Below are 44,181 nucleotides of genomic sequence, written 5' to 3' on the forward strand. Positions count from 1 at the left end.
CTCGCAGCGCATAACGTCGAGTCATTATTTCTCTATTTGCTTAATCATCCCAAGCACCACTGACTCCAGTTTACCTAATTGATGACACGCCCTAGTACTGGCAAAGTATTTTCAGACACTCGCAAGTCTGCAAAGTGATGTTAATTGGCACTTATGGGTGAGTGGTGCAGTTGCAACTTTCACTGGTTTCCTATTTGGTGTCACCTACCGCTATATCATCCGCTCCGATCGAAATCCCCAACTCAAAGCTGGTGGCGTGTTAGCCTTTGGCTTAGTACGCGGATTAACTCAGATAGAACTTGGGTGGAATTCTCACAGCACAATTTGGTCTTTTTTAGTGTTGGCGGCAGAAAGTTTGTTATGGTTTGCGCTGGCTGCGATCGCTCTTGATATCGCTATCCAATTCCGTTGGGTTAAACCTTTTTCATCAATCTAAATTCCCTTTGCCTAAGTTGCGAAGTTGTGGTCTTACAGCTAGCTGTAGTTCAAATAAATCAAAAAGGCTGTAAGGATTACGTTTTTGTAGTATGATAAATACAATAAGCTTACAGAACTAATTGTGCAATTAGTTAAACTTATGTATAAATAATTAATAAACTTAATTATTATTACTCTATTACATAATATGAATACTAAAATATCTGACTATTATCTGATAGTCGATTTGGAAGCTACGTGCTGTAACAATAAAACTATTCCCCGTCACCAAATGGAAATAATTGAAATCGGTGCAGTGATTCTCAATCGGGCAACGTGGGAAATTGATTCCGAGTTTCAGCAATTCATCCAACCTGTGAGACATCCGCAACTAACAGGTTTTTGCACTGAATTGACTAGTATTCGGCAGCAAGATGTTGACGAAGCACCAAAATTTTTCGAGGCAATTTCTCGCTTTAAAGAATGGATTAATTTATTTCCCGACTATATTTTTTGTTCTTGGGGTAATTACGACAAAAAGCAATTTATTCAAGATTGCGCGTTTCATAATTTTCCTTATCCTTTTACTTCAGAACACATAAATATCAAAGAGGAATTTTCAGAATATCTTGGCGTATCTAAAAAATTTGGCATGGCACAAGCTCTCGATGAGTTGGGGATAGAATTAAAAGGCACACACCATCGTGGCATTGATGATGCCCGCAATATCGCAGCGATATACAGACAGATTAAAAGCAAAAAATCAGGTGAATAAATAATATAAAAGTTGTAGTAGCGTAGCCTAGTTAAAATAGTGGCTAAAATCTAGCTATTATGCTGTAGACAAGATGTTTGTACAGGTAAATGAAACTTCGATAACATAATAAAATTAGAATTTGTATGAATAATTGTTATTCTTATTCCAAGAGATTTATTGTGTGCAAGGTTTGAATTATCGGTTTAAAAAATAAAATTTCAGCTATATCTATTTTTGTTTTAATTAACTGACAGCTAAGGTAATATATATAATATTTGGCTTAATATAACTGCAAACTAACAGTCTAGGAGCGGGTTATAAGCCAATAATATTGATTTTGAGGCTACAATTTATGATCGGATTTTGGCGAAAAAAAATAGTTTTTTTCTTCACAACAATTGTGTTGGCAATTCTGCTAATTTCTCACGAACCAGTACCAATAGCTGAGGCACAAACTTCTACACCAACAATAGCTAGACCGTTTGCCACTGTAGCTTATCCTAATAGGTCATTAAGTGCTTCTCCCGCACAACTAGCACCATTGCCTTATGCTTATGGGGCACTAGGAAAAGCTATTGATGCTGAAACGATGAAATTGCATCATGATGCACATCATGCTAGCTACGTCAATAACTTAAATGATGCATTGAAGCAGTATCCAGATTTGCAAAAAAGAAGTGTTGAAGGTTTACTAGTGAATTTGAACAGCGTACCTGAAGTTATTCGGACAAAGGTACGTAATAACGCTGGTGGTCATCTCAACCATACGATTTTTTGGCAACTGATGAGTCCTCAAGGTGGTGGACAACCATCAGGCGCGATCGCTCAAGAAATTAACAAAACTTTTGGCAGTTTTGATACCTTTAAAAAACAATTTAACGCAGCGGGTACAGGTCGTTTCGGTAGTGGTTGGGTTTGGCTAGTACGCAATCCTCAAAATCAACTCCAGATTGTCACTACAGCAAATCAGGATAACCCGATTATGGAGGGTTCATATCCGATTATGGGTAACGATCTATGGGAACACGCTTATTATCTGAAATATCGCAACCGTCGGGCTGAGTATTTGGATAATTGGTGGAATGTGGTGAATTGGCCGCAGATTAACAGGCGATACCTTTCCTTCTCTACGGGACGCTCCCCGAACTGAACGCTACATAAAGGGCTGGTAAAGTATCCTATTATCATCAGGTTTTACAGTTTAAGAAAAGCTTATTACTAAACAAATTGTTGCAAGCGTTACACGGGTAGGGTAGCACAGCTAGCTGTGTTACCCTAAATGGTTAATTAATTATTTTTTTCTAAGCCTGATGTTCGTAGACATCGCTGAAAACTAACGCTCTAACTCTTTGCTAAAGCCCTTTATGTAACATAATTACGAATGACGGATTTTTAACGTTCGGTGTTTGTTACGGACTATCCATAGTAGAACAATTAGCAATACAAGCGCTTTGATCGTTGATGGCTCCACTACCTTCTTCACTTCCGTGGGGGTTTGAGGAGTAACATTACACGGAACCTCAATGATCTGTGTGTGATTGGAACCATTACCACTAGGAGTCAGATCGCATTCACCTTTATTGGTGAGAGACAAAGGTGCATTTTCTGGAGGAACAGGTACAGGTGGTTGAGGAGATAAAGAAGGTGGTTGAGGAGATAAAGAAACAGGTGGTTGAGATGAAGAAACAGGTGTTTGAGCTGAAGAACTATCGCCACTCAGTAGTAGAAGCAGAATTAAACCAAGACCCCCAACGCCGATTATTGGCCAAAGTGGAAAGGAATTAGAACTGTCTGGTACCAAGACATCTCCCGTAGAGCCAGGGAAAGCATCAAAAGCTATTGTTTCTCCATCCAAAGCTAGTGGATTGTCACTCAGCAAAGTATCTCCTGCGATATCTTCTCCTAAGAGCTGATTAAATTCTGCTGGAATCGCATTGTTGGGGCGTCCGAGTTCCCCACCGTCTTCGGAATATGGAAAGGAGAGTACTTCAAAAATCTTCTGTTGGAGTTGGTTCTGATTTCCAGAACTCAACGCATCCAAGCCTGTAGAGATTTTATCTAAATAAAAATTTGTCATCTCTGGCGACAGACCTAGAGACTGAATCTGCTCTTGAATGTTAGAAATTTTTGAGGCCTCTTCAAACAGCAGTCGTCCGTATGACAATTTCAGGTCTAGTAATCCATTACGAAGGCTAACAGAGTCATTGACTCCTGAGTATGGTGCCCAGTAGAACTGCTTGGTTACAAGTCCGAGTCCTTCTACTGGATTGCGACCAAAAGGTTGTCCTAGAAGGTATTGAGATCCATCCATGATTGTGGGGGATGCATTTCTCCAAAATGAGGCGTAAGGCACCCCAGAGAGATTAGGATTATTACCGTAGAAGCTAGCGAAATTCTGGAAGTTTTTCTCCCCACCGGCTGCTCGGATCAGAAGGTTTTGATAACTAGTTCCATTGTTTAACTCCACTAATCGTTGGATTACCGATCCAGTCTTATTGCAGGTCAGACCAAATCCCACATCACATCCAGGAATGACTCGCATCTGGCTCAAATTCTGGTTCTTAATTTGGTACTGGAGATACTCAGACTCCAGTCCTTGTTGGATGCCATAGCGTCCAACATTTAGCTGTGCAAAAGCAGACTGACATGTAGTGAGTACTACTGCAACAGATGAAAATGCGATCGCTGCAAAGCGAACCACCTTCGGCATCGCAATTCTTTGAACAATTGATTTAGACAAGATGCACCTCCACTAAACGACAGCAATTTAATTGGGGATTGGGCACAAGAGGCAGAGGGGAAAGACTTACTGCTACTTCTCCCCTGCTCCCCTGCTCCCCTATTTCCCTACTTCCCCAATTCAACTCTTAGGTAAATAGATGTTGATCGTGATTCCCGTACCTTTAAGGTTTCCCGATGAGAGTGTGTGATACAAGACCATCGCCCGGTTTGGTTGGTCAAAAAGATACCCACGACGTGTAGGTTTGATCTTCCCTTCCTTGACTAAGGAAACGAAGGCTTGTAGATATCTACGTATACCTTGACGGTTCTCTTTAGTAGTATTCGTATGATGCTCAATCAGCATCATAAAGAAGTCCAGGCTACGATTTTCCTGACCTTGAATTAGACTGCCTTCATCTAGGAAAGAACTTGCTATGAGCCTGCTATTAACTTGTTTGACCTTAAATAAAGTAAAGTAACGTCCTTCTTTTTTAGGATCGTTCGCATAACAGACCCAGGAACCCTCTTTATTTTGTGTAAAACCCTGTTCAGCAAGGTAAGAAAGCAAAGAATTACTTGTCTTAGTTTGTGGTGGAGGTAATAAATCTTCAATGGGATCTAAAGAGCAAATCCTCTGTGTTGTTTTCCGTGGAGAAACAGCAGGTGTCTGCTGAGTATTGACGCGAAAGGGCTGTGTTGTTTTTCGTGGATAAACAGCAGGAGTCTGTTGGGTATTGACGCGAAAGGGCTTGTCATCAGACATTGCCATGCTAGACATTGCAGCCAACGCAGATACTTGGAGAACGATCGCTCCAAACAAACGAACTATGATATTCATGTTTTCCTGTTACTCTTACTGACTTTGTGAATAATCGAATTTTTACTAGATCGAGATTATCTAGCAGTCCTAAATTATTTATTAAATTTAAGTGTTTGCCTGATTTGATCGAGTAGCTTAAGTTTTCACTAATCAAATAGGACTTTTATATATAGGTAACAAGCACAAAGAGAATCAATATTTAAATAAAACACACAATGCTAATGTCTTCTTGACAAGACAAATTAGGCTTTTTGATATTTTTACATATACAAAAAGCTATTGACATTGTGTCAAAACTTTTCTATTTACTCTTGTCTAATTTTTTGCCATCTTAAGAGGATTTTATGCCTTTATTGCTGGCTATGATGATTCCTAAAAAAGAGCTTTAGCTAGCTCTTCAGTACCTTATATAAGCAGAGTTTAAAAAGCTCTGTGCTTTGCACGTTAGGGCTTTTGTTGATTTCCTGGGTAGGTTGAATAATTTTTTGTTTTTTGGAGGTAACGCACCTAACTAGCTCTTTCAGCATGGTTACAAATTGATGTATAAATAATATCTCCCTGACAGTAAGATAATATTACCATGAGCTAGAGACATGCAACAGTATTGTGGACAGTTGTCAAAGTTGTACACTGGGAATCGTAACTACCTCTTCATTAAATTCCATAGCAAATAGGTGAGAGGCAAGCTTAATCTATTTACACATTACTAGTATTTAAGAACTTAATACTATTGTTAGTAAACCACTGCTTTTGCGTATTAAATATAACTTTGCTTTAGATAAACACGTATAAGTAAGAGATTGCGATCGCTAACCCAAGTTTTTAATTATGCTTCCAGACGATACCTATGATGGGCTACGCCTATGCTCCAAGCAAAGTTAAGTTAGATTACAAGTATAAAATTTGCGATTTAGCACGCTGTTGCTGTTGTTACCACAGACCTTATGGGTCTGTAAGGCAGAGATTTACGACTTCTCTAATACCAATTCAAAAAATGTTTGCAACAGATAGGGCATCCAAAATAAAATCATAGCCTCAACATTATTCAGGTTGATAATGTTGAGGCTATCAGTATGACAAGCGACAAATGATGTCAATAATTGTTGATAAACAGAACTTACGCATTGACAGGTAAGACGAAAAGTGCGTAAGTTCTAAATTAGTTAATTCAATTTAATTTATTACAAAGCACTGCGGCTAGTTAACGCATTCCACAAGAAGACTGCAACAATGGCACCCAGAACTGCTACTGCAATACCGGGAATACTCAAAGAGGGAGCCGCTAGAGCAAAGCTTCCTGTACTGAAGAATACACCCAAACTACCACCAATAAAAGCACCAACGATTCCTAATAAAATTGTTGCTAAAATTCCGCCGCCTTGATGACCGGGGTAGATAGCCTTTGCGATCGCACCAGCAATTAGACCTAAAACAATCCAAGCAAGAATATTCATTGTTTTTATTTGATAAACGTTTTTTAGTGACAAATACACAATAGCAATCCAAATATTGACATTCAATCTACCAACAGAAGCAATTACTAATAGCCTTGAGGATGAACGCTATTACTTCTCATGATGAACTCCCTTTATTAAGATGGATAATAAAAAAAAGCTCCTGGTAGGTCTAAAACCAGGAGCTAATAAATTCATTGCTTGATAATTGCAGTATATGCATTTTTAATGATCGTTCTCATCTACTTGAAGCATTGAACTCAGGTTTAAAAGCAGATACTCTTGTAGGTTTGCACTTAAGTTTACTCAACTTGTAGAATTCTGGTGCTGTAAGAGGTTTGCGCTTAGGGGTTGGCGTAGCATTTGTAGTAAGCTAATCAGCATTAAAGTTGCATAATCAGGGCAGGCAAGATGCCCACCCCACAAGACATTGAGGAAATTTTAATATGCAAATTAAATGTGTTTTAGCTTAAAGGGCAATTGCCTGTACTTGCATTAGTGTTAAACAATAAAACCAACTGCTTTGCCAATTTATCGTTCTTGCATTTCTTGCTGACGCATAGGCATAGCGTCAATTTGCTCAAAAATTGCTGTCGCTTGCACTGGTGTAGTTTCTTGGCGCTTAATACCACCATCTTTGCCAATCAAAATGACGCGAAAATTTTCTTTATCAACCCCAAAGCGATTTCGCAAATTGGCAGCAGAAGACTCATCTATTAACTGTCCGTTGGCATAGCTTTTATCTGTTGCTAAGACTTTAACCATAACTAAATCCCGATCTTTAAAATCGTTTTGGCGCTGGTTAAATACCTGCATCTGTTGCTGATAGTTATGGTTATCAACAGATGGTGCAAAGATTAGCAGCACCCGGTTTTGCCATTTTTGAGAATTGAGGTTAAATGAAGACATTTTGATAGTATGGGTTGAACCTTGGACAGTACCAGCAATGCTGACGGGCGATAGGACTATAGATGCGGTAAGGGTCAGGGCAATTAATACTGAGTTATTCACTTTGGAGGTTGTTAGGCTCATAATAACAATGACATGAACGAGGTTTGATGAAATGTCAGAAGCTTGGACAGACTCTTCTCAACTACAACAGTGGCATCAAGGTATTGAAATGGCTAACCGCAATAACATTTTCTGTCATTGTCGTAGTTGCAGCTATGAATGGGTGGACTCTGTGATGGATGCAGTCTGTAGTAAATGCGGCAGCAAAGATATTGAACATATCTCGTGCTGGCAGTTTCCAGATGATTGAATGAGTATCGAGATATGTAGCCGATAAAATAGCGATGTCTACGACGGGCTGCGCCTACGCTATTTTTGACATTTCCTCAGAGAATTCTGGATGATTACTTTGTTAAGCTGCGGTAATGTCTGCTTGTGCATATAAAGCGGAATTTGAAAAAATACTCCAGCACCCAGAGGGATCAACGGTTAACAGTACTCATGTCAGGATAGCGATCGCCAGCTGCCACATTTTTTGGTGCAACTGTTTCCAGTCGATTCAAATCTTGTTCAGTCAGGATAATTTCGGTAGCTGCAACATTCTCCTCCAAGTAAGTACGGCGTTTTGTACCAGGAATTGGGACAATATCTTCTCCTTGGGCGAATAGCCATGCTAAAGCAAGCTGACTAGAAGTTACTCCTTTTTCGCTGGCGATCGCTTTGACTTGCTCTACTAATTGCAGGTTTTTATAAAAATTCTCACCTTGAAAGCGAGGAGAATTTCTTCGATAGTCATCCGCTGCGAGATCGTCAGGGCTAGCGATCGCACCTGATAAAAACCCTCTTCCTAATGGACTATAAGGAACAAACCCAATTCCTAATTCCCGCACGGTAGGTAAAATTTCATCCTCTGGCTCTCGACTCCAAAGAGAGTATTCTGTTTGCAGTGCAGTAATGGGGTGAACTGCTACAGCTCGGCGAATCGTCGCCGGTGCAGCTTCCGAAAGCCCCAAATAACGCACTTTTCCCAGCTTGACTAACTCTGCCATTGCCCCGACAGTATCTTCAATGGGGACAGTTGGATCTACGCGATGTTGATAATAGAGGTCTATCACTTCCACTCCCAGACGTTTTAACGAGGCATCGCAAGCTTGATGGACATATTCTGGTCTACCATCAACCCCTTTAAAGCCACCATCTTCAGTACGGACATTACCAAATTTAGTTGCTAAAACTACTCGATCTCGGCGATCTTTAATTGCTTTGCCTACTAGTTGCTCGTTGGTAAACGGCCCATACATATCAGCAGTATCAAGAAAATTAACTCCGAGTTCTAATGCCCGATGAATTGTCGCGATCGCCTCAATTTCATCACGACCGCTATAGAACTCAGACATTCCCATGCAACCAAGCCCGATAGTTGAAACTTCTAACCCTTGTTTGCCTAGCTTTCTGGTTCTCATAAAAGAATTTCCTACTCAGTAATTGGTCTTAGAATATTACCCTTTTCAGCATTATCCCTTTCCCTTCCACCAAGTCATCTATTATTAGAAGTATTTACTGATATAAGTACGTTGATTTGTGGGCGCTTCACATTCATTTTACCAGCCGTGTTAAAACAGCTTTCTAGCCTACACACTTTTACTATGGGTTTTCTAGTGAATTACTAGCCAGTTGTAGCGAAGCGATGACCAAACGCTGTAAATTGGCTGCTGAGTTCTTTTACAGCCTTGGGTCAACAACTGGCGATTTGTGGTTGTTCTGTTCTGTTGATATCTCATTTAAACTGCAAAATACACAGTTGTAATGCCAAATTGCCAGAACCTTTGAATATGGTATCGTCACTTCAACTTGTTCACTTTTAGCAAAAGTTCGTTAAGCACGCACAATAATGGTCGGTTCTTACATACATCAGTCTGATTGTTATTCGTCAGAATGTAGTGGTGCAATATATTGCACTGTTACAAAAGCTAAATTCAGAGGTAAACTATGTTTCCTTTTTGGGGTAATCCATGTTATGGAAGCGAACCCATTTCGCACAAAGCTAGCTTAGAGCGGAAATTAAAATTCTTAATTTGGCTGCGAGATGATTTAGAGTCCAAACTGGCTGGTATTAATGCTTCTATTGATACCATTCGTCAGCAAATACAACGTTCAGACTCATCTATTTAGAACTTAGCTGATATAGCAATTCATCTCATCACCTGCTTATGGGGTAGGTGATGAGATGAATTGCAAGTGAATTGACGACTATTAACCGGTCAACTTAATGACACCTTGGCTAACTAGAGATTCAAGCTGAGAATGATGCTGTGTTTGCTCTCGTAGCAACTTGAGTTGCTCGTAACTGAGAATGTGTAATCCTGGCCGGACAACATAACCTTCAATGGTAATGCTTTGTGGCTGCTGGCTGTCGGTGCGATTGTAGCTAATTGAAGGCATATTTACAAAGGGTAATTCAACTGATTAGTAGAGAGTTTGATTCTTCACTCTCTTACAGCTTCACACAAGTTTCTCTTAAAGGGTGACTAAGGGTTGAGTTTGTTCCTCAATATTGAAAGAACCTATGGCAGTTTTCGCCGAAGATATATAAAAAACTTTAGTTAATTAATCAGTCCGTTATAACTAATAATTGATTGCTGACTCGATTAGAAGGGGTTTCCTTTCTCTTTTCTTTGTCGTTTCAATGCTTCTTCGTACCATTCTAATTCATCCAAAAATTGACCGACTCTTTTGGTCAAAGCAGCTTCCTGTGAAGTACCTGCTTCATCCAGAAAGTTTCCAATTTTAGAAATAGCAAAAATGCTTGAAATAGTAGGCATTCCCATCTCTGACAGAAAAGCACGTAACTGGATGCCTGCCCGCACTCCTCCAAAGCTACCAGCTGAGTAACAAACAATACCAGCAGGGCGGAAAAAATATTCTTCCAGATAGTGATCCATCAGATTACTCAACCCTGGTTGAATGGAATGGTTGTACTCTCCTGCAACAACTACAAACCCGTCTGCGGTTCGGATATGTTCTGCCAGTTCTTCCATCTTTGCAGGAGCCTGACCTTTGCTATATTCTTTATACATCCGGTCTAAGATGTCAAAGTTATACTCCTTTGCATCCGCAAAAATCACCTCATGGTTTCTTTGCTTAAGCTGGTCAATCATGAATCTAGCAGCTTTGATGCCCTGGCGATCGCTCCTGTAGGAACCATAGAAGACTATTGTTTTGAATTTCACGATCGATGATTTTTAACAACTAAATAGTTTTAAGTCTAGGGATACCACTAGCAACCAATCATACACCACAGATTCGCACCTGCCCCAATCTTTTCCAGCCTTGGGCAGCAACAGCTTTCACAACCTTTTGCAATTTTTGCAGAATGTCTTGTGTGGTGGTGTCAATGACTGGTGTATATACATCTATATATTATCGGTGACTGACACCAAATCAGCGAACAGTAAAAAGTTTACACTCAACACAAAGTCTCAAGCTCTCGACCCAACCCAAAGAGTCCAGCTTCAAATCAAACTTTATCAATAACTTTTGGGCGATGGCTACAACGATCTACGCCTATGCTTTAGCTATTTTATTGTCAAGTCAATCTCTGTGATTGATAGGTGTGAGCTTTGTGAGCGCATAATCTACACCGTTTGCCAATCACGCACCACTTCAAGGTTAACCTACCCGGATTTTTCACGCATAGTGTGGGAGGTGTGGGGAGTGTGGGGAGTATGGGGGGTAAGACTTTTTCTCCATCCTCCCACACCTCCCACACCCTTTGGATTTATCTCTTGTGAGAAATCCAGGCCTACACCTACCACTGACCCAAACTCCCTTGCAGTAAGGCTCACCCTCAAAAATTGGGATATTTTACAAAAATATTTTTCAAGGGTGATTTAAGTACAGCATTTGGGAACAATTTATGGAACTCAGGTTTTTGTAGGTACTTAGATGATTTCTAAGTACCTACAAAAAGAAGATAAACCTGTTCAAAATACAGCCTGAGTTTCCCCAAAAGAGAATAAATCACCAAACTTGCAATATCTATAAAAATGCTTAATTCTGAAATTCAAAAAGACCTTCGCCATAACTTTACTGTCAGTGTTATTGAAAGTGGATTTTTTGGTTTTGGGAGTGGTTTTGCTTCATTTTTCACGATTCTTCCGCTATTTGTTAGCACTCTTACCGATTCTGCATTGCTCATCGGCCTGATCCCAGCTATTCCACGCTTAGGCTGGCAATTACCTCAGCTATTAACAGCTAATAAAGTAGCTCGTCTACAGTGTTACAAACCAACTGTAATGTTGTTGACAATTCATCAGAAGCTTCCTTTTTTGGGATTAGCACTGGTGGCTTTATTACAACTAGAACTCAATCACCAAACTATCTTGCTGTTGACATTTGCCATACTCATTTGGCAAGGGCTAGGTGGTGGGGTTAGCGCCACTGCTTGGCAAAGCATGATTGCTAAAATTGTTCCCTCCAGAAAGCTTGGTATTTTTTACGGTACCTTAGCAGCATCTGCTAATTTTATGAGTATTTGTGGTGCTGCGATCGCTGGTTTACTACTTAAGGAAATTGCTCAACCATTTAACTTTGCTCTGTGTTTTTTGTGTGCCAGTTTGGCAATGGCTCTATCTTGGTTTTTTATGTCTAGGACGCGAGAGCCAGTAAACACCACATCATCAGCCTTTGAAACTAGACGTGAATTTTGGGACAGTCTGGGTGTAATTCTCCGGTGCGATGAGAATTTTCGTTGCTTTGTGATCGTACGTATGATCTCACAGTTAGCACTGATGCCACTTCCCTTCTATACACTATATGCCGTACATCAATATGGAATGGGAGAAGCTTCTGTTGGGTTAATTACGACTCTATTGATGGTTACACAAACTATTGCTGGATTGGTTATGGGTTGGTTAGGCGATCGCACAGGTTGCAAGTTGATTTTACAAATTGGTTGTGTGGCTTGTGCATTCAGTTCGATTTTAGCTTGTTTAGCACCCAATGCAAACTGGTTTTACTTGGTATTTATAGGAGAAGGAATAGGTATGATGGCTCTGCAAAATATTGCTGCGGTAATGACCTTAGAGTTTGGCAACCAACACCAACGACCAGCCTATATTGGTCTTGGTAATACCCTTATTGCTCCTGCCACCATCCTTGCTCCCTTACTAGGTGGATGGATAGTGGAGAATATTGACTATAAAACTACCTTCTTAGTAGCAGCTATTGGTGCATTAGCTACAGCACTGCTTTTGCACGTAGGAGTAAGCGATCCACGCTATCTTGAAGAAAATTTTAGTAACGATTCAGTTAATGTTTTGCCTGATTAGTAAGCATTTGATATTAATTTTTAATCCCTAATCCGAATGCGCTAGCGTGGTGTAGGCTCTATACACCTGTCACTAACACACTCCTACTGAAGAGTTGTTAATTAATAAAAAGTAGGAGGCAGAGGGAATATTTTTTATTAATAGTTATTTTTGCCAATCTACACCGTTTATCAACTAACCCAGCATTTTTATGACTCTAATACTGTATAAATCATTCTTGGGAGTGAAAGTTGGATGATTCTAATTATGGTATGAAGCTAAAAGCAGTTAACAAAGCATTGCAAGGTTTAGGCTCATGATATTCATGCCTCATAATTTTCTACTTGTATGGCTGTTTCAACTGCTGTCTGTTGGGGTACTTGGCGGGGGAATCTACATTCTCTATGAATGGTACGAACGAGAACTTGTAGGAACGCCCTACTTGGTGGCTGGACTAGTAATGTTTCTGTGGTCTTTTGGCGGTCATTTTATCAGTTTGCCACTGCTGCGCCGTCCTGGAGGTGAGGAACCCAAGTTTATGCGTAGCAAAACCGTACAGCGCTTGCCACGTCCAGATGGGAGCGTGTTGCAAGTAGAGTTTTTTGGCCCTGAAGATGGTCAACCAATTATCTTGTCACACGGTTGGGGGCCAAACAGTACTATATGGTATTATGCCAAACGACAACTAAGCGATCGCTTCCGAGTAATTGTTTGGGATTTACCAGGGTTAGGTAAATCCACTAAACCGAAAAACAACGATCACTCTATAGAAAAATATGCCCGTGACTTGGAAGCTGTTGTTGCGATTGCAGGGGATAAACCCGTTATCTTGGTAGGACACAGCATGGGCGGCATGATTAACCTGACATTCTGTCGCCTGTTTCCAGAGCAATTGGGGAGTCGGGTAGCTGGCTTAATTCTTGTAGATACTACTTATACTAATCCGGTAAAAACTTGTATTTTTAGCAATCTGGTACGGAAATTACAGAAGCCTCTACTCGAACCTGTGTTGTACCTGACTATCGTGCTGTGGCCGATTTTTTGGTTGATGACTTGGCTCTCATATTTAAATGGTTCGCTGTACATCACCGTCGAACTATCTGGATTTACAGGTACTGAAACACGCGGTCAACTAAGTTTTGCAGGTCTATTATCAGCATTGGGTTCGCCTGGTGTTCTGGCTCGTGGCACACTGGGAATGTTGAAGTTCGACGAAACAGACACACTTGCAACTATTAACGTTCCTGTATTGGTAATGTGTGGGGCTTCAGATATAGCGACAAAACCTGTGGCGAGCGATCGCATGAAAGCAGAATTACCTTATTCTGAAAGAGTCACCCTAAAACCAGGCGGACACATGGCATTGATGGAACAAAACCAACAGTTTGCTGAAGCAGTCAGCACATTTTGCGCTGGCTACTCATAGCTGTCTGAATCCCACATTTAGCATCCATCAAAAAATATTGCTCCAGGGTTGACGCTTCGGTGTTTCGCGCAGTCTGTAGCAACTTCCGCCTTAACGTTTCGGTGTTTCGCGCAGTCTGTAGCAACTTCCGTCTTCCCTGCAAGAACTTCCGCCTTGACGTTTCGGTGTTTCGCGCAGTCTGTAGCAACCTCCGTCTTCCCTGCAAGAACTTCCACTTTGCACTTTATTTAATCCGCATTCTTCAGTACTTTTTGATTAGATCCAAAGTAGAGTTCGCTCAATTCTTCCAAAGAAACATCGGTCTGCGATTCTGGATTACGGAAGTAGGGATGGATAGGAAGGAGTTCAGCGCGAGGGCGAGTTTCCGGTGAAGACAAAATTTGCTCAAGCAAAGACAGGTAGTTTTCACCAGTAGATTCCCAAGTGTACTTCTTCAACACTCGTTGCTGACCAGCTTGGGCAAAATACTCCCACTCCTGAGCATCGCATAGCAACCGCTCCAAGCCCCGTGCAATATCAGCAGGATCTTCTGGATCGACAAGTACGCCATATTCCCGATCTCCCTGTTGCAAGCTCTCACTAGGGCCGCCGTTCTTGGTTGCTACCACTGGTAAACCTGCTACTGCTGCTTCTAAGGGAGCAAGCCCAAAGGGTTCGTAAAGTGCGGTCAGCGCAAATACTGAGCGACGTTTAACCATAAACCTATAGGTTGCTGCTAATGACTCTTGAGACTGATGTAACAAGCTAAATGCACTAATTTTGCCCCACAAGTCGTTTTCTTTGACCGCTTCCCGAATCGGGGCTAATACTTCTTCAGTGATTTCGTCGCTAGTTTCTTCTCGTAAAGGATTGTCCAGCGCCCCTGTAATTATCACCAAGTTAGCTCGTTCTTGAAGTGTTGGACTGATTGCGAAAGCTTGCACTAGACCCAATATGTTTTTTTTCAGTTCTAATCGACTGGATGCTAAGATGACGGGCAAATCTCGACGGTCTTCTGCAATATCCCGTGCCAATCGCTCCTGAATGAACTCGTAAGTAACCTCCTCGTTTTCGTAACGCGCTTCTGCACCAAAAATCGAGAAATCTGCTCCCGGTGGAATCACTGCAAAGCGGTTGTCGTTGTCTACATCCACTGCACCACTATAAACTCGATGAGAATACTGTTCAAAACGTTCTTGCCGTGTGCTAGTGATATTAACTGCCGAGCGATTCATGCTCAGGCGTTCGGCTAAAATGCGATATCTAAAATTAAATTGCTCGTCTATTGCTGTGAGATTTTCTGGGGTGACTTCCAATTTGTCGATCTTTTGAGCGCCGAGAGAATGAGCAGTAAAGGTAAAAGGTATGCCTGTCTCTTCTTCAATTAGAACGCCACACAGTCCTCCATCAGCGTAATGAGCAGTCATAGCATCGGGTAAGCTACCTTCCTGTTGATAAAATTTTAAGATGTTGGGTATCCAATCAGCGACAAGATGAGGCCATAACAACTCTTTAGAGAGAAATTCTTTTGGCCCAGCTGGTAAGCGGATAATGCGGACATTATCGATCCCGGGATAAGTGTCAATCGCTTCGGCAAACTCTGGCCACTCCGGGTCAATAATTTGACGGGTGATAATATCAACTTTATGACCCATTTGAGCTATGGCTATAGCCACTTGCCTAACGTAAATTAGCTGACCCCCAAAATCTGGGTGTTTCGTAATGTGGCTATTGCCTGAATCAAAATTGCCTTGAGGGTTGAGAAATCCAATATGCATAGCCCACTTCCTAATACAGGTTAATTTCTACCAGAGATTTTTGCTTGAAGACGGCAGCATAAGAGCTTAGTGAGCTTGTTAAAAACTCCCAAGGCTGAAAAATGCAGGCAGTGAGACTGTAGATAAATGTAGATAAATATCATCAAAAAGTAAGTCAAAGGGCTTTTATTGATTCCCTTTAGCTTAAACTCAACCAATACAGTCATTTTCCTAATGCTTAAGTTAATCACTACTGTGGTTCGCGCACATATACCGAATGACATAAATGGTAATGTGATGTTTTTCTTCATTGCCTAGCATTATTGCTCTACCCCTCATCTGGTTGGATAACTATGAAGGATAGCAATGAATTACCTCAGTGAAATCAGCCAGCTTGAAATTTGAAGTGTCAAGATGAATCTGACTCGCTAGTATGGCATTAGAAATTTATAGCATTTGAGTATGGACAAGCAAGATACTCCACTTACGGGAGAGGCGCTGATTAAAGAAGTCTGTCGGCGGATTAGAGTAGCCCGCAGCTATTGGGATGCTCACAACAATGCTGCTTGTCGGGGCGAACGCGATCGCGCTTTAGCCCTTTACAACACTCTGACTAAGGAGCAAAAAGACCAGATTCCGCAAGTGTTGCGGGTGTGGTTGCGTTACCGCAGTGAGAAATATTTTGGCGCACACCGAACGCCGCCAAAGTCAGCACGGAAATCAAAATATATCTAATTTATATTACCCACCTGAAGACCAGCGTATAGGCAACAGTGCGCCCACACTAAAAACCACAGCTAACCCACCCATACCAAACATTCCCCAAGGTACTAAGCCTTCCAGCGGATTCACCACACGCGCAGTACTTATCGGTTCTTTAGGATTGTAACGTATCACCACTATCTGACCGTTGCTGGAGCGGTAAGACTCATAATTGCCTGTAAAGCGAGTGCGTTTACCGTTGGCTAGAAACTCAATAACTGGCGCATAGGTTTCTTTTTGCTCATTGTTGTTCGTACTGCTGCGATCGCGACGACTAATGCTGTCTACCACCGTACCACGTGTTTCGTTTAGCGTTGTACCTTCGTGGGCGATTATGTTACGTACCCAAAAACCACCCCCAATAAACAGCAATCCAATGGCCAGTCCAATACTTGCGCTTAGTTTGTCGTCAAAAGTATTTTGGTGAGGTTGAAAATTCATGGGTTTGAGGATGGCACAACAATAAATTTCATCACAGCATCTCGATTACAGCTTACATTTGAAACATTTCTATTTGGCACCACTAACCTTATAACTGCGTCAAATATCTTGCAGCTAAATTACTACATCAGAAAACTGATGCAGTAATTTAACGTTTATATGGTATTAAATATAACCAATTAACCTCATTTAGTAAGCAGAAGTAATGACAACTCAGTTTTGGGAAAAAAGTAGAGAAATTAATGCAACTCTAACTAACTTACTATTTAAGCCTGTACATAGACGAGTACTAGTAGGTCTAAGCAAGCTTCAAGAGACATCGCGGTGGCTTTTGAAAAAGCGTCTGCTGCCATTATTATGTTTGATATCATTCTTTCTAATATTGCTACTAAACAGTTTTGCCCCTGCCGTTGCCCAACTACCTCCTCAACCTCGTCAGGAAATTCGGGGAGTGTGGCTAAGTGGTAACGATTTTAGCGTTTTTAGAAATCGTTCACAGGTGCAAGCAGCCATGAGCCAACTACGGCAGTTAAACTTTAATACTGTTTATCCCGTAGTTTGGAATGATGGTTATACACAATACCCCAGCGCTATCATGCAGGAAAAGGGAATACCCTTTTTCTTCAAGGGCGCAGATGGACAAGATGTAATTGCAGACATCATCACTCAAGCCCGCAGCCAAGGGTTACTAGCAATACCCTGGTTTGAATTTGGTTTTATGGTTCCTCTAACTTCGGAACTCGCATCGCAGCATCCAGATTGGCTAACACAAAAAGGAGATGGGACTCAAACTTCAATTAGTGCTGCGGGTGAAGTAGCGTGGTTGAATCCCTTTCACCCGGAAGTGCAAAATTTTATCAGGGAACTTGTCGTCGAAGTTATCGCTAAATACAATGCTGATGGCGTTCAATTTGACGACCACATGAGTTTACCTGTGGATTTTGGTTATGATAAGTACACGATAAGTCTATATACTCAAGAAACTGGTAATCCTCCTCCACCCAATCCCCAAGCCCAAGCATGGATAAAATGGCGGGCAGATAAAATTACTGCCTTCATGGTAGACCTTTACCAAACTGTGAAAGCCAGAAAACCGAATGCCATTTTTTCAGTTGCTCCTAATTACTATAATTTCGCCTATAAAATGCAACTGCAAGACTGGCTCAACTGGGTACGGTTGGGTATTGTCGATGAGTTGGTCATGCAGGTGTACCGTAATGATTTGGAAAGTTTTATCGCTCAAATTACTCGCCCAGAAATTTTAGAAACCCAACAAATCATCCCAACTGGTATCGGGATTATGGCTGGGTTACGAAATCGTCCAGTTGCCATCCCACAAATCCAATCCCAGGTAGAAGCAGCGCAACAACGCGGTTTAGGTATCGGTTTTTTCTACTACGAAAGCCTTTGGGATATTGCCCCTGAACCAGCAGCGCAACGCCAGTCGGCATTTGCGGCTCTTTTTCCAAATTCAGCGTTGCGCGATATCTCGCAAAATACACCCCGCAAGGCAACTTTTAACACCATAAGCTTACCTTTATATTCAAAACCTTCCCTTGGGCAACGCGTTCGCGGCTATTTTTTGGAAGTTGCGATCGCAAATGGTCAACCAAAACGTATTTTATTAGATACAGGGTCAGCAGGGCTAAGAGTTCCCAAAGAGTTTTTAGGTAATTCTCCGATCCAAAGAACAGGTCAAAATATCAAGGAGGTATTAAGCGATGGTACTATCCTGGAAGGAGAATTAGTTTACACTAATGTCCGGTTTAGTTTGATTCCCACCGCCGAACCTGTTCCCGTACAGGTTGTTACTAGTCGCCAATGTACTGCCCAAAAGCCGAAATGTTCAGCAAATAGTGGTGTGCCATTTTCGGGAATTATCGGTGTTAACTATTTTGAAAAATCACTTCCCTATAACCCGTTAAGAAAATTATCAGGAAATCTGAGTAACGGATTTATTGTCACTGGAAATGGTGGTAGTAATAATGGCAGCCTAATTCTCGGTTTAACTGCCGAGAATCAAGCAGGTTTCAAAATGGCTTCTTGGAGTCAACAACCCGAAATTAATGGTGTACCCGGTAAAAGATGGGATTCTCGACTGAACAAAGTTTGTTTAACTATTGCTGGGAGTTCTGCAAAAAATTTGTGTAATAGCAGAGCGATCGCTGATACTGGAACTATTAATGGTTTGACTGAATTCAAGTCAGCTTCTACAGCAGGGAAACTCAAACCCGGAGTATTAGGGTCAGCAAATGCTGTGAAAGTAGGAATGAATGGCATTTTTGATTACAGTTTGACACCAGGAACCCGTGACGGATTTAATCGCTGGAATTTGAGTATCTCGCCACAATCAGAACTGACTGTATTTGTAAATCCTGGAATCGCCTTGTTTGATAAATACGATGTACTCTTTGACCAAGTTAATGGTAAGCAGGGTTTTCGCAGTCGGCGGTGAGAAGAAAGTAAAAACTTGCTTACCAGATAGCGTTCAATTAACCCAGAATTTACACAAACATTGCCAAAAGCCTGATGTAGAGACGCGATTTATCGCGTCTTGAAAGAGCAATTATTTACACCAATAACCCTTAACTTAAGGGTATTGGCTTTTAGCCCAATAAAGTCAATCATTAGGTAGAACGTTGAAAGACTACTGAAAGATTATTAGCTGGCATTTGGTAAATCTGTTGCAATATCAGATTTTGTGCCCTAGCTACTGCTATGACATCATCCAAGTTACGCACACCCCACTCTGGATTTTCAGTGCGTAAATATTCGTCAAAAGCTGCATTACTCGCAGATGTATGTTCTCCACCTTGTTTAAAGGGGCCATATAAATAGAGGATACCTCCTGCTTTTAGGATACGACTTGCCCCTGCCATTAACCCCAGACAGGCTGACCAAGGTGAAATGTGAATCATATTAATGTTGACGATGGCGACAATTGGCTTCGTATTCAGCCCATCAAATTCACCATTTTCCACAGCCCAAACTGGTTCTTTTGCATCTAGTTCAAGCGGTGCATAAACGTTATCACATACATTGTGTTCAGTCCATGAAATAATGCTGGCTCTTGATTGTGGATTTACATCGGTTGGGAGCCACAGATAATCTCTGAGCCTGGATGCAAAAAAGACTGCGTGTTCGCCAGTACCACTTGCTATTTCTAAAATAGTGCCGCTCTTTGGCAACACTTGTAAAAGTACTTCTAGAATTGATTCGCGGTTACGCTCGGTTGCTGGTGCGTATTTTCGTGCGTCTTGTGGTGTCATCTGGATCGTTATATTTATAATTAATCTCAAATATCAAACTAAGAACTCGACAAATTTTTATAAAACATTTGCACAAGTTTGCACAAGTTTGAGCAAGTCACTTTTTGCAGGCTCACCGCCATACAACCATTTTATTAAATCATCAGGCGATAACCAAAAACTTTCAATAAAATCATTATATTTCCGAACGTTTATTCTGCCCAATTACGCAATCATTTTCATCTACAATGCCGAGTATTTCATTCTCTTGTATCATAATTAAATCTCTTTGGAATTTGAATTGGCTGATTAAAATATACGCCAATGTTAACAACTGTACGCAATCTGAAATGTTGGAGTGAATTCAATACTTCTCGCTTTGTGCATTTGTGATTCGGAATCGGGTTTTGGGAAAAGGGAAAAGGGAAAGGGTTAAAGGTTTTTCTTTACCTTTTCCCTTCCCCTTTTCTCTTGAACTGATAAGTATTAAGAGTGCATTGCTTTGGAGTGGAATGCCCAACAAAGTCAAATCATGTCCGCTTGATTACTTACTAAACCCCAAGAACCCCACACCGCCAAAGCTGCGCTTTGTCTCCCCTCCCCGCTTGCGGGGAGGGGTTGGGGGTGGGGTGCAATGACTGTGGGAATCATACTAATTATACGGACATGATATGAAATCAAACGGTCGCTAGGAGACGGAGACCAAGATAAATAACTTTTGACTACAATCTTTAGTCCGCTTTTAGCCAGAGGTTTTCATGAATTTGGCTCTCTAGCTCAAGAAAAATTTTCCAGAGATTGGATCTTGTTTGAGGGATTGAATAAAATCTCTCAAAGTCATCATGCTGCCTGTTAACGTGAACTTAGGAGTACCATTTTGAGCAACGATTCTCACCTCACTGTCTTGGATCTGAATCTTATTTTTAATAATATCCCATAGAGCATCGAAGCTCTCATCATCCTTACAACCATTCGCTTCCAGGAATTTTTGGCGTACTTCTGTTTTTAGTGCCAGTGCTTCTGCTGCTTGAGTACGCGCCTCAAAGTGCTTAACTACATCTTCATAGACACTTTCTCTCAGAGTTTTGTTTTCAGCCAGAACTTGTTCTAACTGAGTTTTAATGGCTTTCAGTTGGGATGCTAAAGCAGCTGATTTTTGATATTCAACTTTTAAGGCTTGCTTTGCATTGGCTAACAAGGCTTTATAATCTAGCTGATCTTGATTTTTTTCGGATTGCATTTTTATCTCTCGATCAACACATTTTCGGCGATCAACTCCCGTCAGTTATATAACAAAACTGGCGAGAGCTTGGTAAATATTGTCTGTGTTATCTGAGTGTCAGCTATTTCACCAATAATGGTGATTCAGAGTGAGGATTCTCCTGAATACTACTCAAACTAGAACTAATGTGGGAGCGGATAGCTCGTTCATAAACACTAGTCTGCTGAGTGCGTACCCCTACAGCCTGATATATTAAGTTAACTTCTGGGAACTCAGACCAATACATTAAAAAGATGTCTTTAGCTGGAGTAATAATTTCATAATTATTCTCTTGTCTTTTCTTTCTAAGTTTACAATTATTTAGTTGTAATTTTTGTCTGAATAGTTTTTCAAATTCTGGAATTAAATCTGAAGTAGTTTTCATGGTTAATACACGTTAAAACGTGCTAATTATGCAAAGACTATCTGGTGATATTACTAAGTATGACACTTCAGATACCTCTTACAATCTAGTGTATCAGTTATCGCGTATTTGAGAAGGGTATTCAGAGGCTGGTTAACTAGTTGGTGTAAACTTTCATAGAGAAGCAGGCTGTGCGATCGCTGTAACTTTTCAATCAAGATTTTTATAGTACAAATACACTATTTACTAAAATATACTTACCAAAAGTTTGCCCGCTTGCAATGTTATGTCAGTATAGCTAGTACAGCCGAAAGTTTGCCTACCTTTAACCAGTTGCTCAAAACAACTTGTCTGCCTATTGTCTGCTGAATTGAGATGGTAGCTGGATTTACACCAAGTTGTACTAGTTAGTAGAAACACCCTGTATAATTACACCACTCAATCATTTTTGGGATCAAACTTTGCCAGGTATTGACTACTCAATACTGTTTGGTTCAGGTAAGAGACGCGATGAATCGCCGTCTCTACAATCTACCTACAGGCTACAGCCTGGGACTTCCAGACCCTCTGCAAAACTGATTAATTCTAAGTGCTCTGGATTTTCTACAAGCCTTTTAGCAGCTAGCAATCCGGCAATGCTCCAAGTTTGATAAATTCGGGCTTCTTTGCCAATTAAACGACCATTATTGCCATCGTAGTATTCAGGAAATTTATCTTTAAATAAACGCCTTTCGGCAATAGCGATCGCTGCTTGAGCAAGTTCTGTTCGACCGGCTTTTAGTGCCGCAGCGGTAAATAACCACAGTAAAACTGGCCAGTTACCGCCGTTGTGATAAGACCAAGCCCTGTTTTTAGAGTCACATCCTGTCACAATCCTCCACTCTAAACCTTCCAAAGCGGGAAAGCAAATTTTAACAGGCATATAGCCGATTAAGTCTTGCCAACGTTGAGCGAATAAATTCATAATGCTTTGAGATTCTTTTTCGCTGGCTAAGGAAGTTAAAATTGCCATCAGATTTCCCAGAGCAAAAAAGCGAAAATCTATCCGTCCCGGCCCCAAATTTCCCGCTAAATATCCTCCCGTTTCTGGCAACCACTCGGTCAACCAATTGGGGATTGATTCTGAGTTGATGTTGAATTTATTAACAATTTCTTTACCAAATTCGTTATCTTTGTAACGATATATCTCCCCCAATCGCTTCAGGTCTAGCCAATAATAGTTGCGGATATGATATTTCAAAGATCCCAATCGCCTATTGACTTTGCCGAGGTAAGTATCGTTATCCCCATCTGGTAACAGCAATTCACCAGCAGCCCTCAAAGACGCGTAGAATAACACCTGAATTTCTAAAGGATGTTCGTAAACTCCCATGCGACGGTCAATCATAAACGCGCCATCGGGAACTAACATTGTTGGATACATGGAAAACCGATGTACTAAGCAAAGATCCAAAATTAGTTTGATTCCGGCTTGAAAATCTGGCTGACGCGCTAATGACAAATCACCTGTAGTTTTTTCATAAGCTCGTAGCAAGAGAATCCACCACATACAAGAATCAATCGGGGGAACACGAGCGATCGCCAGTTCACCAAAATCAGCGACCAAAAATTCCTCATTCCCCTTAGAATGTACTTTGAAACTGGCAGGCATTAATCCTGCTCCTGGTTCAAAGCAGTCTATCTGCTTTTCATGACTTTGTAATTTCAGTGTTTCCACTAAGAAGTTACGCACAATCTCTGCTTTCCCATACATGAGAAACACCAAGGCAGAAGGGACAAAATCGCGGAGGAAGCACTGGTCATAATTGAGTGCATCTGACTCCGCATCTTTGGCGGCTACAGTCCCAATGGGTTTTCCTTGGTAATAAATTACGGAATCTTCCAATAATTCCCAGGCTTCTGCTTCCATCTGACTGTTCTTATCGATCGCGCTAGTCATGGGCGTTTAATTCCACTAATGGTATGTATCGGCTTAATTGTGGAAAGTACGCCAGCCTTATCTCAACAAAGAGGCAGGGGGCAGGGGGCAGGGGGAAATGACCTCATCAGTAACTGCTGTGGAGCAGAGCAGAACATGGGTCTGAGTCTCCCGCAACAACCAAGCGTGGTTATCGTAAGAGCGGGAAGCTAATGCAACAGGCAAAGTGGTCAGCTAGCTCTGCCGTAAAGCCTGCGGCATAACTACGCTTAAGGCGCAGCCTCTCCAAGAGTTAGGTCAACTGTCGAATCCCCCTTGCTCCCTGCTCCCTGCTCCCTTGCCTCTTTTTCAAGCTGACCAAGATTCCCGGAAGTCAGCATATAGAGTCAATCCACCATCTACAAATAGCGTTTGTCCGGTGATGTAGGCGGCTTCATCCGAAGCTAAAAAAGCTACTGCGGCTGCCATTTCCTCACAGGTGCCAGCACGCCCCATTGTGTGACTTTCCACAATCGCCTTTTTTTCGGGGTCATCTATCCAGGCTTGATTTATTGGCGTGACTGTTGCTCCGGGGGCAATGGCGTTGACACGATATACCTTGGCTTGCATATTCCAAAGCTAAAGTTTTGGTGAGGTTTTCCATCCCGCCTTTGCTAATAGAATAACTGATATACATCGATCGCCCAATAATTTCGTGAACGCTGGAAATATTAACGATCGCTCCTGGACGATTAACAGACAGGAGGTGTTTAATAGTTTCACGGTCGCAGAGATAAGCACCCCGGAGATTGATGGCGATGTTGCACCCTTCTTAAGCGAGTCTGATAGCGATCGCTTGACCGATACCTGAAGTTGCACCTGTAATTAAAGCATTCTTTCCTTTTAAGCCTATCATATTTCCTCCCGAAGCTGCCCTGATTTGAATTTGCACCAGTCAAACAATTTTGGATTTTAGATTACTCTTTTCTATATTTAAGGCTGGTACTGTCAACCCCCATTGGAGGGAATTTAAAGTTAATAAATAAGTATTTGATAATTTTGAATTTCTGAAAACAATTCTCAAAAATCAGGCTACAGATTCAAGAGATGGAAACTTATACCAATTCAATTAATGATTGCAACACATCCTGGGGTAAAGACGCGATGAATCGCGTCTCTACAAATGGTCTATTTGTCGCATTCTTTTTTCAAATTGGTATTAATATCATGTCCGCGTAATTAGTTATGCTAACCACAGTTATTACACCCCTCCCCACAAGCGGGGCTACGGTGTACACACATCTTTCTAGAAAACCAAAATCGTCGTAGATCCCCCTAAATCCCCCTTAAAAAGGGGGACTTTGAGAGCTTTTTGCCCCCCTTTTTAAGGGGGGTTGGGGGGATCAAAAGGCTGTGGTGCAACTCTAGAAGACTTGTGTGTAACCGTAGCACAAGCGGGAAGGGGAGACAAAGCTACGCTTTGGGGAGGTGGGGTTCTTCGGGTTTAATAAGCAATTAAGCGGACATGATATAACTTGAATCTGACGCCTTTTAATTACGAATTGCTATTAATCCCTATCGCAAATTCGCTGGCACTTGTTCCGGGACTACCCAATAGTAAACAGTTTTGCCCTCTACATTGAGAGTCTGTTGTGGTTTCCAATCGCCCATATCGAAGGCGTGGGAAACAATACGAGTCCCAGGTTTGAGTTCACTCAAGAGCTTGGGGCGGAGTTTGGCGTTGATCTCTGGCAGTAAATAAAGTGTAACTACTGTTGCTTCACTAAAATCAGTGTTGAACAAATCTTGTTGGACAAACTTAACGCGATCGGTTACTCCTGCCTTTTGGGCATTAGCATTCGCTTCTTTGATGCGATCGGGGTCAATATCTATACCGATGCCGCGCGTACCAAACTTTTGTGCCGCAGTATTAACAATTCTGCCATCACCACTACCAAGGTCGTACAACACATCATTTTTACCCACTTTTGCCACTTGTAACATTGCATCTACCACTGGCTGTGGTGTAGGTACATAGGGAACATCTCCAGGACGTTCTTGGACTTGAGTTGTGGGAGTTGTCGCTGATGGTGTTTCGGTTTCGGTCTGACCTGTTAAAGTAGAAGGTTGTTGTGTTCCGGCTTCAAAATCTTGTTGTTGCGGCGTACACCCAGCAATTCCTAAACTGGTAATACTAACGCCTGTAACCAGTAAAAACAGAATTTTTTTGAACTCCATGAATTTTCTCCTTTGTCAATAGTTATTGGGTATTGGGTATGGGGGCATTGGGCACAAGAGGCAGAGGGGAAAGACTTACTGGTATTTCTCCTCTTCTCCCCTGCTCCCCTGCTCCCCTGCTCCCCTGCTCACTCATCTCACGTCCTACCTTGACGGTAATTATTCCAGAACAACAGGGGAATACCTGCTGCCACCACAAAAACACCTGCGATCGCTCCCACACCTGTATAAACCAAGCTAGAGTACAGCAAGTAAGCGCAGACGGCGCAAAATAGTAATGGTGTTAAAGGATAAAATGGCACACGAAAAGGGCGAACTATGTGGGGTTCGCGGATGCGCAAGACCAACAGTGATATGCCAGAAAGCAGGAAGAAAAACCAAAATATCGGGGCAGTGTAATCCACCATTGTTTCAAAGCCTTTGCGGGTAAGCGTGCCTAAAAAAACCAGTGCTAAGGCGATCGCAGCTTGCAAGAATAAGGCATAGGTAGGACTGCTCGGACGTTGTTGCCAGCGTCCCATAAAACCAAATAGCGAAAAATCCTGTCCCAGTGCGTAATTGGTACGCGCTCCAGTAAAGATTGTGGCGTTGGTTGCTCCTAAAGTAGCGATCGCAATCAGCACACTGATAAACAAAGCTCCCGGTTCGCCCCAAAGAGAGCGCATTAAATCTGCGGCCACTGCTTCTGACTGGGCCATGTTTGCTAATCCCAGTCCCCGCAGGTAAGCCAGATTGATTAGCAGATAAATGGCAGTGATAATACCAATACTCCACATTAGCGATCGCACAATATTACGCCGTCCATCTTGAATTTCTGCACAGATGTAAGCCGCTTCATTCCAACCGCCGTAAGATAGCAACACAAACACCATTGCCAGTCCCCAGGTTCCCGATGATGCAGATTCTACAGGAGTGGCAGAATTAGGAATGGCGGTAAGCCCAATAATGACTACCAGCAACAAACCTAGAACTTTCGCAACACTCAACAAGTTTTGTGTCCACTTACTCTGTTGCAAACCGATGATGTTCAAAGCAGTTAAAAGTGCGATCGCTATGGCTGCATATATAGAAGACGAAAATGTGCCTAGCCGCCATAGTTGAGAAATATAATCACCAAAAACAAATGCCAAAAGAGCAATGGAACCAGTTTGAATCACTGTCATCCGCGCCCAGGCAAATAAAAAGGCGACTCCCCGCCCGAATGCACGTTTCAAATAATAGTAGACACCACCAACGTCGGGATAGACAGTGGCCAACTCTGCATAACATAGCGCTCCTACCAGAGATACCACACCACCCATTAGCCAAAAAAGCAGTACAGCAATATCGCTACCTGCTTGACTGGCCACTAGAGCCGGGGTTTCAAAAATTCCCGCTCCGATGACAATACCGACAATTAGAGCCACTGCGTCTGGTAATGTCAGGGATGGTTTGGGTGTTGCTACTTCAGCTGATGTTGTCTGATCGAGCAAATTGAAGTTTTTACGTCTACTCACGTTACTTCCTTATTTAGTGTTGAGTTGGGACTTTTGGCTTTGTTTTACAGTCTTTGTTCAACAGAGGAATCATCTATGTACTCCAGATTTGGGAACTCACAATTCAATAAGACCTTAAATCACTGTTTTACCTGTGCTTCTATGGTTAACAACAAATGTGATGAGAAAGTGACAGTCAGCAGTGATACAGCAGATTGCAAGTTATATTCATCTGGTAACATTAAGATTAACCTCTTTGCAATCGCTCTAAATTCTCTTGCTAGACAACATCATTCTGCAAATAGGGTAAAAAATCTGAATTGGTAAAACGTCTTCCACTAGTGAGATTTATATTCATCTAAAGAATGATTGACTCATAAGGGCTAATCGTGCATTGTTTGATTAAAAAACTGATACTGCTATGCGTAATTTTTAGACAGCCAACGTTTCATTGATTTAAAATGGATGCTTTATTTACACCCTGCTGTACCACAGACAGCGATCGCTCCATAGTTTTGACTAAGTATGGATGCACATCTGTGCGCTGTTAATTAATAAATAATGTATCAGCTTTTTATCCGTAATTCTTTAGTATCTGCTACTGGGAAAAAGTAAAATATCTATTACTTCACCTACCACCAAACCCAATACAGCTAGAACAGCTATAATCCAAAATGAATCTAGTTTATTGCAGCCAGAAAAGCGCATTTCCAAATCAGCTAAAAGCGTAGTGGCTAAGGGGATAATGAAGAGCCTTAATAATATCGACCAAGTTGCTACCAAAGCAATTGATATACTTAAAAACAAGATGACAACTAAAGTTTTCGAGCCAAACTCAACTAAACGCTCGAACCAAGAAAAGCTCTTTCGTACTACAGCTATAACCATAGCAACAACAAAAGCTCCTACTAACCAAATAATATGATTAGCAGCAAGATACCATCCCAGGAGAATGTAAGCCAACAAGAGTAATACTAAAGGCATCAAAGGAATCCTGTTAAAAAATTCCATATTCATACTGCCAAGGCTTGTAAAAATACCAGGTTAATCTCTTAATTCTATTCAAAAAATGTTACTACTAAAACTTGTAAATATACCAGCTTTGCTCAGGATATTTCTCTATCTATAGAGCCAATTGAAGCAGATACTCTTTCGTCATGACAATATATATAGCAATCTTATTTGATTTTTGAACTCATTTGTGTGGTGCGCAAGCGTACATTGCCATCCCATTTAACCGCACCAACCGCCAGAAACGTGAGGATTTCTGGCGGTTGGTGTTTGCCCAAGGTGTCCGCCGCGCGTCTGCAAAAGGCTGCCAAACATCTCTGCGCTGCCTCCTACTTTCCAGCATTACCAGAACTGTGAGCGCAAGTTTATGGGCGACTTGCGTTCAATTAATGCCTGTTTTCCCACTGCGATGCTAGCAATCACGATACCAGAGACTACCAGCAATCAAAGGCGTAATTTGTTCACCTAGTAATAGCCCAGAAAATATATGCGAAGGGACTTCCAAAAAATAAAATCAGCAATAAATAGAATAATAATCAATTAAAAATATGGGAGAGAGGAGCAATCAATGGCTGCTTCTCTCTCCCACAACTTTATACCAATATTTCTTTGTCGCTGCTAAATTCAAAACATTTATTTGTTTGTATGCTTTAGCCCTAGATTGAGTCTGAATCAAGTTCCCACTGATGTTTGAGCAATTCTTGATAAGTCGTTTCCCGAATTATCATCTGCTTATAGAGCATAAGCAAAAACTCTTGAGCTTGTTCGCGGGACATCTGCTCCACTTGGTCCGCAAAAGTTCTAAGGCTAAATTCTTGTTCTAAGGATAATGTAATGGGTTGATTCATCGCAGGGTCAATCGCCCAACTAGGCGAAAACTAAAGGGTCAATGTTGGCAATCTTGAAAAGAAGCTTTCATATCTAGCTGCCGTTAGCAGTAATACACTCATCAAGCCACCTACTGGGTATTCCCTTACTTAGCGGTGTCAAACCTAAATATGAACTTCTGTTAACTAGTATAACAAAATATTTACAAACCTGAGATGATGGCATATTAATGCTTTAGTAAATCCTGTGTCACTGATACCCCAAATATCCGAGTAATCATTTGTGATGAATCCTTACACTATCCTTAATCAGACCGGACTTCAGCGTGTTAGTGATGGCATGACCCGCCCCCTACTAGAAAATTGCGAGACTGCCTCATATATCCTTGTTTTAGTCTGGCCCCAACTTGGGGATTTTGATAGTCTTGAATATGCGTGGTGGTTACAGCGCGAAGCTAAGAAATTGTCAGATGAAAAACTTGCTATTCGGGCAGTGGGAATTGGTAATCGCGCCTCTGGAATAAGATTTTGTGAATATACAGGATTTCCACCTGAAAATTTATTTGTTGAACCTAATGGAGAACTACATCACCAACTCAAACTTTATTCAGGTTTCAATCTTCCTCTCCCTGGACTTTCCCCTGCTCAGAAAGCTTGGCTAAATCTAGTGTTAATGTGTGCAGGGTTTGGAAGTCCTGGAACGTTAAGAGAAGTTTTCCGGGGATACAGGGGAGATCGTCAAGCCCCTCAACTCATTGAAGATGATGAAATTATTCAAGGTACTCCTCTACCTGCTTTTAAAGGCTCGTTTTTCCAATTAGCTGGCGGAAGTGGGTTTCAACGTCCCTTTGAATTGGCTACTCTACGGCTACGGAATATGGTTGAAGTTCTCAGCAATTGGCATACTTACGTACCTAATTCTGCCTACTTAACTCAGCGTGGTGGAACTTTTCTGTTTGATACCAAAGGCCAATTACTTTACGAACATCGAGATCCAGGAATTCTAGGCTTTGCTGCTAATATGAGTCAGCCGCTATCATTTTTATCCTCGATCGAAACGGAATTAGCTGGGCTTGGGAATCAATTTTAATCTCTGCTGTAGTTTTACAGTATCAGCATATTTGAAAACCTCTTCAATAATCACTAGCAACAAAAAACGTCTTCAATAATATTATTATTGGCTTTTTTTATTTTTATGCTTAAACAAATGTTTTAGTTACTGGCGTAAGACATCCATTTGTTGCCATCTTTAAACGCTTTGTGCAATGGTCTGAATATGCCGGAGACAAAGACAAATTGGTTTCTCCTAATCGCTGGATCTGGGAGGTCACAATCGTGGGATGCAAGGCATCGCAAAATCAAACAAGGAAATATTATTATCAGGCGATTGATGCTGAATCGAGAAGACTGATAACCCAATCTTCGGTTAAAGAAGACAAGCAGTTTGTTGGGGTACAAACCGACTGTGGTATGGGGCATCGGTAAGAGTTTAAGATAAAGCGCATTTTGTCAATCAGTATTCAGAATGAGTTTTGACTCCTGACTCCTGAATTATGCTGAAAATCGAGAGAAGTGAGGACTTTCTAACGACGCTTGAATTTCATTTGTGCGAAGTGGTCTTCCAGTAGGAAAATAGATAAAGGAGTAGTAACCATCAAGCTATATGTTTGAAATTATGGTGTTAAATCATTTCTTGTTAAAAGAGCCTGCTTCGGTATCTCATCAACACTCCGAGGACATCAATCTACTTTTGTAAATCTAAAATCTGCTCTAAAAGAAGCTCTAATGGATGTAAAAGTTATAATAATTCGTAATTGATAATGACGCTTGCGGACTCGCTAACGTAATTCGTAGTTGTAATCACTGCTTGCTCTGTACTCTCTTAATTACGAATTACGCATATAGCAAGTAAGGATAGATAAAATGTCATTTATTATGCAAACTTCTGGAACTCTTACTGGTTTAGATATCTTGGTAGTTGAGGATGATGATGATACGCGCTTTTTTATCACTACTGTCTTGGAAATGGATGGAGCAACAGTTATAGCAGTGATATCAGCAGCAGATGCACGCGATGTATTGTCTGAATTGCAACCCGATGTTTTAATTAGTGATATCGGGTTGCCTGGGGAGGATGGCTACACTTTCATCTCCAAATTCCGTGCGCTTAAACCAAATAATTCTGGACGAGTCCCGGCTATTGCTTTAACAGCTTTTGCTGATAGTGAGGCTCGTATCCGTGCCTTGGAAGCTGGCTTTGACACTCATGTATCTAAACCCATCGCTCCAGAAGAACTAGTGGAGATAGTGGCTAATTTGGTTGCTTCTTGTCATTGGTAATTATTCTCATCGGTCTTGATAATCTTCAGAAGACTTTGGATCTAACTCCCAGCGATCGCCATCACGATCCTCTAAAATATCGTTGGTATGCAGAAACTCAGAATCAGCCATTTCTAGCCCCACTGCTGCTTCTAAGTCCTCTGTGACATTTTGATCGGGAGTGGAAGTACTACCACCAACAGCTTCATCTCCAACTGCATCTGCATCTTGCCAATAAGCATCAACATCCCCACCAGTCAGTTTCGGACTAGTTTCTGTGTACTCGTCTCTTTCATCCTGCATGGAGCGTCCGCCAATGTTGTATCCCGGCAAGTCTTTTACACCAGTACCGTAGGATTCGGTAATCTCTTGTGGCAAATCATTACTTTTAATTTCGTCATTATGATTTTTTTCTGCCATGATACTAGCCTTTTTCTGCATTCTCACAATAACGTTTTCTTGTCAGCAATTTGTCTAACTAGAGGTGTATAACTTCTAAAATAATCTATCCCCTGGGTACGACGCTAAACTAGCGATCGCGCCATAAGATTGTAGCTATGAATTCATGGTCAAGGAACTTGTAGTTGAAGTTATGAGTTAGAAGTTATCAAACCGAAATTATTCATTGGCGAACTTTTCACTCATAACTATTTCCTGTTTGGCAAAAATAGGCAACTAAAAATAAAATTTTGATGATAAGTTTAGCATTTTTAACTCGTATTCATCCTTTCTAACTACCTAAATGCTAAACAACTAACGAAATACTCAATTTTTTTTGAGTAACGGAGGCAGATAATGATGATAAATAATTAATTTTAAATTATTTATTCACAAAATAATCTGTCTGTTTAACTTTTGTTGTAGTTAGTTAAAAATTAGAGAAATAAAAACGTAATCCCATCTATGACTGAACATAACAATCACGCTGGTAAGAAAAAAGTTGCTATTCTCATTGAACAAGCAGTAGAGGATGCAGAATTTACAGTTCCATATAATGGGCTAAAACAAGCAGGAATGGAGGTAGTAGTCCTTGGTTCCCGAATGAATGAAAAATATAAGGGTAAACGCGGCAAACTTAGCATACAAGCCGACGGTACCACAACGGAAGCGATCGCAGCCGAATTCGATGCGGTGATAATTCCCGGTGGGATGGCTCCTGACAAAATGCGACGGAACCTTAATACAGTACGTTTCGTACAAGAGGCTATCCAACAAGGAAAATTAGTCGCTGCTGTTTGTCACGGGCCACAAGTTTTGATTGAAGGCGACTTGCTCAAAGGCAAACAAGTCACTGGGTTTAGCGCTATTGCCAAGGACATGATTAACGCTGGCGCAAATTATTTAGATGAGCCGTTAGTAGTTGACGGAAATTTGATTACATCTCGCGAACCTGGAGACTTGCCAATTTTTACCACAGCTATTTTGAGCCGTTTGGGTTATGGTGGCAAAGATGCTGCATTACCAAATGAAAAAGACACAAGTGCTGAATGGTGGAAGCTGGCTGATGCTTGGGGTGGCTCAACTAAAGGTGAGATCGCCAAAGGTTTAAATAATGCTCTTGCTGGTGAACGTTATTCGCTAGAAGCATTTGAAAACTACTTGGAAAAGGAATCAGATAACGAAGTTAACTCAGTCTTTCAAGAAATAATTACTAATAAACAGCGCCACATTCAAAAACTGGAAACCTATCTTCAGTTATTGGGCGAAAAACCTTCTTTAGGTGCAAATATTGCCAATCAGTATGCCAAAGTCAAAACTGCCATGACCGGAAGTGATGACATATATCAGTTACGTTCTGCTTTAGGTGATGTGCAAACTGGTATTGGCGATATTGGCAATTTGTCTGCAATGTTCACTGACCCAGTAGCAACTGCTATTTTCAAAGAAATTTACCAGGATTTATTGAAATACGAACAGCGATTGGCACAGTTGTATCGGGCGCGGATAGGCGCTCAGATTCAGCCTCCTAAGCCGACTACCGGGGCTGCTGTATCGATGTAACGAATCACTAGTAGAGGGGCACATCTGTGCGCTTCTACTAATGAGCAGAGAGATCAGAGAATTGATGGAGATATAAGAAGTGACTTCAACATCAGGGGATAAATCAAGTACAAACCAGGCTGAAGCTAGTGAAGTAGAGCGTTGGGCATCTCTCATTGGTGGCGGTGCAATGGTACTGATGGGTTTAAGGCAAGGTTCATTGCGGGGAGCGCTGACGGCTTTAGCTGGAGGTGGTTTGCTCTATCAAGGTGCAACCAAACAAAGCACGATTCAGCAAGCACAGGAAGCAATTGGTATCAACCAACCCATCAAAGTTGAAAAGACGGTAACAATTAATAAATCGGCAGAAGAATTGTATCGCTTTTGGCACAACTTTGAGAATCTGCCCACATTTATGAAGCATCTTAAATCTGTCAAGGTGCATAACGAAAAACGTTCTCATTGGATAGCTAATGCACCTTTGGGTAACAGCGTGGAATGGGATGCAGATATTCTCGAAGACCGGGAAAATGAATTTATTTCTTGGGCTTCTGTAGAAGGTGCAGATGTTGATAATTCTGGTTTTGTTCGCTTTAAAAAAGCACCAGGCGATCGCGGCACGGAAGTCAAGGTTGTTTTGGAGTATAACCCACCAGGCGGAGCGTTGGCAGCTACCGTAGCTAAACTTTTTGGTGAAGAACCAGAACAGCAAATTGGTGATGAATTGCGCCATTTCAAAATGCTAATGGAAGCAGGCGAAATTGCCACAACAGAAGGTCAACCCTCTGGACGCAGCTAGTTATTTACCCAATGCCCCATGCCCAATGATTATTGACATCCTCACCGCCGTGAACGCACTCTTAAGAAGGAGTAATGAGTAATAAGTAATAAGTAATGAGTAAATACCCATTTGTCATCCATTCATTACTCATTACTCCTTACTTTAAAGCCGTGCTGGAAACACGGGGTTTTAAACCCATTTTTCTAATAACTATGAAAGCAGTCTGCTGGAACGGTGCTAATGATGTGCGGGTAGAGACGGTGCCAGATCCGACAATTCTCAACCCGCGCGATGCAATTATTAAAATTACTTCCACGGCGATTTGTGGCTCCGATCTACATATTTATGGCGGCTATATTCCCACAGTCCAACAGGGTGACATTATCGGTCACGAATTTATGGGGGAAGTCGTGGAAGTTGGTAGAGGAGTCAACAATTTAAAAATAGGCGATCGCGTTGTTGTTCCTTCCACAATTGGCTGTGGTAATTGCCATTATTGCCAGCGTGATATGTGGTCATTGTGTGATAATTCCAATCCCAAGGGCTGGATTCAAGAAAAATTATTTGGCAATATCACCTCAGCCATTTATGGCTACTCCCACATGTTAGGTGGTTATGCAGGCGCACAAGCAGAATATATCCGTGTACCTTTTGCAGATGTGGGTGTCGTCAAAGTTCCGCCAGATTTGCCGGATGAGATGTTGTTATTCATCTCCGACGCCATCCCCACTGGTTATATGGGCGCAGAATTATGCGATATTCAACCGGGTGATACTGTAGCCGTTTGGGGTTGCGGTGCTGTTGGACAATTTGCCATGATTAGCGCCTACATGATGGGAGCCGAAAAAGTGATCGCTATAGATCGCTTTCCCGAACGCCTGGAAATGGCGAAAAAGTTTGCCAAAGCAGAAGTGATTAACTACGAAGAAGTTAATGCTGGCGAAGCGTTGAAAGAGATGACTGGTGGTCGTGGCCCCGATGCTTGCATCGATGCCGTTGGTTTAGAAGCACACGGTGTTGGTATTGAAGACTTCTACGACCAGACAAAACAAAAGCTCAGATTGGAAACCGACCGTCCCCACGTTCTGCGGGAAATGATGGTCGCCTGTCGTAAAGGCGGGACTCTTTCAATTATGGGTGTTTATGGTGGTTTTGTAGACAAAATACCATTGGGTGCAGCCTTCAACAAGGGTCTAACCTTTAGGATGGGACAAATGCATGGACAAAAATATATGCATTTGTTATTGCAGATGGTTTTGGATGGAAAACTCGATCCATCCTTTGTTGTCACCCATCAATTGCCTTTAGAACAAGCACCTCACGCCTACCACATCTTTCAACAAAAAAAAGACAACTGTATCAAAGTTGTTCTTAAACCCTAAATGGCAAATAGTCATTCAGTGTTTGAATTGTACACCTTACATAATGCAATTGAGGTTTTTTATGAATCGACTAAGTTCTTGGTTACGAAATATTCGCATTTCCCAAATCCTTGTAGTTTTCTTAGCAGGATTTATGTTTTTACTGGGCCAAGCTTTTAGCTACGTTGATGTAGCGCAAGCTGATGTTAAAAGTCCAGAGGGCACTTATTACAAAGGAGTCCCAGACCAGCAAGGTGAAATTAGAAACGATACCCAAACAAGAAATAGCCAGAATAGCCAAAATAGCCAAAATAGCCAAAATCCATTAAAAGAAGCTGCTGATAGTATCCGCGAAAAGTTAAACTTGGATGAAAAAACTCCTAGAGCTACAAAAGAGTTTTTTGATCCTGCAAAAAACAGAGCCGGAGATAAAGCTTCATCATACGGTGCAGATAGAGAAGGTTATTATCAAAATCCTCCTATCAAGAGCAACTGAGAGATAGAACCTAGACTTATAGCGAAATTTAAGTCTAGATTTTTGACTCCTACATTGTTGAACTAGATTTGAGTAGTTCCTGAGACGCGATAATTATCGCGTCTCAAAATCAGGCTAAATCGAGTATTTATCTTGATATAAGCAAAGCAGAAATGATAACTAAGGAATAAATAATTATGAAAGCAGTTTGCTGGCACGGAGCAAACGATGTGCGGGTAGATACAGTTCCCGACCCCAAAATTCTCAACCCACGCGATGCCATTGTTAAAATTACTTCTACGGCAATTTGTGGTTCAGATTTGCATATTTATGACGGCTACATTCCCACGATGGAAAAGGGCGATATCCTTGGCCATGAATTTATGGGAGAAGTCGTAGAACTGGGAAGTGCAGTTAAAAATGTGAACTTAGGCGATCGCGTCGTTGTTCCCTTCACTATATCTTGCGGTAGCTGCTTTTTCTGCAATCGTGATTTATGGTCGCTGTGCGATAACTCTAACCCCAATGCTTGGTTAGTAGAAAAGCAAATGGGGCATTCGCCAGCAGGTCTATTTGGCTACTCTCATTTATTCGGCGGTTATGCTGGCGGTCAAGCAGAGTATGCACGAGTACCTTTTGCCGATGTAGGCTTGTTCAAAATTCCCGATGGTTTAACGGATGAGCAAGTGCTATTTTTAACAGATATTTTTCCCACAGGCTATATGGCAGCCGAGAACTGCAACATTAAACCCGGTGATATTGTTGCCGTTTGGGGTTGTGGCCCAGTCGGACAATTCGCTATCAGAAGCGCATATATGCTAGGTGCGGAACGGGTAATCGCTTTTGACCGCGTTCCCGAACGTCTGCAAATGGCTAAAGAATACGGCAAAGCTGAAGTTCTCAACTACGAAGAAGTGGATATAGGCGAAGCACTTAAAGAAATGACTGGCGGTCGCGGCCCCGATGCTTGCATTGATGCAGTAGGAATGGAGGCACACGGCACAGACGTTATGGCGATGTACGACCAAGTAAAGCAAGCAGTACGTCTAGAAACAGATCGGCCGACGGCATTACGGCAAGTAATAGTATCTGCTGCTAAAGGCGGTCACGTATCCATTGCGGGTGTGTACGGTGGCTTTTTAGATAAAATCCCAATGGGTGCTGCCATGAACAAGGGATTAACCTTCAAGATGGGACAAACAAATGTCCACAAGTATCTAAAACCTTTGCTAGAACATATCCAAAACGGTGAAATCGATCCAACGTTTATTATCACCCATACTTTACCTCTAGAACAAGCGCCCCACGGCTACGAGATTTTTAAGCACAAGAAAGATAACTGCATCAAAGTTGTACTCAAACCGTAGTGGGGAATGGGGAATAGGGAGAATGGCACGCTTGTTAATCGCAAAGCCCCGATCTAACAAGATTTTTGAGTGTGGGGAGTGTGGGGAGTGTGGGGAGTGTGGGGAGTGGGGGAAGTGTGGGGAGAAAGAGGAGAAATTGAATAACTGCATATCAACAAATGCTGCATTGCCTCCCCATCTTCCCACACCTCCCACACCCTGCTAGCAAGGAGGTTTCAGCTTTTCAAGCGTGCCATTCGGGCAAGGGCTGTATCCTAACTTAGTGTTATTAGGAATAGGGAATAGTTTTTCAATATCTAATGCCTAATCCCCACTCCCCAATAGCCAATACCTAACCTTCAATGTTTGATTAAACAATCATAGTTTAAAAGTAGAAAGAGGCAGAAAATATGTCTGATACAACCGTTATCAAAGTAGACTCTAGTCATTCTCCTAAAGGCCAACTTGGTCAGAAATATCTTGCATCTGGCAAAACTATTTCCATGCGCCTATGGGAAAATGAGGAACCGAACGAACCTAAAGAGCCAGCAGCAAGGGAATATGAAACTGTTGGTTATGTAATTACTGGTCGTGCAGAATTGCATATTGAAGGGCAAACAATTTTACTAGAACCTGGAAGTTCTTGGGTAGTACCAAAAGGAGCTAGTCACACTTATAAAATTTTAGAATCATTTACTGCTGTTGAAGCAACCAGTCCACCCGCTCAAGTTCACGGGCGCGACGAAAACTGATTTGCGATCGCTAAAAATCTATAGCCGTTTTTAATGGCATGGAATATAAAGCATTCGTAGGAGAACAAGAATATTGTTCTCCTTTTTACTGTGCTTTGCAGCTTAGAGGTTGTTTTAAAAGTGTTTGGCTGTTAATTTTTAACGAACCGCCAAGGCGCAGAGGACGCAGAGAGAAGAAAGAAATGCTTAATTCAAGCGTATTGAATTATAGATAATACTTATGGCATAAATCTTCTGATAGAGAGACATAATCAGACGAAATTGTATTCTATTAACAATGTCTTTTTAGAGAAAATGCTTCTCAGAAAATCTGGTTTTCTATCAATAATTTTAGTAATAATTACTCAATATTTTTAACAAAAACCGAATGGAGCGAACAAATGAGGTTTGTCTTAAGACGCCGCAAGCTGGGTCAATTGATGGTCTTCAGCACAGTAGCGGCAACGATCGCTAATTTTGTAGAGAAAGCTGTAGCAGAAACTCAAGTAAAAAAAACTACTCCAATGCTGGCAACTTCGACATCTGAAACTGTGAAGGTGACGCTGCAAGTAAATGGAACACCACATAATTTGCAAATTGAACCGCGTGTTACCTTACTTGATGCGCTTCGGGAATACATAGGATTAATTGGTACTAAAAAAGGTTGCGATCATGGTCAGTGCGGTGCTTGCACGGTGCTGGTTGATGGGCAACGGATTAATTCGTGCCTGACATTTGCAATTATGCACACCGACGCAAAAATCACAACTATTGAAGGGTTGGAGCAAGGAAACAATCTGCACCCGATGCAAGCTGCGTTTCTGTCCCGCGACGCGTTTCAGTGCGGCTACTGCACGCCTGGGCAGATTTGTTCGGCGGTGGGTTTGGTGAATGAGGGACACGCTAAATCGGATGCCGACATTCGCGAACTGATGAGCGGCAATATCTGCCGTTGCGGTGCTTATCCAAATATCGTGGCTGCTGTCCGCGATGTCTTAGAGGGAAAAAAAGATGCAGCCGTTTAGCTATAAAAAAGCCGGACAAGCAGAGAATGCCGTGGCTTTGGTTACTCCAGAAGTGGAAGCTGCTTACTTGGCAGGGGGTACAAGCTTAATTGATTTAATGAAGCTGAATGTACAAACGCCAAAACAGTTAGTTGACATTAACCCACTACCGTTAAGCAAGATAGAAGTACAGGGTAACGGCGTGCGGATTGGAGCAATGGCAAGCAATAGCGATGTTGCTTATAATCCGATAATTCAAGAGCGTTACCCAGTACTGTCGGAGGCGTTGCTATCTGGGGCATCACCGCAACTGCGAAACATGGCAAGTGTGGGCGGAAATTTGCTGCAACGTACCCGCTGTTACTACTTCCGCGACACTGCTTTCCCCTGCAATAAGCGCGTTCCTGGTTCAGGTTGTCCGGCAATCGAGGGTTATAACCGCATCCATGCGATTCTTGGCGGTAGCGATCGCTGTATTGCCACCCATCCTTCTGATATGGCTGTGGCAATGATTGCACTCGATGCCGTTGTGCAGACACGCGGGCCGAGAGGAGAGCGCAGTATTCCGCTGGTAGATTTTCATCTCGTACCGGGTAATACACCCGAAAGAGAGACGGTTCTAGAACACGGAGAGTTAATTGTAGCTGTTGATTTACCAGCTTTAAACTTTGCAAAGCGATCGCACTATTTAAAAGTCCGCGATCGCGCTTCTTATGCTTTTGCAATGACATCGGTTGCGGCAGCATTAGATATTCAAAATGGGATTATTCGCTCGGCACGCATTGCCCTTGGTGGCGTCGGCACAAAGCCCTGGCGTGCCTCCGAAGCAGAAAAAATACTTTTGAACAAGCCGGCAAATCAGGCAACATTTCAAGCAGCTGCATTGGCTGCGATCGCCGGAGCTAAACCTCAAAAATATAACGGCTTTAAAGTCGAACTGACTAAACGCACAATTGTGAAAGCGCTGACAACGGTGGGAGGGATGGCATGAATACTGGGGATAAAAATATAGTTGTCGGCAAACCGTTAAATCGAGTTGATGGCTACCTGAAGGTAACTGGTGGCGCGCGTTACGCGGCTGAGTTTCCGATCGCCAAAATGACTTATGGCGTGACAATTCAAAGCACGATCGCCAAAGGTAAAATTGCCCAAATCGATACTAAGGCGGCGGAACAACTACCGGGTGTATTAGCAGTAATTACCCACCTCAACGCGCCCAAAGCTTCTGGAGAAAAGGGCGGCGGTCATAAGGTACAAGTCCTGCAAGATAACATTGTGCTGTATAGCGGTCAGCATATTGGTGTCGTTGTTGCCGATACCTTTGAACGAGCGATGTATGCTGCCTCCCTCGTACAAGTTCGCTATGACGAAGAGAAACCAACCATTAATATGCGGGACAATCTCACTAAGGCATACCTGCCTAAAGGTAAAATCCCTAGAGATGAGCCGCCCGATTTAGCGCATGGCAATGTTAACCAGGGACTAGCAGCGGCGGCTGTCCGCGTCGAGCAAACCTATACCACCCCAGTCGAAAATCACAATCCGATGGAGCCTCATGCTACAACAGCAGTTTGGCAAGGCGATGAACTGCTGCTGTATGACGCAACTCAGGGAATTTTTTCGACTCAAAAAAAAGTTGCAGAGGTATTAGGAATTGAGCCTGAGAAAGTCCGCATTATGTCTTACTTTGTCGGCGGTGGCTTCGGTTGCAAAGGGTCGGCTTGGTCGCACGTCCCGCTAGCGGCGATCGCCGCAAAGCAAGTTAATCGCCCAGTGAAATTAGTTCTGGGACGGATACAGATGTATGGCCCTGTGGGCTTCCGACCAGAGACAATTCAACAGGTTTCTCTCGGTGCAACCCGCGATGGCAAATTGACTGCTCTGCGACACGCTGGAATTTCGCAAACTTCAACTTTCGATGAATTTATCGAACCTGTTGGTAAAAGCGCCCGTATGCTTTACGCTAGCCCGAATATCGAAACTAGCCACCATTTGGTTCAGCTCGATCAAGGAACACCAACCTATATGCGGGCCCCAGGCGAAGCTTCTGGCTCGTTTGCCTTAGAATCGGCAATGGACGAACTGGCTTATGCGCTCAATATCGATCCGGTGGAACTGCGTCTGCGTAACTATGCTGAAGTCGATCCTAGTAAAGGACTGCCTTGGTCGAGCAAGTCACTGAGAGAGTGTTACAAATTGGGGGCAGAAAAGTTTGGCTGGCAAAAGCGCAATCCCAAGCCCCGTTCGATGCGAGACGGTAATTATTTGATTGGTTGGGGGATGGCGACAGCTACTTATCCTACCAATCGTTCCCCAGCATCAGCGATCGCTCAAATTATGGCAGATGGTACAGCCGTTGTATTGAGCGGTTCCCAAGATATTGGCACGGGAACTTATACTGTGATGACTCAAGTTGCAGCTGAGGCACTCGGTTTACCAGTTAACAAAGTCCGGTTTGAATTAGGGGATACGAAGATGCCACAAACCCCTATTTCTGGTGGTTCTCAAACCGCCGCCAGTGTGAGTTCGGCGGTGCATTTAGCGGGAAATCAAGCACGCAGTCAGCTTTTGCAACTAGCACTTGCCGATCGAAAATCGCCGCTTTATAGTTCAAAGGCTGAGGATGTGATTGCCGAAAATGGCAGCTTTTTCTTAAAAAATAAATCCTCCGCCAGCGAAACTTATCAGGCAATCTTGGCACGGCATGGAAAGAAAATGATCGAAGCGCGTGCAGATGCCAAGCTGGGAGAAGAACAGAAGAAGTTCTCAATGCACGCATTTGGAGCGCAATTTGCCGAAGTTCGCGTTGAGCCTGATTTGGGTGAAGTGCGAATAAGCCGCTGGGTGGGAACTTTTGGCGCGGGACGCATCCTCAACGCTAAAACAGCCAACAGTCAGCTGATCGGTGGGATTATTTATGGCATTGGCATGGCGTTAATGGAAGATACGCTAACAGACCCCAACCGAGGACGCGTTGTCAACCACGATTTAGCTGAATATCACGTACCAGTGAATGCAGACGTTCCTGATATTGAGGTGTTGTTTGTCGATGAAGACGATCCACATATCAACCCGCTTGGCGTCAAAGGAATTGGTGAAATTGGCATTACCGGCACTGCGGCAGCGATCGCTAATGCTGTCTATCATGCCACAGGTAAGCGCATCCGCGATTTGCCAATTACCTTAGACAAACTGCTGTAGATATGGCGAGGCGATCGCAACACTTGTAGAGACGCGATTTATCGCGTCTTGATTTATCGCGTCTTGGATTTATCGCGTCTTGAAATACCAATCAGTAGAAGTCTCAGGACTGATGACCAGTCAAGTAAAATTTGGTACTCTTAGCTCGGAATCACTGTAATTACGTCCGCGACCGAGATGAGTAGTCCAACAGCCCGATCCTACGCTTTCTTATCGATTGCAGCAGCAATCATCACTATTGCCCTAAAATTTGGCGCTTACCAGCTAACCGGGTCAGTAGGTTTGCTTTCAGATGCTATTGAGTCAATTGTAAATCTCCTAGCTGCATTGGTTGCTCTATGGGCATTGACCTATGCTGAGAAACCAGCCGATGCCGAACACGCCTTTGGACATTCTAAAGCCGAATACTTCTCCAGTGGTGCAGAAGGTGCGTTAATTATAGTCGCAGGCATTAGCATTGCTGTTGAAGCTTGGGGACGCTTGTTGCATCCAGAACCATTAACACAACTAGGATTGGGGTTGGCACTCTCCCTCTTTGCAACCGCAATCAACGGCGTTGTTGCCTTTATCTTGCTACGGGCAGGGCGACGGTTGCGTTCCATTACACTCAGGGCTGATGCTCACCATCTGTTTACCGATGTAGTAACTTCGGGTGGTGTAGTAGTTGGAATCTTACTCGTCAAGCTAACAGGCACTCTCGTACTCGATCCAATTGTCGCCCTGATAGTAGCAGCAAATATTACTTGGACAGGATTTCGTTTGCTGCGGGAAACCAGTAGCGCCTTACTAGATGCAGCTTTGCCTAAAAAAGAAATTGACGCAATTAAGAGCATCCTTAACGAGTACAAACATCAGGACATCCAGTTTCATGCCTTGCGAACCCGCACTGCTGGAACCCGCCGCTTTGTTTCCTTTCATGTTCTTGTACCTGGATCTTGGACAGTGCAACAAGGACATGATTTGTGCGAGGCAATTGAGCTTGCTATTCTTCGGGTGCTACCTTCAACCCACGTTACAACTCATTTAGAACCTGTAGAAGATCCAGTTTCTTGGGACGATTTGGAGTTGGAGCGTTCGAGCAATCAGCAAATGCAAGATATGAGCGCAAGAGATTAATTGCTGCCGTTGAGTTTTCAGGAATTGAGCAATTAGGAGGCAGGGGAGCAGGGGAGCAGGGGAGCAGGGGAGCAAGGGAGCAGGGGAGCAAGGGAGCAGGGGAGCAAGGGAGCAGTAAGTTTTTCTCCTCTGCCCCTCTGCCCCTCTGCCCCTCTGCCTTTCTCGATCAATTTGATTAACTTGCGATCGCAACTGTCTTTTTGCGCGAAGGACGCTTGCGGTCTGATTTTTTCTTCAATCCTACAGCTTGAGCTTGATCGCTATCTGAGCCATATTGCCCGCGCACAACTTCTTTCATCGCTAATACGGCATTATGAAATTCCCACTCTGCTAATCGCGCAGCATCAGCAGCAGCACGGTATAAAGCGAGTTTCTCAGTTTCGGTTTGTTGAGAAATCAACATTGCCTGATAAGCTTCCTGTAAATTAGCAGATGAGGCATCAGCACGAGTTGTGTTGTAATTGATGACGGTTTGCAAACCGTGGAATGAGTCAATATCTTGACTAATGGTTTGAGGGCGCAAACGGTTTGTTGTATTTTGGGGAGGCATACATGCATACTTAGTAAGTTGTACATTTAATGTACCCATTACAACAAAACAAGTTATCAGTAAGATGAAATTTTCAGATAGGGCAAGGTTAGAAAGGATAGTTTAAGATAACAGGTCGATGTATTGGCATAACAGACCGATGTATTGGCATAACAGACCGATGTATTGGCATAACAGACCGATGTATTGGCATAACAGACCG

The 44,181-nt window shown here is 42.4% G+C and carries 40 protein-coding genes and 2 pseudogenes; 22 read left to right on the forward strand and 20 right to left on the reverse strand.

Annotation, left to right across the window (positions count from 1 at the left end; genetic code table 11):
* Nucleotides 1-85: 85 nt before the first annotated feature.
* The 3 genes and pseudogenes from V7K84_RS04680 to V7K84_RS04690 form a co-directional block, all read left to right on the forward strand.
* Nucleotides 86-436 (forward strand): annotated as a pseudogene (locus V7K84_RS04680) (hypothetical protein); the annotation flags it as partial.
* Between the two features lie 189 nt (nt 437-625).
* Complete coding sequence (locus tag V7K84_RS04685; protein ID WP_334836702.1) at nt 626-1,192, forward strand: 3'-5' exonuclease; 567 nt, start codon at nt 626-628, stop codon at nt 1,190-1,192.
* Between the two features lie 334 nt (nt 1,193-1,526).
* A complete protein-coding gene (locus V7K84_RS04690; RefSeq protein WP_334836703.1) occupies nt 1,527-2,324 on the forward strand; it encodes a superoxide dismutase in 798 nt (265 codons plus the stop codon).
* A 225-nt stretch (nt 2,325-2,549) separates the two neighbouring features.
* Here the strand turns inward: V7K84_RS04690 and V7K84_RS04695 are convergent, their stop codons facing one another.
* The 4 genes from V7K84_RS04695 to V7K84_RS04710 all read right to left on the reverse strand — a co-directional run bounded on the left by V7K84_RS04695 (nt 2,550) and on the right by V7K84_RS04710 (nt 7,201).
* The gene (locus V7K84_RS04695) at nt 2,550-3,914 is read right to left on the reverse strand and encodes a hypothetical protein (protein WP_334836704.1); all 1,365 of its coding nucleotides are present in this window, start codon (nt 3,912-3,914) and stop codon (nt 2,550-2,552) included.
* Nucleotides 3,915-4,034: 120 nt separating this feature from the next.
* Entirely contained in the window at nt 4,035-4,733 is a 699-nt protein-coding gene (locus V7K84_RS04700; RefSeq protein ID WP_334836705.1) for a hypothetical protein, read from the reverse strand.
* Nucleotides 4,734-5,896: 1,163 nt separating this feature from the next.
* Nucleotides 5,897-6,169, reverse strand: a complete 273-nt coding sequence (locus V7K84_RS04705; protein WP_104909288.1) for a GlsB/YeaQ/YmgE family stress response membrane protein — start codon at nt 6,167-6,169, stop codon at nt 5,897-5,899.
* 531 nt (nt 6,170-6,700) lie between these two features.
* Nucleotides 6,701-7,201: a DUF4174 domain-containing protein gene (locus V7K84_RS04710; protein ID WP_334836706.1), complete on the reverse strand. Its 501-nt coding sequence runs from the start codon at nt 7,199-7,201 to the stop codon at nt 6,701-6,703.
* 31 nt (nt 7,202-7,232) lie between these two features.
* On the opposite strand from V7K84_RS04710, the gene V7K84_RS04715 reads away from it, so the two are divergent.
* Entirely contained in the window at nt 7,233-7,430 is a 198-nt protein-coding gene (locus V7K84_RS04715) for a hypothetical protein (protein WP_334836707.1), read from the forward strand.
* Nucleotides 7,431-7,602: 172 nt separating this feature from the next.
* Here V7K84_RS04715 and V7K84_RS04720 read toward each other — a convergent pair whose 3' ends face one another.
* On the reverse strand, nt 7,603-8,583 hold the full coding sequence (locus tag V7K84_RS04720; RefSeq protein ID WP_334836708.1) for an aldo/keto reductase: 981 nt from the start codon (nt 8,581-8,583) through the stop codon (nt 7,603-7,605).
* Between the two features lie 526 nt (nt 8,584-9,109).
* Here V7K84_RS04720 and V7K84_RS04725 point away from each other — a divergent pair.
* A complete protein-coding gene (locus tag V7K84_RS04725) occupies nt 9,110-9,292 on the forward strand; it encodes a hypothetical protein (RefSeq protein WP_334836709.1) in 183 nt (60 codons plus the stop codon).
* A gap of 81 nt (nt 9,293-9,373) precedes the next feature.
* Here the strand turns inward: V7K84_RS04725 and V7K84_RS04730 are convergent, their stop codons facing one another.
* Both V7K84_RS04730 and V7K84_RS04735 read right to left on the reverse strand, forming a co-directional pair.
* Nucleotides 9,374-9,562, reverse strand: a complete 189-nt coding sequence (locus V7K84_RS04730; protein WP_334703386.1) for a hypothetical protein — start codon at nt 9,560-9,562, stop codon at nt 9,374-9,376.
* Between the two features lie 206 nt (nt 9,563-9,768).
* A complete protein-coding gene (locus V7K84_RS04735; protein WP_334836710.1) occupies nt 9,769-10,350 on the reverse strand; it encodes an NADPH-dependent FMN reductase in 582 nt (193 codons plus the stop codon).
* Between the two features lie 816 nt (nt 10,351-11,166).
* Here V7K84_RS04735 and V7K84_RS04740 point away from each other — a divergent pair.
* Together V7K84_RS04740 and V7K84_RS04745 are read left to right on the forward strand one after the other, a co-directional pair.
* Nucleotides 11,167-12,450: an MFS transporter gene (locus V7K84_RS04740; RefSeq protein WP_334836711.1), complete on the forward strand. Its 1,284-nt coding sequence runs from the start codon at nt 11,167-11,169 to the stop codon at nt 12,448-12,450.
* 304 nt (nt 12,451-12,754) lie between these two features.
* A complete protein-coding gene (locus V7K84_RS04745) occupies nt 12,755-13,855 on the forward strand; it encodes an alpha/beta fold hydrolase (RefSeq protein WP_334836712.1) in 1,101 nt (366 codons plus the stop codon).
* 227 nt (nt 13,856-14,082) lie between these two features.
* On the opposite strand, the gene V7K84_RS04750 is transcribed toward V7K84_RS04745, so the two are convergent.
* Nucleotides 14,083-15,612, reverse strand: a complete 1,530-nt coding sequence (locus tag V7K84_RS04750; protein WP_334836713.1) for a glycosyltransferase — start codon at nt 15,610-15,612, stop codon at nt 14,083-14,085.
* 441 nt (nt 15,613-16,053) lie between these two features.
* Between V7K84_RS04750 and V7K84_RS04755 the strand changes: the two genes are divergently transcribed.
* Nucleotides 16,054-16,326: a Precorrin-3B methylase gene (locus V7K84_RS04755; protein ID WP_334836714.1), complete on the forward strand. Its 273-nt coding sequence runs from the start codon at nt 16,054-16,056 to the stop codon at nt 16,324-16,326.
* Nucleotides 16,327-16,332: 6 nt separating this feature from the next.
* Here V7K84_RS04755 and V7K84_RS04760 read toward each other — a convergent pair whose 3' ends face one another.
* Nucleotides 16,333-16,794 (reverse strand): DUF3592 domain-containing protein, encoded by a 462-nt coding sequence (locus V7K84_RS04760; RefSeq protein WP_334836715.1) that lies wholly within the window; start codon nt 16,792-16,794, stop codon nt 16,333-16,335.
* A 205-nt stretch (nt 16,795-16,999) separates the two neighbouring features.
* On the opposite strand from V7K84_RS04760, the gene V7K84_RS04765 reads away from it, so the two are divergent.
* Nucleotides 17,000-19,249, forward strand: a complete 2,250-nt coding sequence (locus V7K84_RS04765) for a family 10 glycosylhydrolase (protein ID WP_334836716.1) — start codon at nt 17,000-17,002, stop codon at nt 19,247-19,249.
* A gap of 172 nt (nt 19,250-19,421) precedes the next feature.
* On the opposite strand, the gene V7K84_RS04770 is transcribed toward V7K84_RS04765, so the two are convergent.
* From V7K84_RS04770 to V7K84_RS04805, 8 genes and pseudogenes are all read right to left on the reverse strand, one after another.
* Nucleotides 19,422-20,063: a DUF938 domain-containing protein gene (locus tag V7K84_RS04770; protein WP_334836717.1), complete on the reverse strand. Its 642-nt coding sequence runs from the start codon at nt 20,061-20,063 to the stop codon at nt 19,422-19,424.
* Nucleotides 20,064-20,814: 751 nt separating this feature from the next.
* Nucleotides 20,815-21,282, reverse strand: a complete 468-nt coding sequence (locus tag V7K84_RS04775) for a hypothetical protein (protein WP_334836718.1) — start codon at nt 21,280-21,282, stop codon at nt 20,815-20,817.
* Nucleotides 21,283-21,385: 103 nt separating this feature from the next.
* A complete protein-coding gene (locus V7K84_RS04780) occupies nt 21,386-21,688 on the reverse strand; it encodes a hypothetical protein (RefSeq protein WP_292810531.1) in 303 nt (100 codons plus the stop codon).
* A 514-nt stretch (nt 21,689-22,202) separates the two neighbouring features.
* Nucleotides 22,203-23,606: a glycoside hydrolase 100 family protein gene (locus V7K84_RS04785; RefSeq protein ID WP_334836719.1), complete on the reverse strand. Its 1,404-nt coding sequence runs from the start codon at nt 23,604-23,606 to the stop codon at nt 22,203-22,205.
* Nucleotides 23,607-23,933: 327 nt separating this feature from the next.
* Nucleotides 23,934-24,480: pseudogene (locus V7K84_RS04790) on the reverse strand (SDR family oxidoreductase).
* Nucleotides 24,481-25,139: 659 nt separating this feature from the next.
* Nucleotides 25,140-25,802, reverse strand: a complete 663-nt coding sequence (locus tag V7K84_RS04795; RefSeq protein WP_334836720.1) for a methyltransferase domain-containing protein — start codon at nt 25,800-25,802, stop codon at nt 25,140-25,142.
* Nucleotides 25,803-25,939: 137 nt separating this feature from the next.
* Nucleotides 25,940-27,298, reverse strand: coding sequence for an APC family permease (locus V7K84_RS04800; protein ID WP_334836721.1), 1,359 nt, complete (start codon nt 27,296-27,298; stop codon nt 25,940-25,942).
* 567 nt (nt 27,299-27,865) lie between these two features.
* A complete protein-coding gene (locus V7K84_RS04805; protein ID WP_334836722.1) occupies nt 27,866-28,294 on the reverse strand; it encodes a hypothetical protein in 429 nt (142 codons plus the stop codon).
* A 186-nt stretch (nt 28,295-28,480) separates the two neighbouring features.
* Between V7K84_RS04805 and V7K84_RS04810 the strand changes: the two genes are divergently transcribed.
* Nucleotides 28,481-28,645: a hypothetical protein gene (locus V7K84_RS04810; RefSeq protein ID WP_334836723.1), complete on the forward strand. Its 165-nt coding sequence runs from the start codon at nt 28,481-28,483 to the stop codon at nt 28,643-28,645.
* Between the two features lie 299 nt (nt 28,646-28,944).
* On the opposite strand, the gene V7K84_RS04815 is transcribed toward V7K84_RS04810, so the two are convergent.
* Nucleotides 28,945-29,136 (reverse strand): NblA/ycf18 family protein, encoded by a 192-nt coding sequence (locus V7K84_RS04815; RefSeq protein WP_334836724.1) that lies wholly within the window; start codon nt 29,134-29,136, stop codon nt 28,945-28,947.
* A gap of 265 nt (nt 29,137-29,401) precedes the next feature.
* Between V7K84_RS04815 and V7K84_RS04820 the strand changes: the two genes are divergently transcribed.
* Both V7K84_RS04820 and V7K84_RS04825 read left to right on the forward strand, forming a co-directional pair.
* Complete coding sequence (locus V7K84_RS04820) at nt 29,402-30,205, forward strand: peroxiredoxin-like family protein (RefSeq protein ID WP_334836738.1); 804 nt, start codon at nt 29,402-29,404, stop codon at nt 30,203-30,205.
* A gap of 833 nt (nt 30,206-31,038) precedes the next feature.
* The gene (locus V7K84_RS04825) at nt 31,039-31,455 is read left to right on the forward strand and encodes a response regulator (RefSeq protein WP_334836725.1); all 417 of its coding nucleotides are present in this window, start codon (nt 31,039-31,041) and stop codon (nt 31,453-31,455) included.
* Nucleotides 31,456-31,461: 6 nt separating this feature from the next.
* Here V7K84_RS04825 and V7K84_RS04830 read toward each other — a convergent pair whose 3' ends face one another.
* Nucleotides 31,462-31,854 (reverse strand): DUF6335 family protein, encoded by a 393-nt coding sequence (locus V7K84_RS04830; protein ID WP_334836726.1) that lies wholly within the window; start codon nt 31,852-31,854, stop codon nt 31,462-31,464.
* Between the two features lie 483 nt (nt 31,855-32,337).
* On the opposite strand from V7K84_RS04830, the gene V7K84_RS04835 reads away from it, so the two are divergent.
* The 10 genes from V7K84_RS04835 (at nt 32,338) to V7K84_RS04880 (ending at nt 43,429) form a co-directional block, all read left to right on the forward strand.
* Nucleotides 32,338-33,435: a DJ-1/PfpI/YhbO family deglycase/protease gene (locus V7K84_RS04835; protein WP_334836727.1), complete on the forward strand. Its 1,098-nt coding sequence runs from the start codon at nt 32,338-32,340 to the stop codon at nt 33,433-33,435.
* Nucleotides 33,436-33,514: 79 nt separating this feature from the next.
* On the forward strand, nt 33,515-34,213 hold the full coding sequence (locus tag V7K84_RS04840) for an SRPBCC family protein (RefSeq protein WP_334836728.1): 699 nt from the start codon (nt 33,515-33,517) through the stop codon (nt 34,211-34,213).
* A 194-nt stretch (nt 34,214-34,407) separates the two neighbouring features.
* Nucleotides 34,408-35,577 (forward strand): zinc-dependent alcohol dehydrogenase, encoded by a 1,170-nt coding sequence (locus V7K84_RS04845; protein ID WP_334836729.1) that lies wholly within the window; start codon nt 34,408-34,410, stop codon nt 35,575-35,577.
* A 61-nt stretch (nt 35,578-35,638) separates the two neighbouring features.
* Nucleotides 35,639-36,052, forward strand: coding sequence for a hypothetical protein (locus V7K84_RS04850; protein ID WP_334836730.1), 414 nt, complete (start codon nt 35,639-35,641; stop codon nt 36,050-36,052).
* A gap of 176 nt (nt 36,053-36,228) precedes the next feature.
* Complete coding sequence (locus tag V7K84_RS04855) at nt 36,229-37,398, forward strand: zinc-dependent alcohol dehydrogenase (protein WP_334836731.1); 1,170 nt, start codon at nt 36,229-36,231, stop codon at nt 37,396-37,398.
* Nucleotides 37,399-37,787: 389 nt separating this feature from the next.
* A complete protein-coding gene (locus V7K84_RS04860) occupies nt 37,788-38,129 on the forward strand; it encodes a cupin domain-containing protein (RefSeq protein WP_334836732.1) in 342 nt (113 codons plus the stop codon).
* 380 nt (nt 38,130-38,509) lie between these two features.
* Nucleotides 38,510-39,133, forward strand: a complete 624-nt coding sequence (locus V7K84_RS04865; RefSeq protein ID WP_334836733.1) for a (2Fe-2S)-binding protein — start codon at nt 38,510-38,512, stop codon at nt 39,131-39,133.
* On the forward strand, nt 39,120-40,103 hold the full coding sequence (locus V7K84_RS04870) for an FAD binding domain-containing protein (protein WP_334836734.1): 984 nt from the start codon (nt 39,120-39,122) through the stop codon (nt 40,101-40,103). The genes V7K84_RS04865 and V7K84_RS04870 overlap by 14 nt, the downstream gene beginning before the upstream one ends.
* The gene (locus tag V7K84_RS04875; RefSeq protein ID WP_334836735.1) at nt 40,100-42,313 is read left to right on the forward strand and encodes a xanthine dehydrogenase family protein molybdopterin-binding subunit; all 2,214 of its coding nucleotides are present in this window, start codon (nt 40,100-40,102) and stop codon (nt 42,311-42,313) included. The genes V7K84_RS04870 and V7K84_RS04875 overlap by 4 nt, the downstream gene beginning before the upstream one ends.
* 177 nt (nt 42,314-42,490) lie before the next feature.
* Nucleotides 42,491-43,429 (forward strand): cation diffusion facilitator family transporter, encoded by a 939-nt coding sequence (locus tag V7K84_RS04880; RefSeq protein WP_334836736.1) that lies wholly within the window; start codon nt 42,491-42,493, stop codon nt 43,427-43,429.
* A gap of 175 nt (nt 43,430-43,604) precedes the next feature.
* Here the strand turns inward: V7K84_RS04880 and V7K84_RS04885 are convergent, their stop codons facing one another.
* A complete protein-coding gene (locus V7K84_RS04885) occupies nt 43,605-43,979 on the reverse strand; it encodes a hypothetical protein (RefSeq protein WP_334836737.1) in 375 nt (124 codons plus the stop codon).
* Between the last annotated feature and the right edge of the window lie 202 nt (nt 43,980-44,181).

The sequence above is a fragment of the Nostoc sp. genome (assembly GCF_036917315.1).
Lineage (GTDB): Bacteria > Cyanobacteriota > Cyanobacteriia > Cyanobacteriales > Nostocaceae > Nostoc.

Coding starts and splice junctions, on each gene's coding strand:
- V7K84_RS04755 (WP_334836714.1), top strand. CDS start 16,054: ATGGACAAGCAAGATACTCCACTTACGGGAGAGGCGCTGATTAAAGAA.
- V7K84_RS04860 (WP_334836732.1), top strand. CDS start 37,788: ATGTCTGATACAACCGTTATCAAAGTAGACTCTAGTCATTCTCCTAAA.
- V7K84_RS04875 (WP_334836735.1), top strand. CDS start 40,100: ATGAATACTGGGGATAAAAATATAGTTGTCGGCAAACCGTTAAATCGA.
- V7K84_RS04815 (WP_334836724.1), bottom strand. CDS start 29,136: ATGAATCAACCCATTACATTATCCTTAGAACAAGAATTTAGCCTTAGA.
- V7K84_RS04770 (WP_334836717.1), bottom strand. CDS start 20,063: ATGACACCACAAGACGCACGAAAATACGCACCAGCAACCGAGCGTAAC.
- V7K84_RS04685 (WP_334836702.1), top strand. CDS start 626: ATGAATACTAAAATATCTGACTATTATCTGATAGTCGATTTGGAAGCT.
- V7K84_RS04825 (WP_334836725.1), top strand. CDS start 31,039: ATGTCATTTATTATGCAAACTTCTGGAACTCTTACTGGTTTAGATATC.
- V7K84_RS04845 (WP_334836729.1), top strand. CDS start 34,408: ATGAAAGCAGTCTGCTGGAACGGTGCTAATGATGTGCGGGTAGAGACG.
- V7K84_RS04820 (WP_334836738.1), top strand. CDS start 29,402: ATGAATCCTTACACTATCCTTAATCAGACCGGACTTCAGCGTGTTAGT.
- V7K84_RS04715 (WP_334836707.1), top strand. CDS start 7,233: ATGTCAGAAGCTTGGACAGACTCTTCTCAACTACAACAGTGGCATCAA.
- V7K84_RS04760 (WP_334836715.1), bottom strand. CDS start 16,794: ATGAATTTTCAACCTCACCAAAATACTTTTGACGACAAACTAAGCGCA.
- V7K84_RS04880 (WP_334836736.1), top strand. CDS start 42,491: ATGAGTAGTCCAACAGCCCGATCCTACGCTTTCTTATCGATTGCAGCA.
- V7K84_RS04885 (WP_334836737.1), bottom strand. CDS start 43,979: ATGCCTCCCCAAAATACAACAAACCGTTTGCGCCCTCAAACCATTAGT.
- V7K84_RS04780 (WP_292810531.1), bottom strand. CDS start 21,688: ATGAAAACTACTTCAGATTTAATTCCAGAATTTGAAAAACTATTCAGA.
- V7K84_RS04710 (WP_334836706.1), bottom strand. CDS start 7,201: ATGAGCCTAACAACCTCCAAAGTGAATAACTCAGTATTAATTGCCCTG.
- V7K84_RS04805 (WP_334836722.1), bottom strand. CDS start 28,294: ATGAATATGGAATTTTTTAACAGGATTCCTTTGATGCCTTTAGTATTA.
- V7K84_RS04720 (WP_334836708.1), bottom strand. CDS start 8,583: ATGAGAACCAGAAAGCTAGGCAAACAAGGGTTAGAAGTTTCAACTATC.
- V7K84_RS04740 (WP_334836711.1), top strand. CDS start 11,167: ATGCTTAATTCTGAAATTCAAAAAGACCTTCGCCATAACTTTACTGTC.
- V7K84_RS04830 (WP_334836726.1), bottom strand. CDS start 31,854: ATGGCAGAAAAAAATCATAATGACGAAATTAAAAGTAATGATTTGCCA.
- V7K84_RS04835 (WP_334836727.1), top strand. CDS start 32,338: ATGACTGAACATAACAATCACGCTGGTAAGAAAAAAGTTGCTATTCTC.
- V7K84_RS04725 (WP_334836709.1), top strand. CDS start 9,110: ATGTTTCCTTTTTGGGGTAATCCATGTTATGGAAGCGAACCCATTTCG.
- V7K84_RS04795 (WP_334836720.1), bottom strand. CDS start 25,802: ATGGAGTTCAAAAAAATTCTGTTTTTACTGGTTACAGGCGTTAGTATT.
- V7K84_RS04750 (WP_334836713.1), bottom strand. CDS start 15,612: ATGCATATTGGATTTCTCAACCCTCAAGGCAATTTTGATTCAGGCAAT.
- V7K84_RS04700 (WP_334836705.1), bottom strand. CDS start 4,733: ATGAATATCATAGTTCGTTTGTTTGGAGCGATCGTTCTCCAAGTATCT.
- V7K84_RS04765 (WP_334836716.1), top strand. CDS start 17,000: ATGACAACTCAGTTTTGGGAAAAAAGTAGAGAAATTAATGCAACTCTA.
- V7K84_RS04690 (WP_334836703.1), top strand. CDS start 1,527: ATGATCGGATTTTGGCGAAAAAAAATAGTTTTTTTCTTCACAACAATT.
- V7K84_RS04865 (WP_334836733.1), top strand. CDS start 38,510: ATGAGGTTTGTCTTAAGACGCCGCAAGCTGGGTCAATTGATGGTCTTC.
- V7K84_RS04745 (WP_334836712.1), top strand. CDS start 12,755: ATGCCTCATAATTTTCTACTTGTATGGCTGTTTCAACTGCTGTCTGTT.
- V7K84_RS04850 (WP_334836730.1), top strand. CDS start 35,639: ATGAATCGACTAAGTTCTTGGTTACGAAATATTCGCATTTCCCAAATC.
- V7K84_RS04775 (WP_334836718.1), bottom strand. CDS start 21,282: ATGCAATCCGAAAAAAATCAAGATCAGCTAGATTATAAAGCCTTGTTA.
- V7K84_RS04870 (WP_334836734.1), top strand. CDS start 39,120: ATGCAGCCGTTTAGCTATAAAAAAGCCGGACAAGCAGAGAATGCCGTG.
- V7K84_RS04730 (WP_334703386.1), bottom strand. CDS start 9,562: ATGCCTTCAATTAGCTACAATCGCACCGACAGCCAGCAGCCACAAAGC.
- V7K84_RS04855 (WP_334836731.1), top strand. CDS start 36,229: ATGAAAGCAGTTTGCTGGCACGGAGCAAACGATGTGCGGGTAGATACA.
- V7K84_RS04705 (WP_104909288.1), bottom strand. CDS start 6,169: ATGAATATTCTTGCTTGGATTGTTTTAGGTCTAATTGCTGGTGCGATC.
- V7K84_RS04785 (WP_334836719.1), bottom strand. CDS start 23,606: ATGACTAGCGCGATCGATAAGAACAGTCAGATGGAAGCAGAAGCCTGG.